The sequence below is a fragment of the Terracoccus sp. 273MFTsu3.1 genome (assembly GCF_000383675.1).
Lineage (GTDB): Bacteria > Actinomycetota > Actinomycetes > Actinomycetales > Dermatophilaceae > Terrabacter.
In genome coordinates this window covers 1-56578 of record NZ_KB911830.1, presented here as the reverse complement: position 1 = coordinate 56578, position 56578 = coordinate 1, and the positions used below count along the sequence as shown (strand labels likewise).

Below are 56578 nucleotides of genomic sequence, written 5' to 3'. Positions count from 1 at the left end.
GGCGAGCGTCGAGATCGGGTCGAGGGCCGAGCACGGCTCGTCCATGAGCAGCACCTGCGGCTGCACGGCGATCGCCCGGGCGATGCACAGACGCTGCTGCTGGCCGCCGGAGAGGCCGGCACCCGGCTTGCTCAGGCGGTCCTTGACCTCGGTCCAGAGGTTGGCTCCCTTGAGCGACTGCTCGACGATGCCGTCGAGGGTCTTCTTGTTCTTGACACCGTTGAGCCGCAGGCCCGCCGCCACGTTGTCGTAGATCGACATCGTCGGGAACGGGTTCGGCCGCTGGAAGACCATGCCGACCGTGCGCCGCACCGTCACGGGGTCCATCGAGCTGGCGTAGAGGTCCTGGTCGTCGAGCATGACCTTGCCCTCGACGCGACCGCCGGGGATCACCTCGTGCATCCGGTTGAGGGTGCGCAGGAAGGTCGACTTGCCGCAGCCGGACGGCCCGATGAAGGCCGTGACGGAACGGGGCTCGACCGTCATCGAGACGCCCTCGACGGCCTTGAAGGAGCCGTAGTAGACGTTGAGGTCGGTGACGTCGATTCGCTTTGCCATCGTTCAGATATCGCTTTCTCTTACTTCTTGACGGCGCCGAAGTGCGCAATGACACGGCCGATGACGTTGAGGAGGAGCACGAGCAGGATGAGCGTGAGGGCCGCTCCCCACATCCGCTCCGCCGCGGTGGCGAGCGCGAAGTCGCCGCGGTCCTGGTTGATCATCATCGGCAGGGTCGGGAAGTTGCCGTTGAACAGGTCGCGCTGGAAGTTCTTCGTGTACGGGGCGAGGATCAGCAGGGGCGCCGTCTCACCCATGACGCGGGCGATGCCGAGGAGCACTCCGGTGACGATGCCGGAGAACGCCGTGCGCAGCACGATCTTGACGACCGTGGCCCACTTGGGCACGCCGAGGGCGTACGCCGCCTCCCGCAGCTCGTTGGGCACGAGCTTGAGCATCTCCTCGGTGGACCGCACGATGACCGGGATCATGAGCAGCACGAGCGCGAGCGCGGCGGCGAATCCCGAGCGGCTGAAGCCGAAGGCCGTCACCCACACGGCGTAGATGAACAGCGCCGCGACGATGGACGGGACGCCCGAGAGGATGTCGACGGTGAAGCTGATCGCCTTGGCGAGGCGCCCGCGACCGTACTCGACGAGGTAGACGGCGGTGAGGATGCCGATGGGCACCGCGATGAGGGCGGTGAAGCCGACCATCTGCAGGGTGCCCTCGATCGCGTGCCGGGCCCCACCACCGAAGTCGTCGGAGTTGATGTTGCGCTGGTTGCCGGTCCACCACGTCGCCGTCGTGAGCATGTGGAAGCCCTTCGCGACGACCGTGCCGAGGATCCACACGAGAGGGACCATGGCGAGGGCGAAGGCGGCCCACATGACGACCCGGGCGACGACGTCCTTGACGGCGCGGGCCCGGTGGGGGTTGCTCATCTCGGACAGGGCGTCGCGGCCCGAACGTCCGCCGGGTGGCGTGAAGGTCTCGCCGGGGACGACCTGGTCGTCGGGCGCGCGGCGGTCGGTGGCGGTGCTCATTCGGTGAAGGCCTTCCTGCGCTCGATGACCACGCGGGCGATGCTGTTGACGACGAAGGTCAGCACGAAGAGGACGAGCCCGGCAGCGATGTAGGCGCCGGTCTTGTTCGGGTTGCTGAACTCCGAGGCGTTGTTCGCGATCTTCGACGCGAAGGTCTCGCCGCCGTTGAAGAGCGACCACGACCACGGGTTGCCGTCGGCGAGGGCCGAGACGAGGAACGTGACGGCGATCGTCTCGCCGAGGGCTCGGCCGAGGGCCAGCATCGAGGCGGAGATGACGCCAGGTCGGCCGAAGGGCAGCACGGCCGTGCGGATCATCTCCCACTGGGTCGCGCCCAGCGCGAGAGCGCCCTCCTTGTGGGCCGTGGGCGTCTGGTCGAAGACCTCGCGCGAGAGCGCCGTGACGATGGGCAGGACCATGATGGCGAGGACGACGCCGATGAAGCAGATCGTCCCGCCGCTGATGCCGGTCGGCGCGAAGAGCGGGAACCAGCCGAGCTTGTCCTCGATGAACGACTGCACCGGCTTGAACACGGGTGCGAAGGCGATGAGGCCCCAGAGGCCGTAGACGATCGAGGGCACGGCGGCCAGCAGGTCGACGAGGCCTGCCGCGGGCCGACGCATCCACGACGGGGCGTACTGCGTGAGGAAGAGCGCGACCGCGACGCCGACGGGGACCGAGAGCACCATGGCGATCGTCGAGGCGGTCACCGTCGTCCAGAGGAACTCGAGGATGCCGAAGGCGGGCTGCTCACCACCCGGCGCCCAGACGCGGCTCGTGAAGAAGTTCGCCGAGTTGTCCATCAGCGCAGGCACGGCCTGGACGATGAGGAAGATCGCGATGAGCGTCACGAGCACGATGACGAGGATGCCGGAGACGGTGGCGGCTCCGCCGAAGAGCCGGTCGCCGATGCGACCCGTGGAGGCCGTGTCGGACTGCAGGGGTCGGCGCCGGTCGGGGCCGGGAGTCTGGTCCGCGGCGGACACACCCGTCACTGTCGACACGTGGAGGCCTCTTCCTTCGGTTGCGTGGTACTGGCACAGGGGCGGGCGCCGAGTGTGGCGCCCACCCCTGCGTGGACGACCCTGCCGGATCGCTCCGGCCGGGTCAGGCGGTTCAGGAGATCGCGTCGACCGCGGCCTGGACCTTGGTCGCGACCTCGGTCGGCAGCGGGGCGTAGCCCTTGGCCTCGAGCCCCTTCTGGACCTCGTCCGAGGCGAAGGTCTTGAGGAAGCTCTTGACCTTCTTGCCCGTCTCGGCGTCGGCGTACTTCGAGCAGACGATCTCGTAGGTCACGAGGACGATCGGGTAGGCCCCGGCCTCCTTGGTGGCGTAGTCGATCTTGAGCGCGAGATTGTTGCCCGTGCCCGTCTGCTTGGCCGTGGCGATCGTCTTGCCGGCGGACTCGGCGGTCAGCTCGACGGGACCGGAGCCCGTGTCGATCTGGGCCATGGGCAGCTGGTTCTGCTGGGCGTAGGAGAGCTCGACGTACGTGATGCCGCCGTCCTGGCCCTTCGTGGCGGTGGCGACTCCGGCGGACTTCTCCTTGCCCTCGCCCTTGCCGGTCCACTTCTTGCCGGTCTCGTAGGACCAGGCGTCGGGAGCGGCGGCCTTGAGGTACTTCGTGAAGTTCTCGGTCGTGCCCGACTCGTCGGAGCGGAAGAAGACCTTGATCGGCGTCGCGGGAAGCGTGACGCCCTTGTTGAGCCCCGCGATGGCCGGGTCGTTCCAGGTCGTGATCTTGCCGTCGAAGATCTTGGCGGCCACCTCGGCGTTGAGCACGAGCTTGTCGACGCCCTTGACGTTGTAGGCGATCGCGATCGGGCCGGTGACCATGGGCAGGTTCCAGGCCTCGGTGCCGCAGGACGCCTTGGCGTCGTCGGCCTCGATCTTGCCGTCCTTGGGCTCGGTCTTGAGCGCCGAGTCGGAGCCGGCGAAGTCGACCTGCTTGGCGATGAACTGCTTGATGCCGGCACCGGAGCCGGTCGGCTGGTAGTCGATGTTGGCGTCGGCGCAGGCCGTCTGGTACGCCTTGATGGCCTCGTCGATGGCGTTCTTCTGGGCCGAGGAGCCCTCGGCCTTGAGGTCGCCGCTGAAGCAGTCGCCGGCGGCGGTCGAGCCAGCAGCGGTCGAGCCGGCACCGGGAGCGGCGCCGTTGTTCTCGGACGCGCAGGCCGAGAGCGCAAGAGCGCCGGACAGGGCGATGGCGCCGAGAGCGCTGATACGCGAAACAGACACGAGTGTGATCCCTCTCGATGGGGTGTACCTGGTGGTCGTTCGGTCAGATCCGAGCGACGTTGCTGGACGTTGATCCACGGCGAACATAGGTGGGCCGGATGACGAGTCGTCCACGTGCGGTTAACGCAGGGTGAACGCGGGGCGACGTCTTGGGGTGGGGTGCCGGCTCGGGATGCGGGACGGCCGGGCCCGACCGACGATGAAGGATTCGGCAGGCCTGAAAGGGGCCGGGGAGGGGCCCCCGAGCGTCCGGCCGGCGCGCCTCAGGTGTCGATGCGCTCGACGTCGACGACGCGCGCGTCCTCTCCTCGCCCGACGAGGTGGCAGACGAGCACCTCGCCCTTGTGCATGGCCTCGTCCGCCGCGGCGTGCAGCAGCTCCGCGACGCCCACACGCTCCGGGGAGTGGGCGACCCGGGTGTGGAGCAGGCGGAGGAGGGTCGGCAGCACGGGCCCGTGGCTGCACAGGGCGGCCGGGTCACCGCGCTCGAGCAGGCGCTGGACCTGGGCGACGGCCCCGACAGGGCTCTCGGCGAAGCCCTCCTCCGACAGGACGTCCCGGGTGCGGAGGCGGAGTCCTCGCCCAGCGGCATACGGCTCGACGGTCGAGACGCAGCGCGCGGACGACGACGAGACGACACGGGTGACCCCGTACGCCCCGAGCACGGCGGCGACGGTGTCCGCCTGGGCGCGCCCCACGGCGTCGAGCGGTCGTCGCCGGTCGTCGCCCTGCCACTTGCCCCTCGGCGTGGCCTTGGCGTGCCGGACGAACACGAGGGGCCACGTACGCAGCTCGTCGGCCCGCTCGGCGCGCACCAGGGCGAGCAGCTGCTCACGGTCGCGGGCGTAGTCGAGCCGGTCGTGTGCCGTGCGCACGTCGACCCAGGCGACCTCGTCGATCTCGTGCTCGAGCGCGCCCGTGCCGCCGGTGACGCGGGCCGACCAGTAGTGCACCTGCTTCGTGGCAGGGCCGCCGGTCGGGTCGAGGACGGGGTACTCGGCGGAGGGCAGCGGGACGCCGAGGCGCACGACGAGTCCGGTCTCCTCGAGGGTCTCGCGGGCCGCGGCGACGCAGGGATGCTCGCCGGGGTCGAGCTTGCCCTTGGCCCAGGACCAGTCGTCGTACTTCGGGCGATGCACGAGGGCGACCTCGAGACGTCCGTCGCGACGCCGCCAGGGCAGCGTGCCGGCGGCGGGGATCACTGAGGCCACGCGCGCCAGTCTGCCTGATGCGGCGCCGGCGGGCGCCCCGACGACCGAACCCGCCCTGTGCCGGCGTGCCTCGAGCCGTGCGGCGCGTGTGCCCGGTCAGCGGCGGCGGGCCTTGCGGCGGCGCTTGTCATGGCGCTCGATCAGCTTCTCCTGAAGGTCGTCGAGCGGCTCGCCCGCCTCGGATTGGTGGTGGCGCACCCAGCGGCCGTCAGAGCCGAGGTCCCAGCGCGAGGTGGTCTCGGCGAAGGCGAGGTCGATGAGGTCGGCGAGCTCGACGATGTGACTCGGCTCGACGATGCGCACGAGCGCCTCGACGCGCCGGTCGAGGTTGCGGTGCATCATGTCGGCGCTGCCGATGTAGACCTGCGGGTCGCCGCCGTGGTCGAACCAGAAGACGCGCGAGTGCTCGAGGAAGCGGCCGAGGATGGAGCGCACCCGGATGTTCTCGGACAGGCCCTCGACGCCGGGACGCAGCGCGCAGATGCCGCGCACCCAGATGTCGACCCGGACCCCGGCGATGCTCGCCCGGTAGAGCGCGTCGATGAGCGCCTCGTCGACGATGGAGTTGGCCTTGATGACGATCCGGCCACCCGGTGCGCCGTCGCGGCGCGACTCGTGCAGGTCGATCTCCTCCTCGACGAGGTCGATGAGGCCCGAGCGCACCGACCTGGGGGCGACGAGGAGGCGCTTGAACCGGCTCCGGGGTGCGAAGCCCGACAGCAGGTTGAAGAGGCGCGAGAGGTCCTCGCCGACCTGCGGGTCGGTGGTGAAGAGGCCGAAGTCCTCGTAGACGCGAGCCGTCTTCGGGTTGTAGTTGCCGGTGCCGATGTGGCAGTAGCGCACGAGCCCCTCGGACTCCTGGCGCACGACGAGGCACAGCTTGGCGTGGGTCTTGAGGCCGACGACGCCGTAGACGACGTGGACACCGGCCTGCTCGAGCTGACGGGCCCACGAGATGTTGTTGACCTCGTCGAAGCGCGCCTTGATCTCGACGACGGCAAGGACCTGCTTGCCGGCCTCGGCTGCGTCGATGAGGGCGTCGATGATCGGTGAGTCGCCCGAGGTCCGGTAGAGCGTCTGCTTGATCGCCAGGACCTTCGGGTCGTTCGCGGCCTGCTCGATGAAGGCCTGCACCGACGTCGAGAAGGAGTTGTAGGGGTGCTGGACGAGCACGTCCTTCTGGCGCACGGCGGTGAGCAGGTCGATCGCCTTGGCGCTCTCGGTCGGCGCGAAGTCCGGGTGGGTGCGCGGGAAGAACTTCGGGAACTCGAGATCGCTGCGGTCGACGTCGGCGACGGTGAACAGGCCGCGCAGGTCGAGAGGGGTCGGCAGGCGATAGATCTCCCGGTCGCTGATCTGCAGCTCGCGGGCGAGCATGTCGAGCACCTTGGGGTCGATGTCGTCCTCGACCTCGAGCCGGATCGGCGGACCGAACCGGCGCCGGGTCAGCTCCTTCTCGAGGGCGGTGAGGAGGTTCTCGGCGTCGTCCTCCTCGACCTCGAGGTCCTCGTTGCGCGTGACACGGAAGCTGAAGTGCTCCTGCACGAGCATCCCGGGGAAGAGCTGGTCGAGGTGGCTCGCGATGACGTCCTCGAGCGGCACGAAGCGCTTGCGCACCACCTCGGCGTCGAGGTCCTCCTCGACGAGGATGAAGCGCGGCAGGCTCGGCGGCACCTTGACGCGGGCGAAGTGCTCGCTGCCCGTCTTGGGGTTCTGGAGCAGCACCGCGAGGTTGAGCGACAGGCCGGAGATGTAGGGGAACGGGTGCGCCGGGTCGACGGCGAGTGGCGTGAGGACGGGAAAGACGCGCTCGGCGAAGAAGTAGTGGAGGGGCTCGCGGTCGTCCTCGTCGAGGTCGTCCCAGCGCACGACGAAGATGCCCTGCTCCTCGAGCGACGGGCGCACGTCGTGCTGGAAGACGCCGGCGTGCTGCTGCATCAGCTCGTGCGCGAGGCGGGCGATGCGCTCGATGAGCTCGCGCGGCTCGAGCCCGGCGGCGGTGCGCACGGCCAGCCCGGTGGCGATGCGGCGCTTGAGGCCCGCGACGCGGACCATGAAGTACTCGTCGAGGTTGTTGGCGAAGATCGCCAGGAAGCGGGTGCGCTCGAGAAGGGGCACCGCGGGGTCCATGGCGAGCTGGAGCACCCGCTCGTTGAACTGCAGCCACGACAGCTCGCGCTCGAGGTAGCGATCGGCCGGCAGGTCGTCCTCGTCGTCGCCCTGCGCGCCGGCGCCGACGAACCGTCCGTTGGGGGCGCGGGCCGGGATGCGCCGGTTGGGCACGGTGCTCGTGAACGAGCTGACCTCGGACGGCTCGCCGGCCGACTCCGTCGCACCCTCGGCCTCGGAAGGTTTCGCGTCGCGGGCCTGCGTCGGGGCGACGTCCTGCTCGTCGAGGTCGGTGGAGGTGAGACTGCCGGTGCTCATGCGACCATCGTGGCACCGAAAGGCGACGTGGGGGTGAACTCGTCTCAGCCGACGGCGGGCGAGGAGACCCCGTCCACGCCGCGCACCACTCCTGCCTCGGTCGCCCGGGCGAACTGCCGGTGCACCTCGACGTCCTCGAAGCCGAGGGCGGCGTAGGTGCGCACGGCCGCGACGTTGTCCTCGTCGACGTAGAGCACGACGCGCGCCAGACCGAGCGAGCGCAGGTGCTCCAGGCCGAGCACCGTGACGGCGCGCCCGAGGCCGTGGCCCTGCCGGTCGGGTGAGACGGCCACGACGTAGACCTCGCCGACCTCACCGTCCGGCGGGTCGACCTTGGTCCAGTGCGAGGCGACGAGCACGTCGGGGTCGGCGGCCTCGACGACGAGGACGAGCCCGGCCGGGTCCCACCACGGCTCGGCCATCCGCTGGTCGAGGTCGGCCCGGCGCAGCGAGCCCTGCTCCGGGTGGTGCGCGAAGGCCGCGGCGTTGAGGGCCAGCCACGCGTCCTCGTCACGTCCGGGCTCGAAGGAGCGGACGGCATACCTCGGGTCGAGCGACGCGGCGGGCCACGGGGGCCCGTCGCGGAGCGAGCGGCCCATGACGTGCAGCGAGCGCACCGGCACGAGCCCGGTGGCGCGGGCGAACGCCGTGGCGGCGTCGGCCGCCGCTCCCGTCGCGTGGCTCCAGAGGCGTATGCCGTCCGGCAGGCTCGCGAGCAGCGCCGTGCCCACGCCGGACCGGCGCGACCCCGGCGCCACGACGAGCTCGCCCGACGGTGGTCCCTCGCCCGAACGCGACTGGGCGTAGCCGACGAGCGCCCCGTCCGGTCCGAGCGCGAGGAGGTGGCCGACCCCGTCGTGCTCGCGGGACCGCACGGACAGGCGGAACTGCTCCGAGAGCGGCTGCGACCCGTCTGCGGTGGCGGCCTCCGCCGCCAGCGCGAGGACGGCGGCGGACTCGTCCGGGGTGAGCGGGTGCGTCGTGTCGCGCAGGGCGACGGTGGGGCGCGGCATACCGCGATTCCACCACAACGGCCCGGCGCGGGACTCCCGCCTGTCGCCCGCTCCGGCTAGGGTCCCGTCAGGGCTCGGGGGCCCTGCACGCAGCTCACGGCACCGGTCCGGCACTCGAGCCGGCTCCGGGGCACCTGCCCGTGCGAGCAGTTCACAACATCGTCATGCAGCAAGCCCCTCCAGGCACCCTCCGGGCACTAGCCTCCCGTGGGTGCCGATGGGCACGCGATCCACACCGCTGATCAAGGGGAAGACATGTCCCGTACCACCCGCCGCATCACGGGCGTCGCCGTCGCAGGGATCTGCGCCGCGGCCCTCGCGGCACCGGCCCTCGCCGCACCCACCGCGGGGCCCGACACGAGCAAGGCCCCGGGCAAGACGCAGTTCCCGATCCAGATCCTGTCGTTCAACGACTTCCACGGGAACCTCGAGCCCCCGTCGGGCTCGAGCGGCCGCATCCAGACAGGTCCGACGAGCGCCGACACGACCAACGTCGGCGGCGTCGAGTACCTCGCGACCCACCTCAAGCAGGCCCGCGTCGGCCACGCCAACACCGTCACCGTCGCCGCCGGCGACATGGTCGGTGCCTCCCCGCTGCTGTCGGCGGCCTTCCACGACGAGCCGACGGTCGAGGCGCTCAACAGCCTCGGACTCGACATCACGGCCGTCGGCAACCACGAGTTCGACGAGGGCTACAAGGAGCTCCAGCGCCTCCAGAACGGCGGCTGCATCGACGACGGCGACGGCGCGAACAACCAGAACTCCTGTGCCGACCACACGTTCACGGGCGCGAAGTTCCAGTACCTCGCCGCCAACGTCCTCGAGAAGGCCACGGGCAAGACGATCCTGCCGCCCTACGCGGTCAAGACGTTCAACGGCGCCAAGGTCGGCTTCATCGGCATGACGCTCAAGGACACGCCGTCCATCGTCACGGCCTCCGGCGTCGCCGGCCTCGAGTTCACCGACGAGGTCAAGACGGCCAACGCCCTCGTCCCGGTGCTCAAGGAGCAGGGCGTCAACGCGATCGTCGTGCTCATCCACCAGGGCGGCAACGTCCCGTCGTCGACGCCGTACGACTTCACGTGCCAGGGCGGCGGCACGCTGTCGGCCAACTCGCCGATCATCCCGATCGCAGAGGGTCTCGACCCGGCCATCGACATGATCATCTCCGGCCACACGCACCAGCCCTACGTGTGCAGCCTGCCCGACCCGGCCGGCAAGCCGCGCCTCATCACGTCCGCCTCGTCGTTCGGCCGCCTCTTCAACGAGACGAACGTGACCTACGACCGTCGCACGAGCGACATCGTGCGCCCGACGACCGCCGACTCGCGCAACATGCTCGTGACGCGGACCGTCGCCAAGGACGCCGCCGAGACGGCCCTCATCGCCAAGTACAAGGAGCTCGTCAAGGCGATCGCGACGAAGGTCATCGGCCAGCTCACCGTCCCGCTCGTGAGCCGCACGGCCAACGCCGCCGGTGAGTCGCCGCTCGGTGACCTCATCGCCGACGCCCAGCTCGCCGACACGTCGGTCATCCCGGCCGGCGGCACCCCGCCGGTGATGTCGTTCATGAACGCCGGAGGCATCCGCGGCGACCTCGTCGCCGACGCCAACGGGAACGTCACCTACGAGGCCGCGTTCACGGTCCAGCCGTTCAACAACTACCTCGTCTCCATGGACCTCACGGGGGCGCAGGTCATCGACGTGCTGAACCAGCAGTTCATCAACTCGGCGGGCAACCCGGCGCGGCCGTACGTCCTCGCGACGAGTGCGGGCCTGACCTACACCCACAACCGGGTCACGGTCTCGAACGTCAAGCTCAACGGTGTGGCCATCAACCCGGCCGCGACCTACCGCATCGTCACGAACAACTTCCTGTCCGACGGTGGTGACGGCTTCCCGGCCTTCCGCACCGGCGCCAACAAGTACTTCGGTGGGCTCGACATCGACGCCTTCGCGAACTACCTCACCAAGAAGTCGCCGTACACCCCCGGCGTCCTCGACCGCGTCACCTACACCCCGTGACCGTCTGACGCGTCAGCCGTGAACGGCGAGACGGCCCGGCTCCTCGTGGAGCCGGGCCGTCTCTCGTCCCCCATGGCGTATGCGGGTGGCGCGTCCCGTGCGGAGGGTCGGCTCAGGCGTCGGCGGGCTGCGCGGCCTGGGCCTCGCCGCGGTCGGGGACGAGGCGGTAGCCGACGTTGCGGACCGTCCCGATGAGGGCCTCGTGATCGGGCCCGAGCTTGGCGCGGAGCCGGCGCACGTGCACGTCGACGGTGCGGGTGCCGCCGTAGTAGTCGTAGCCCCAGACCTCCTGGAGCAGCTGGGCACGGGTGAAGACCCGCCCCGGGTGCTGCGCGAGGTACTTGATGAGCTCGAACTCCTTGTACGTCAGGTCGAGCGGGCTGCCGCGGAACTTCGCGGAGTAGGAGGCCTCGTCGATGACGAGCTCGCCCGAGGTGATGGGCAGGTCGAGGTCGGCGTCGTCGTCCTGGCCCTTCGTCATGGCGAGGCGCAGGCGGGCGTCGACCTCGGCGGGTCCTGCGGTGTCGAGCAGCACGTCGTCGAGTCCCCACTCCGCCGTGAGACCAGCGAGGCCGCCCTCGGTGAGGACGGCCAGCAGGGGGGTGCCGATCCCCGTCGTGCGCAGCACCCGGCACAGGGAGCGTGCGCTCGCCAGCTCCCGCCGCGCATCGATGATGACGACGTCGCAGTCGGGCGAGTCGACGAGGGCGGTGGCCTCGGCGGGCAGGATGCGCACCGTGTGGCTCAGCAGTCCGAGGGCAGGCAGCACCTCGGCGCTGGGGGCCAGCGCGTTGGTGAGCAGCAGCAGTCGGGCCATCTCATGCAGGATAGGCGAGACTGGTCACCAGCGGATGGGACCGCACCAACGATGAGACGGAGTGAGATGGCCCCGAGTGGACCCGAGTCGCGCACGGTCGGGACGCCCGGGCCGGCCGTCGCGACCGTCACCGTGCGCTACTGGGCCGCGGCCCGTGCGGCGGCCGGCGTGGACAGCGAGGCGCGCACCGGTGCGACGGTGGGGGAGGTCGTCGACGCGGCCGTCGGCGACCACCCCGACCTCGCCCGGGTGGCGCGCGTCGCGAGCTTCCTGCTCGACGGGCGCAAGGTCGGCCGCGAGGCGCGGGTGACCGACGGCGGCACCGTCGAGGTGCTGCCGCCGTTCGCGGGCGGGTGATGCACAATGGCCCCCGTGCCTGAGGACAACGCGGCTCTCCGCGAGCCCGGTCCCGACGCCTCCGACTCCTCGGTGGCCGCCGGGTCGCTCCGCCTCCCGCTGTCGCCCGCCGGCGCCGACCGGATCCGCTGGGTCAGCGTCATGGCCACGCTCGTGGCCGCCGTGGCCCTCCTCGTCGCCCAGGGCACGGGGTATGCCGCCACGCTCGGTGTGACGCTCGCGCTCGCTCTCGCCGTCGCTTGGGGCTGGCCGCTCCTGACCGGGTCGTGGACGCCGGCGGCGACGACCGTCGTGCTCGCCGTCGCCTCCGTCGCGATCGTGCTCAGCGCGCTGCGCCAGGACCTGCTCTGGGTCCCGGCCGCCGTGGCCTTCGGCATCCTGCTCGCCTTCTCGGGCCAGCTCGTCCGTCGCACGGGCCGTGAGGGGCTCGTCCTGACGCTGCTCTCGTCGTTCGGCGGCCTCGTCGTCGTCGCGTCCGGCACCACGGCGGTCGTCGCCGCCAACAGCGACCGGGGCCAGACGGTCGCGGTCGTGGCCATGGCCGCCGTCGGGGCGGCCGTCGTCACCGACCTGCTCGTCGGGGTGCGTGGCGCGACGCCGTTCCTCGGTTTCGTGGCGCTCGCGGCGGCGGTGCTGGCAGCGCTCGTCGCCTCACGCGGCTCCGAGGTCAGCACCCTCGAGGCGCTGGGGATCGGTGCCGCCGTCGGCACCGTGTCGTGGTCCTTCCGCCGGGTGCTCGCGCTGCAGCCGGCGATGCTGACGGTCCGGGGCCAGGTCGGGGCCGGAGCCGGGTCGGTGCTCGCCGTGGGCGCCCTCGTCCACCTCTTCTCCGTCCTCACCTGACCGTCCCCAACCGTCGAGCGTCGAGAGGCCCGTTCTGCGGGGTCGACGGTGCGACGGGGAGGGCCGTGGGTCAGTAGACGAGGGCCTGGGCGCCGGGCGCCATGACCTCCTCGACGAAGACCGCGGCTCCCTTGACGACCGCACCGTCGACGAGCTGGTCCTGCGACAGCTCGCGCCGGGCGGCGCACTGCGTGCAGACGGTGAGCCGGCCACCCGCGAGCACGGCGTCGCGCAGCTCGACGAGCGGGGCGGCATACGGCAGCTCGAACTCCTCGGCGCGTCCGGGGACGGCCATCCACGTCGACTCGCCCGTGAGCCACAGCGACACGTCGACGCCGCTCGCGACGGCCGTCGCCGCGACGGTGAAGGCCTGCGAGAGGCGCTCGGGAGCCTCGGTGCCGGCGGTGATCTTGACGACGAGCGAGCGTGCGGGGGTGTCCATGGGATCAGGCTACGATCGGGCGCATGTTCAACCTCGACCAGGACATCCCGGAGCCGCTGCGACCCCTCGCCTGGCTCATCGGTCGCTGGGAGGGCGCGGGCGTCGTCGGCTACCCGACGATCGAGTCCGCGCACTTCGGCCAGGAGGTCGAGGTGACGCACGACGGGCGTGGCTTCCTCAAGTGGGAGAGCCGGGCCTGGATCCTCGACTCCGAGAACGGCGCCAAGGTGCGCCCGGCGGCCGTCGAGTCCGGCTTCTGGCGCCCGCTCGAGAACGGCGAGGTCGAGCTGCTCCTCGCGCACCCCACCGGCATCCTCGAGCTCTACTACGGCAAGATCGAGCCGGCCAAGATCCAGCTCAAGACCGACGGCGTCCTGCGGGCCCCGGGAGCCAAGGAGTACAACGCCGCGACGCGCATGTACGGCCTCGTCGACTCCAACCTCCTCTGGGTCATGGACATGGCCGCCGTGGGCCAGGAGCTCCAGAGCCACGTGTCGGCCACCCTCAAGTGCGTGGAATGAGGTGGACGCCGCGAGCGTTCCACCGGGCATGAGCGACCTGGAGCTGCCGACCCGCCCGACGACGAGGAGCCCCCTGTTGTCGCGACCGGGTGCCGTGGCCGGCGAGGGCCTCGAAGCGGGGGTCGCCCTGCACCACGGTGACCCCATGCGTGAGCAGCGCCTCCTCGAGGAGGGCCTCGCGGTCGTCGACCTCTCGCACCGCGACGTCGTCACCGTCACCGGACCCGACCGGCTCAGCTGGCTCCACTCCCTGACGACCCAGCACCTCCTCGGCCTCGATCCGCGCCAGTCGCGCGAGGCCCTCATCCTCAGCCCCAAGGGCCACGTCGAGCACTCGCTGCACCTCGTCGACGACGGCGCGACGACGTGGATCACGACCGAGCCCGGCGCCGGTCCGGCCCTGGTCGAGTGGCTCGACAAGATGCGCTTCATGCTGCGCGTCGATGTCGCCCTCGTCACCGACGACTGGGCCGTGCTCGGTGAGCCGCACGCCAGCGAGTCCGTCGACGGCGAGCCCCTCGCATGGCGCGACCCGTGGCCCGACCTCGTCGGCGACACGACGGCATACGGTCCCGTCGACGGGCACCCCGGATCCGAGCGCGCCTGGCGCGAGGTCCTGGTCCCGCGTGCGGATCTTGTTGCGGCCGTGGGGGATCGGCCACTGGCCGGCCTCTGGGCCGCCGAGGCGCTTCGCATCGCCGCCTGGCGTCCCCGCCTCGGCCTCGAGACCGACCACCGCACGATCGTCCACGAGCTCGACTGGCTGCGCACCGCGGTGCACCTGCAGAAGGGCTGCTACCGCGGCCAGGAGACCGTGGCGCGCGTGCACAACCTCGGTCGACCGCCGCGCCGCATCGTCTTCCTCCACCTCGACGGCTCGGGCCACGTCCTGCCGGCGCAGGGGAGCGAGGTCCGGGCGGGCGACCGCGTCGTCGGACGGGTCACCTCCGTCGGTCGCCACCACGTCGACGGGCCCATCGCCCTCGCCGTCATCAAGCGCAACACCGACCCGACCCTCGAGCTGCTCGTCGACGACCTCTCGGCCGCGCAGACGACGATCGTCGCCCCCTGACCGACGGCGCTCCGGGCGCTGGCAGGATGTGCGGCATGAGCACCGCACGCACCGCCGCGAGCACCCTGATCACCGTCGCGCCCACGGGCGCCGAGACCGCCAAGTCGGACGTCGCCGCGCTGCCGACGACACCGGAGGAGCTCGTCGAGACCGCGGTCGCGTGCGAGCGCGCGGGCGCGGCCCTGATCCACATCCACGTGCGCGACCGCGAGCACCAGCCGACGCTCGAGCCGGCCTTCCTCAAGGAGGCCGTCGACGGTGTCCGTGAGGCCACCGACCTCATCGTCCAGCTCTCGACCGGCGGCTCCATCACCGACCCGCTCGAGAAGCGCCTCACCGTCCTCGACGCCGACCCCGACTCGTGCTCGCTGACGTGCGGCACGACGAATTTCGGCGACGGCGTCTTCCTCAACCCGTGGGGCTTCATGGTCGACCTCTACCGCCAGGCCCAGGAGCGTGAGGTCGTGCCGGAGTTCGAGCTCTTCGAGCTCGGCCACGTGCACGCGCTGCGCCGCCTCATCGACGAGTGCGGCCTGCCCTACGGCGGCAAGGTCCACGTCGACTTCGTCACCGGCGTGCCGGGGTCGATGCCGGGCACCCCGCAGGCGCTCCTCGCCGGCGTCGCGATGCTCCCTCCCGAGGTGACGAGCTGGTCGGCCACCGGCATCGGGCGCGCGCACCTGCCGATCGTCGCGGCCGCCCTGTCGGCCGGCGGTCACCTCCGCGTCGGCATGGAGGACAACCTCATGTACGCCAAGGGCCGCCCGGTCGCGCACAACAGCGAGCTGGTGGCGCGCGCCGCCGAGATCGCCACGGTCATGCAGCGCCCCCCGATGACGACGACGGAGGCCCGAGAGGCCCTGTCGATCAAGGACCGTCGCCCCCGCTGACCCGCTGACCCGCTCACCAGCACACCCGCTGACCACTCACCATCAGACCTGCAGACCCGCCCGGACCGGCCGCCGTTTCGCGCGCTTCGGGCCTGAGCGCGCGAAACCTCGCTCAGGCGCGCGACATCTTCCGCGCCTGGTGCACCGATCGCGCGCTCCAGGCATGAGCGCGCGAAACGATGTGGGCGGGGTCACGCTGCCCAGAGTTTGCATTCTGCTTGCTGTAGTTAGCACAATGGAGGCATGAGCAAGCTTCCGCTACCCGACCTCGGGGCCTACTTGCGCGAACAGCGCGAGAGCGCCCAGCTGTCGCTGCGGCAGCTCGCCGAGATGGCCGGCGTCTCCAACCCCTACCTGTCGCAGATCGAGCGCGGGCTCAAGCGCCCGAGTGCCGAGATCCTGCAGCAGATCGCCAAGGGGCTGCAGGTCTCGGCCGAGTCGCTCTACGTCCGGGCCGGCATCCTCGACGAGCGGGTCGCCGACGACCCTGCCGCCGTGCCCGACGTCCTCTCCGCCATCGCGGTCGACCCGGTCCTGACCGACCGGCAGCGCGCGGTGCTCGTCGACATCTACGTGTCGTTCGTCGGCGAGGTCGAGACGACACCCGAGACCACCCCGCCTCCAGCACGCCCACCCCGCCCAGCGCGTACGCCGGCTGCAGCACCTCGCCGGCGCCCGTCGCGCAGCACGACCGCTGCCGCGACCCCCGAGCTCAACGAGAAGGAGAACTGAGATGGCACTCAGCAAGAAGATCACCAAGGCCGTCAAGGACGCCCAGAAGCAGGCCGAGGCTGCCGTCGCCGACGTGCGCGGCCAGCTCGTCCAGGTCGAGGGCCGCATGCCCGAGGTCCAGGTCGACCCGACGCCGTTCTACGCCGTCGTCGGCGCCGCGAACATCGCGATCGACACCGTCCGCACGGCGGGCGAGCAGCTCGAGGTCGCGCGCAAGCAGGCCAAGGGCGTCGACCTGCGCAAGGGTGCCAAGAAGGAGGCCGACCAGATGCAGAAGGACCTCCAGAAGCGCATCATCGACCTCCAGGGCCGCACCACCGAGCTCCAGAAGCTCGCGACGACGTATGCCGAGCGCTTCGTCACGCGGGCCCAGGACCTCCCGGCGCGCGTCCTCAACGAGGGCCTCGTCATCGCGAGCAACGCCAAGGACCAGTACGACGCCGCTGCGGCGCGTGGTGAGAAGGTCGTCACCGACCTGCGCGCCCAGGGTGAGCGCACGGCGTTCGGCCTCGCCGAGCGCGGCACCGCCACGGTGACCCGTGGTCGCCGCGTCGCCGAGACCGCCGTGAGCGAGGGTGAGAAGGTCGCCAAGACCCTCAAGGGCGCCGTCGTCAAGGACGCCTCGAAGCTCGGCTCGCAGGTCTCGGCCTCGGTCGACGCCGTCGAGTCGGCCGCCGCGCCGGTCCCGGCCAAGCGCACCGCCGCGCACCAGACGGCGATCCGCAAGTCGGCGGCCCAGAAGTCCGCGGCGACGCGCAAGGCCAACGAGGTCGAGGCCACGACGACCCGCAAGGTCGCTGCCCGCAGCTCGGCCACGACCGACGACCCGCAGGCCACGGTGGCCCGCAAGGTCGCCCCGGCCAAGAAGGCGGCCAAGAAGACGGCCACCAAGACGGCCACGAAGACGGCCGCGGCGACCAAGAGCGCGACGAAGACCGCCGCCAAGAAGGCCACGCCGGCCAAGAAGACGGCCCAGAAGGCCTCGACCACCACGAGCACGACGTCGACCTCGACGCCGAGCGCCTGACCGGTCTCGCCCTCGGCCCGGGTCCACCCGGCGCCACAGGACGACAGGGCCGCCACCCCGCACCCGGGGTGGCGGCCCTGCTGCGTCGCTCCGGCATACTGCGGGACGTGTCCCACCTCCTCGCCCCGTCCTCCACCCACGTCAGCGCGGCCCTCGCCGACGCCCCGGTCGTCGCGCACGTCGTCCGGGCCGGCTTCGTCGAGTCGGTGCACCACGGCACGGCCGTCGTCACCGCCCCCGACGGCACCGTCGAGCTCGAGGTCGGCGACTCGAGCGGTGCGGTCTTCCCGCGCAGCTCGAGCAAGCCCCTCCAGGCGCTCGCGATGGTCCGCAACGGACTCGCGAACGACGGCCGCCTCCTGTCGCTCGCGTGCGCGAGCCACTCGGGCGAGGACTTCCACGTCGCGGCGGCCCGCGAGATCCTCGCCGGCGCCGGGCTGACGGAGGCCGACCTGCAGAACACCCCCGACTACCCGTATGACGAGTCCGCCCGCATCGGCTGGATCTCGAGCGGTCGCCCGCGGCAGTCGGTCGCGCAGAACTGCTCGGGCAAGCACGCCTCGATGCTCGCGACGTGCGTCGTCAACGGGTGGGACCTCGCGACCTACCGTGATCCCGAGCACCCGCTCCAGGTGGCCGTCGCCGAGACGGTGCGTGAGCTGACCGGCGCCGAGCCGAGCGCCGTCGCCGTCGACGGGTGCGGCGCACCGATCCATGCCGTCCCGCTCCGCGCCCTCGCGCTGGCGTTCGGCCGGCTCGCCGCGGCCGCCGAAGGCCCGGAGGCCCGGGTCGCGACGGCCATCCGGGACTTCCCGGAGTACCTCGGCGGCACGCACCGTGACGTCACCGCCCTGATCCGCGGCGTCGACGGACTCATCGCCAAGGACGGCGCCGAAGCCGTCTACGCGGTCGGGCTGCCCGACGGCCGCGGCATCGCCGTCAAGGTGGCCGACGGCTCGTCGCGCGCCCGCAGCGTGCTGCTCGCCGCGGTGATGCGACGCATCGGCGTCGGCAGCGACGACGTCCTCGCCGTGCTCGAGAACCAGCCGGTGCTCGGCCACGGACAGCCCGTCGGTTCCGTCGTCGCCGTCGGCGTCTGAGCCGGCTCGAGCCGGGTCCGTGAGGTCGAGATGAGGGCGGTGCTCCAGCGCGTGACGAGCGCGCGGGTCGAGGTCGACGGCGAGGTCGTCGGCGCCATCGACCGTCCCGGTCTGCTGGCCCTCGTCGGCGTCACCCACGACGACGGGCCCGATCAGGTCGAGCGGATGGCCCGCAAGATCGCCGAGCTGCGCATCCTGCGCGACGAGGCGAGCCTCACCGACGCCGGGGCGCCCGTCCTCGTCGTCAGCCAGTTCACGCTGCACGCGGACACCCGCAAGGGTCGCCGTCCCTCGTGGAGCGCGGCCGCACCGGGGGCGGTGGCCGAGCCGCTCGTGGCCGACCTCGTGACGGCGCTGCGGGGGAGGGGCATCGAGGTCGAGACCGGTCGGTTCGGCGCCATGATGCAGGTGTCGCTCGTCAACGACGGCCCCTTCACCCTCGTCGTCGACGCCTGATCCGCGCGCCCGGGCGTTCGACGGCGGCGGAGTCTGGGAATCCGCTGGGAGGGGTCGCGCGACCGTCGCCGGGTTACGCTTCCTCCATGCAGCTGTACTCGGGGTTCCAGAACGTCGTCCTCCTCGTGCTCGGAGTCGTCGCGCTCGGGTGCGAGGCCTTCGCGTTCGTCGACGCGCTGCGCCACCCCGAGAAGGCCTACGTCGCCGCCGGCAAGCGCACGCGGACCTTCTGGCTCGTGCTGCTCGGGGTCGCCCTCGCGATCGGCTTCGTCACGCTCTTCAACCCGCTCAGCCTCTTCGGTCTGCTCGCCTTCGTCGGTGCCGCCGTCTACCTCGCCGACGTGCGCCCCGCGCTGCGGCAGGTCAGGGGCATCGGGGGGCGCTCGAACACCGGGTGGTGACCCTCACGCGCCCGCTCGGGACACCGGGCCCTCCGCGTACGGCACACTGGTGCACTCACAACCGATAGGAGAACCATGTCCGACCAGCAGCCTGCTGCTGCCGTCGTCGACCACGAGCTCGACGCCCACCAGCACCAGCACGTCTCGTCGCCGCGTCACACCGCGGACGAGTACGACCTGGGCAACCGCAACCCGACCGAGGACATCTTCGTCGCCGAGCGGCCGTGGGGCGAGTTCCAGCAGTTCGTCTCCAACGAGCAGGTCACCGTCAAGATCATCACGGTGCAGCCCGGTCACCGGCTCTCCCTCCAGCGGCACGACCACCGCGGTGAGATGTGGCAGGTCCTCGACGTGCCGATCGACGTCACCGTGGGCGACCGGACGTGGAGCGCCCAGCCGGGCGAGACGGTCTGGGTCCCGCGCAACTCGATCCACCGCATGGGCAACTCCGGCGAGCACCCGGGCCGGCTGCTCGAGGTCGGTTTCGGCCACTTCGACGAGTCGGACATCGAGCGCCTCGAGGACGACTACGTCCGCTGAGGACGCACGCAGCACGACACAGACGCACGTATGCCGCCGGGCCCGGCCCGGCGGCATACCGCTGTCCGGGGACGGTCGGCGGCGACGGACGTCGTGCCGGACGCACCTCGGCTCCGGGCGGACTCAGCCGGCGCGTGACCGTGTCGGGTCGAGCAGCAGCTCGGCCCACACGACCTTGCCGCCGGGCACGGGGCTGTAGCCCCAGCGCGCGGACAGCGCCGCGACGATGTCGACGCCTCGTCCGCTGATGTCGTCGGCCTCGGCGGTGCGGCGCTCGAGCGGCGCTCGGGCTGCGTCCTCGACGCCGATCCGCAGGCCACCCCGACGCCGGTCCACCAGGGCCCGGAACGGGGAGGCCGCATGCGTCACGGCGTTGGTCGCGAGCTCGGAGACGATGAGGGCCGCGTCTGCCGTGAGGCTGTCGTGGCCCCACGCCTTGAGGACGTCGACGACGAAGTGCCGGGCGGCGGGCACCGAGCTGGCCGTCGGCAGGTACACGCGGGAGCACGCGTGGCCTAGGGAGAGCTGGGCGCCGTCGGTCGAGGACGAGCCGTCGACCGGCATGAGGTCGGTGTGCAGGTCGCAGACCCGGCGGACGTCGACGAGCTCGGCGTGGTCGAAGACGCCGGTCGGGTAGGCACACAGGAGGGAGAAGTCGTAGTCGCGCAGCAGCTGGTTCCAGAGCAGCTCGAGGCTGATGGCCTCCTCGATCTGGCCCCGCTGCCAGAGCAGGGCGACCATCTCGCCGAAGGCGCGGATCGGCCGCCCCGCCGCGGAGGCCTCGGTGACAACCTCGTCGACACGGCGCATGAACAGGTCGGCGTCCAGGTGTCCGTCGACGACCAGCTCGGCGAGCGTCTCCTCGGCGTCCAGGGTGAGGTAGCGGCCGGAGGCCGCTTGCGAGGCGGGGTCGTGACCGAGCGCCACCAGCAGGGTCTCGACGGCCGCGCGGTGCGGTCCGGTGGCCACGAGGACGACGCACTCGTCACCAGCCCACCCGTCCGCGACGAATCGCGCGACGGCGCCGAAACCCTCACTGTCGAGCGTGTAGAAACTCACTGCATGACCTCGCCCCCACGCGGCCATGCCGCCGTGCGACATGGTGCCGATGCTACGCCGACGTCGCAGCCGCGAGCGGCTTGCGCTACCTGTGAGTCACGAGGATCGGAGACGCCACGGGACAAAGGTCCGCAAACCTCCCGGACCTCGCTCAGCGGTCGAGCGGCGCCACGGCGGCCCAGTCGACGGTGAGCTCGCCCAGCCGCCAGCGCGAGGGTCCGTCGAGCAGTGGCCAGCGCTCGCGGACCTCCGTCGCGGCGGCGAGGAAGCGCTGACGCGCCCCCCACGACGACTGGGGCGCGCTGCGGGCCCACGCCCGGTCGAGGTCGGCGAGGAACGCATGAACCGGTTCGCCCGGCACGTTGCGGTGGATGAGGGACTTGGGCAGTCGCTCGGCGACGTCGGACGGGCGTTCGAGGCCGCCCATGCGCAGCGAGATCGTCAGGCTGACGGGCCCGCCCTCGTCCACGGCGACCCAGGACGCGCGCCGGCCGATCTCGTCGCACGTGCCGTCGACGAGGAGCCCGCCCGGCGCCAGGCGCTCCTGGACGAGGGCCCAGGCGGCCGGCACCTCGTCCTCGGCGTACTGCCGCAGCACGTTGAAGGCGCGCACGACCGTGGGGCGCTCGCCGTCGTCGAGCGGCACCTCGAAGCCGCCGAGCCGGAACGTCAGGCCGTCCCGCTCGAGGGGCTTGCCGGCGGCGACCCGGGCCGGATCGATCTCGATGCCGACGACCCGCACGTCTGGGCGCACCTGCCGCAGCCGGTCGTACAGCTCGACCGCCGTGATGGGTGAGGCGCCGTAGCCGAGGTCGACGACGACCGGGGGCGTCGGGCTGCGCCGGAGGCGCCACGCCTGCGGTCCGGCGATCCACCGGTCGCACCGCCTCAGCCGGTTCGGGTTGGTCGTCCCACGGGTCACGGTGCCGACGGGGCGCTGGCGTGGGGGCACCTGCGCAGCCTAGCCAGCGCCGTCGACCACGGTCGGCTGCCGGTCAGAGGTCTTCCGCTGTCTCCGGCCGCCGCGGAATACATCGAATCGCACGTGTGGTTGAGTCGAGGAAGAGCGTGACGAGCAGCAGCGCGCAGGACGAAGGGATGCCGATGGCGGTCGATCCGAGACGGGTGGCGATGATCAGCGTCCACACCTCGCCCCTCGAGCAGCCCGGCACGGGCGACGCCGGCGGGCTCAACGTCTACGTCGCCGAGACCGCGAAGGAGCTCGCCGCGCGCGGGATCGAGGTCGACATCTTCACCCGCCGCACCACCGGCGCGACGCCGATCGAGTCCGAACTCGTACCGGGCGTGCGCGTGCGCCACGTGACCGCGGGCCCCTACGAGGGCCTCGCCAAGGAGGACCTGCCGGGCCAGCTCTGCGCCTTCTCCGCCGGCATCATGCAGGCCGGGCTCTCGGTCCCCGAGGACCACTACGACCTCGTCCACTCGCACTACTGGCTCTCGGGCCAGGTCGGCTGGCTCGCGGCGGACCGCTGGCGCGTCGCGCTCGTCCACACGATGCACACGATGGCGCGCGTCAAGAACCTCCACCTCGCCGAGGGCGACCCGCCGGAGCCTCGCGGCCGCGAGATCGGTGAGGTCCAGGTCGTCGAGGCGGCCGACCGCCTCATCGCCAACACCCAGGACGAGGCCCGCGAGCTCATCGAGCTGTATGCCGCCCCGCCGGCCAAGGTGTCCGTCGTCCCGCCGGGCGTCGACCTGACGACCTTCACCCCCGGGGACCGGGGCGAGGCCCGCCGTGCCCTGGGGCTGCCCGTCGACGGTCAGCTGCTCCTGTTCGTGGGGCGCATCCAGCCGCTCAAGGCACCTGACGTGCTGCTCCGGGTCGCCGGCGAGCTGCTCCACCGCGACCCCTCCCGCCGCGACCGCCTCACGGTGGCCGTCCTCGGCGGCCCGAGCGGCAGCGGCCTCACCCGCCCCCACGAGCTCGAGGAGCTGGCCCGCTCGCTCGGCATCGACGACGTCGTCCGCTTCGTGCCACCGGTCGACCGCCAGGTCCTCGCGCAGTGGTACCGCGCCGCCGACCTCGTCCTCGTGCCGAGCCACTCCGAGTCCTTCGGTCTCGTCGCCATCGAGGCCCAGGCCTGTGGCACCCCGGTCGTCGCCGCGCACGTCGGCGGCCTCCCGACCGCGGTCGGCGACGCCGGTGTCCTCGTCGACGGCCACGCGACCCCCGACTGGACCGACGCCGTCGAGTCTCTGCTGCGCGACCACTCGCGCCGCCTCGCGCTGGGCTCGGCCGCGGTCGCGCACGCGGCGCAGTTCGGCTGGGGAGCGACCACCGACCGGCTCCTCGAGGTCTACCGGCAGGCGATGCGTGAGCGGGCCGACGGCGGCAACGAGTCGCCCATCGACGAGGGCCAGAGCCTCGTCGGCGTCCCGACGGCGGTCATCCCGTGAGCGCCGAGCCGCAGGAGGCCACCCCGGCCGACGACTCACCGGGCGCGGCCGCGGAGGCCCGCCTCACGGCATACCTCGACTCGGTCGGGCTCGAGTGGGAGCTCGGCGGGCGCCCGGGGGAGTACGTCGTCACGCTGCCCGGCGAGAAGAAGCTCAAGACCGTCGTGTCGGTGCTCGTCCGCGACCGCACGACGAGTGTCAGTGCCTTCGTCATCCGCAACCCGGACGAGAACCACGAGGCGTTCTATCGCACCCTGCTGCGCAAGAACCTGAAGCTGCAGGGCGTCGCCTACGCCGTCGACACCGACGGCGACGTCTACCTGCGCGGCGAGGTGCCGACCGTCGCGGTGGAGCCCGAGCACCTCGACCAGCTCTTCGGGATCGTCCTGTCGGCGAGCGACGACGTCTTCAACGAGCTGCTCGCGCTCGGCTTCCTCGGATCGATGCGCAAGGAGTGGGCCTGGCGCGTCTCGCGCGGCGAGTCGACGCGCAACCTCGACGCCTTCCGTCACCTGCTGGACGACGGCTCGGATGCGTGATCGGCCGTCGCTAGGCTGGCGCCATGACCTACACGCTCGTCCTCGTCCGCCACGGCGAAAGCGACTGGAACGCCAAGAACCTCTTCACCGGGTGGGTCGACGTCGACCTCACCGACAAGGGCCGCGCCGAGGGTGTGCGCGCCGGCGAGCAGCTCAAGGCCGCCGGCATCCTGCCCGACATCGTGCACACCTCGCTCCTGCGCCGGGCCATCACGACCGCGAACCTCTCGCTCGACGCGGCGGACCGCCACTGGATCCCCGTCAAGCGCGACTGGCGCCTCAACGAGCGCCACTACGGCGCGCTCCAGGGCAAGGACAAGAAGCAGACCCTCGAGCAGTACGGCGAGGAGCAGTTCATGCTGTGGCGCCGCTCCTACGACGTGCCGCCGCCCCCCATCGAGGCGGACGACGAGTTCTCGCAGCACGGTGACGCCCGCTACGCCGGCCTCGGTGCGGCGATGCCCGCGACGGAGTGCCTCAAGGATGTCGTGACCCGCCTGATGCCCTACTGGGAGAACGAGATCCAGAACGATCTCGCCGACGGCCTGACCGTCATGGTCGCCGCCCACGGCAACTCGCTCCGCGCGCTCGTCAAGACGCTCGACGACATCTCCGACGACGACATCGCCGGCCTCAACATCCCGACCGGCATGCCGCTCGTCTACGAGCTCGACGAGTCGTTCCGCCCGGTCACCCCGGGTGGGCGCTACCTCGACCCCGAGGCCGCTCGCGCCGCCGCGGAGGCCGTCGCCAACCAGGGCCGCTGACCCGCCCAGTCGTCGAAAGGCCACGAACCGGAGCCCGGTTCGTGGCCTTTCGACGTCTGGAGGCCGTGAGGGTCAGGCGTCGTGCTCGATGGCCTCGAGCACGTCGGCGTCCTCGGCGTCCTCGTGGTCGTAGCTGACCTCGGAGTCGTACTCACCCGTGACGAGGTAGATGACGCGGCGAGCGACCGACACGGCGTGGTCGGCGAAGCGCTCGTAGTAGCGGCCGACGAGCGTCAGGTCGAGGATCGAGCTGCGCGACCACGACGTGTTCTCGTCGAGCAGGGCGGCGAAGAGCTCACGGTGGAGGTCGTCCATCGCGTCGTCGTCCTTCTCGAGCGCGATGGCCGCGGCGACGTCCTTGCTCGCGATGATCGACCCGCACTTGGCGACGATCGACTCGGCGACCTGGCCCATCTGCAGGATGTGCGAGCGCAGCTCCGGCGGCACCGCCGAGTCGGGCGTGCGCAGGCGGGCGACCTTGGCCACGTGACGGGCGAGGTCGCCCATCCGCTCGAGGTCGGAGCTCATGTGCATCGCCGTCACGACGATGCGCAGGTCGGTGGCCACGGGCTGCTGGCGGGCCAGCAGGTCGATCGACAGCTCGTCGAGCTCGATGCGGATGTCGTCGAGCTTGCGGTCGGCCTCGATGACCGACTCCGCGAGGTGGACGTCGGCGTCGAGGAGCGCGGTCGTGGCGCGGGAGATGGCCGACCCCGCGAGCCGGGTCAGCTCGACGAGCTGGTCCGAGATCGTGTCGAGGTCCTCGTGGAACTGGTCGCGCATGGTCTTCCTGTCAGTTGCCGGTCGTGCGTGGTCGTGCGTGGTCGTGCGTTGCCGTCCGCACCGGGGTGCCGTGCGGCGCCGCCGTGTCGGGAGCCAGCCTGCCACTCGCGACGCGCGCGGGACGGCATACGTTCGCGGTGGCACGTCCCCCGCTGGTGCAGAGGTTGGCAGGGCTTCGTGAATGGGTGGGGACGCGAAGGTGAACAGTGGGTTCGCCGTGCGCACGAGCGTGTCCCGCGTGGTCCGAGTCTGTCGCGGTGATGCGTACGCTGAGTGGCGTGGACCCGACGACAGCGGCAACGCTCGGTGGAATCGCCGGCCTCGCCCTGGGCGGCGTGGCGATGGTCGCCGTGCGCCTGTCGGACCGCTCGGCGGCGGCCGAGATGCCCCTGCCGCCCGCCGCGCCGCTGCCCCCCGGCGTCGGCGAGGTCATCGCGGTGCTCCGCTCGAGCGGCATCCTCGTCGACTCCTCCGACCGGGTCGTCAACAACTCACCCGCCGCCGTCGCCCAGGGCCTGGTGCGCGGCCAGGAGCTCGTCCACCCGGAGCTGCTCCACCTCGCCCGCGCCGTACGCCGCGACGGTGTCATCCGCGAGGCCGAGCTGACCCTGCAGAAGGGCATCGGCGACGGCCGTCTCGTCGTCGCGGCCCGGGTCGCACCCCTCGGCGCCGACCACGTGCTCCTCCTCGTCGAGGACCGCTCCAAGGCGGCCCGCGTCGAGGAGATCCGCCGCGACTTCCTCGCCAACGTCAGCCACGAGCTCAAGACCCCCGTCGGCGGCATCTCGCTGCTCGCCGAGGCCGTGCTCGACGCGCACGACGACCCGGAGGCGGTCGCCCGCTTCGCCAAGCGGATCAGCGTCGAGTCCGAGCGGCTGACGCGCCTCGTCAAGGAGATCGTCGAGCTCTCGCGCCTCCAGGGCGCCGACGTCATCAAGGACCCGACGGTCATCGACGTCGGGGCGTGCGCGCGCGACGCCGCCGACCGCAGCCGCCTCATCGCCGACGAGCACCGCATCGAGATCGTGACGGCCATCGACGATGGCTGTGAGGTGTGGGGTGACGCCGAGCTCGTGACCACCGCCATCAGCAACCTCGTCGGCAACGCCATCGCCTACTCCGACGGCGGCACCCGCGTCGGCGTCATGGTGCGTCGAGGTCGCCCCGGTGTCATCGACGTCTCCGTCACCGACCAGGGCCTCGGCATCGCTCCCGACGAGCAGCAGCGCATCTTCGAGCGCTTCTACCGCGTCGACACGGCCCGGTCGAGGGCCACCGGCGGCACCGGGCTCGGCCTGGCCATCGTCAAGCACGTCGCCGACAACCACGGGGGCAACGTGTCGGTGTGGTCCGAGCCGGGGCGAGGGTCGACGTTCACCATCGAGCTGCCCGCCGCCAACGCCTCCGCAGCGATCGCGCCGGCCGATCCGACGACGTATGCCGCCCTCCCGCCGTCCGAGCCCGACGTCCCGTCCGAGGCCACGTCCGAGGCCACGACCGACGCCACGACCGACGCCACGACCGAGGTCGCGGCCGAGGTCCCCGTCGACGCCGAGCGGCACGCCGCGCCCGAGGCCGAGCCGTCCCGCGGCTCCGGCCCGACCCCGTCCGTCAACGCCTAGTCACGTCCCCACTGCCCGAGCAGCGCACCAGTCCCACGCTGCCCGACCACGAGAGGCCCGTAGTGAGTCGCATTCTCATCGTCGAGGACGAGGTGTCGTTCTCCGACCCGCTGTCCTACCTGTTGAAGAAGGAGGGCTACGACGTCGCCGTGGCCGAGACCGGGCCCGACGGCCTGGCCGAGTTCGACAAGAACGGCGCCGACCTCGTCCTGCTCGACCTCATGCTGCCCGGCCTCTCTGGTGTCGACGTGTGCCGTGCGCTCCGCCAGCGATCCTCGGTGCCGGTCATCATGCTGACCGCCAAGGACAGCGAGATCGACAAGGTCGTCGGCCTCGAGATCGGTGCCGACGACTACGTCACCAAGCCCTACTCGAGCCGTGAGCTGCTCGCGCGCGTCAAGGCCGTGCTGCGTCGCCTCGCCGAGCCGGAGGACCTGCTGCCCTCGACCCTCGAGTCGGGACCGGTCCGTATGGACGTCGAGCGCCACACCGTGAGCGTCCAGGGGCGGTCCGCGTCCCTGCCGCTCAAGGAGTTCGAGCTGCTCGAGATGCTGCTGCGCAACTCCGGTCGGGTCCTGACCCGCATGCAGCTCATCGACCGGGTCTGGGGCAGCGACTACGTCGGCGACACGAAGACGCTCGACGTCCACGTCAAGCGCCTGCGCGCGAAGATCGAGCCCGACCCGGCCAACCCCGTGCACATCGTCACCGTGCGTGGGCTCGGCTACAAGTTCGAGGCCGGCTGAGCCGACGGGTGCCCAGGGCACGGCGCCCGGCTGGCCTCGCGCCCGTGAGTGCAGCAGAAGGGCCACGTCTCGCGACGAGACGTGGCCCTTCTGCTGCGCATTGACGAACGGGGAGCGGTCCCCGATCGGCGGGGCTCAGCTTCCCGTGGGTGCCGGCGTCACCGTGGCGTAGTAGCCGCTCGCCGTGAGCACGGGCACCTTGACGACGGTGGTGCCGCCGGTGCTCGACGTGATGGTGACGGGGACGAGACCGCCCGGCTTGGTCTTGACGTCGGTCAGCTGCAGACCCTTGCCGGCGAGGTTCACCTGCTCGCGCGGGCCGAGCTGCACCTCCGAGCCGGTGGGGGCGCTCGTCGCGTTGGGGTCGGCCTGAGGAGCGATCTGGACCGTCATGTCCTGCTCGCCGAGGTTGATGGCCGAGCCGGAGATCACGACCGTCCCGGTGCCGTCACCGACGAGCGCGAGGTCGCGCACGGCGAGCTGGCCCACGTCGGCGGGGACGCCGTCGGCCGGCACGTACGGGGTGTTGGTCTGGACGGGCGAGTTGACCTGGCAACCGGTCGTCACGACGGCGAGGGCGACACCGGCGAGCACCGACGACACCCGGCGGGTGGACGGGCGACGCGCGGGGGTCAGGGCGGGGTATCGACGCTTCACGGGCGACAGCCTACCGGCGTGCGACTCGTCGGACCCGTGCACCCGCCGTCACGGCTCGGCGGGGCCCCCGAGCCGACGTCGGCCGCGGCTCCGACGCGCTGATGACAGGCCGTCGACGGAGGTCTCGGGCGCGCTGAACCGTCCCCGAAGGACTCCCGCGAAGCATGCCGAACGGCGTTCTGTCAAGACGTCACAAATCGCGTCCCGGGCCTCGACTGTGGCTCTGACCTGCACAGATGCCAGATCCTGAGATCGCGATGTGCACAGCTTCGTGATAATCTGGAGGTCGCGAAAGGGGAAAACAGCAGATGGTTTTCAAGGTCGGCGAGACGGTCGTGTACCCCCACCACGGGGCTGCACTCATCGAAGAGATCAACACACGCACGATCAAGGGAGAGGACAAGCTCTACCTCAAGCTCAAGGTCGCCCAAGGTGACCTGACGATCGAGGTCCCCGCCGAGAACTGCGACCTCGTGGGTGTCCGCGACGTCGTCGGCAAGGAAGGCCTCGACCGCGTTTTCGAGGTGCTCCGCACGCCGCACACCGAGGAGCCGACCAACTGGTCGCGTCGCTACAAGGCGAACCTCGAGAAGCTCGCGTCGGGTGACGTCATCAAGGTCGCCGAGGTCGTGCGTGACCTGTGGCGTCGTGACCAGGACCGCGGTCTGTCAGCCGGCGAGAAGCGCATGCTCGCCAAGGCCCGCCAGATCCTCGTCTCCGAGCTCGCGCTCGCGGAGAAGACGAACGAGGAGAAGGCAGAGACCATCCTCGACGAGGTCCTCGCTTCCTGATCAGGGCAGCACACTGAACAACGAGACCGGAGCCGGTCGCGTCGGCGTCATCGTCGTCGCGGCCGGCTCCGGCTCGCGTCTGGGGGCAGGTCTTCCCAAGGCGTTCGTGCCCCTCGCCGGGGTGCCCCTGCTCGGGCACGCCCTGCGGGAGGTCCTGTCGTGCGCCGCGGTCGCCCAGGTCGTCCTCGTCGTCCCCGACACCCACCGAGCCCAGGCCGAGGAGCTCACCGATGGCGTATGCCGTGAGCTCGGGTCCGGGGCGACCGTGACCGTCGTGCCGGGCGGGGCCGAGCGGGGCGACTCCGTCGCTGCCGGTCTGCGGGTGCTCGGCGACGACATCGACATCGTCCTCGTCCACGACGCCGCCCGGTGCCTGACCCCGGTCGAGGTCTTCGACCGTGTGGTCGACGCCGTCACGGCCGGGGCCGTGGCCGTCGTGCCCGGCACCGCGGTCGTCGACACGATCAAGCAGGTCGACGGCGAGGGCTACGTCGTGGGCACCCCCGCTCGCTCGGGCCTCCGGGCGGTGCAGACGCCCCAGGGCTTCCGCCGTGACGTCCTCGAGCGTGCCCACGCCGTGTCGAGCGACGCCACCGACGACGCCGGGCTCGTCGAGCGGCTGGGGGAGCGGGTCCTTGTCGTCGAGGGCGACCCCCGCGCCCTCAAGGTGACGACCCGGTCCGACCTCGAGACCGCTACCCGCCTCCTCACCGAGACCCCCTGACCCCACCCGGTTCGATGTGTCCCCGCGGCCTATGGACCACGCCGATACATCGACCCGCGCAGCGCCTATCCTCGGCAGCGTGACGGACCAGACGGCTGACCAGACCCGACCTCTCGCGCTCATCACCGGGGGCGGCACCGGCATCGGCGCGGCGATCGCACGGCGGTTGTCGCGCGACGGCTTCGAGGTCGTCGTCGCCGGCCGTCGCCGCGAGAAGCTCGCCGACGTCGTGGCCGCCATCGAGGGCGCCGGCGGCAGCGCCCTGGCGCTCGTCATGGACGTCACCGACCCGGCGTCGGTGGACGAGGGCGTCGCGTCGCTCGGCCGGTGCGACGTCGTCGTCAACAACGCCGGCGGCGCGCTCGGGGTGACCCGCGTCGAGGACGGTGACCCCGAGGAGTGGGAGCGGATGTTCGCCACGAACGTCGTGGGGACCCTGCGCGTCACCCAGGCCGTGCTGCCGCTCCTGCGGCGCTCCTCCCGCGCCACGATCGTCGACATCAGCTCGATCGCCGGTGAGCGCGTCTACGAGGGCGGCGCGGGCTACGTCGCGGCCAAGCACGGCACGTCCGTCGTCTCCGAGACCCTGCGGCTCGAGCTCAACGGCGAGAACATCCGCGTCGTCGACATCCGGCCCGGCATGGTGCACACCGAGGAGTTCTCGCTGACTCGTCTCCACGGCGACCGGGCCGCGGCCGACAAGGTGTACGACGGCGTCGACCGTCCACTCGTGGCCGACGACGTCGCGGAGTGCGTCGGATTCGTCGTCGGGCTGCCGCAGCACGTCAACATCGACACGATGGTCGTCAAGCCGGTCGCGCAGGCCGCCCCGCACAAGATCCACCGCGGCCCGATCGACTGGAAGGACGCCTGATGACGTCGATCCCGCGCGTCGGGGTGGGCGTCGACGTCCACGCATACGCCCCCGAGGGCTCCGACCGCGAGCTGTGGGTGGCCGGGCTGCACTGGCCGGGGGAGCGGGGTCTCGACGGCCACTCGGACGCGGACGTCGCGGCCCACGCTGCCTGCGACGCGATCTTCTCGGCGGCCGGGATCGGTGACCTCGGCGCGCACTTCGGCACCTCGCGTCCCGAGCTCGCCGGAGCCTCGGGCGTCACCCTGCTCGCCGAGGCAGCGAGGCTGGCCCGCGCGGCCGGCTACGAGATCGGCAACATCGCCGTCCAGGTCGTCGGCAACCGGCCCAAGGTCGGCACCCGCCGTGTCGAGGCCGAGACGGCTCTCTCCGCTGCGGCCGGCGCGCCGGTCTCGGTCAGCGGCACGACGACCGACGGCCTCGGCCTCACCGGTCGGGGCGAGGGGGTCGCCGCCGTCGCCACCGCCCTCGTCGTCCCCACCCTCCCCGTCGAGTGAGCGCTCCGCCCCAGTCGAGTGAGCGCTCCGCCCCAGTCGAGTGAGCGCCCCGCACCGACGGGCTACAGGCGTACCCGCCCGCTGTGACCGGGCGCTCACTCGTGTGGGACCACGCGCTCACTCGTGTGTGGCTACGCGCTCACTCGTGTGGGACCACGCGCTCACTCGTGTGGGACCACGCGCTCACTCGTGTGGGACTGGGCGCTCACTCGAGGGGATGGGAGGCCGCCCGCGGGGAGCGGGGGCGGCGTCTGTCAGGATCGAGGGTGACCGCAGGGACGCACGCCGAGGGAGCCAACATGCCGCAGACCGTCAAGGGTGTCATCAGCCGCAGCAAGGGGGCCGACGTCGAGGTCGTCGACGTCGTCGTGCCGGACCCCGGTCCGGGTGAGGCGGTCGTCAAGATCGAGTCCTGCGGGGTGTGCCACACCGACCTGCACTACCGCGAGGGCGGCATCAACGACGACTACCCCTTCCTGCTCGGCCACGAGGCAGCCGGCTACGTCGAGGCCGTCGGCGAGGGTGTCACCGACGTCGCCCCCGGCGACTTCGTCATCCTCAACTGGCGTGCCGTGTGCGGCCAGTGCCGGGCCTGCGCCAAGGGCAAGCCCTGGTACTGCTTCAACACCCACAACGCGACGCAGAAGATGACGCTGACCGACGGCACCGAGCTGACGCCCGCGCTCGGCATCGGCGCCTTCGTCGAGAAGACCCTCGTCGCGGCCGGCCAGTGCACCAAGGTGCCCGAGGCCGACGCCGCCGCCGTGGGCCTGCTCGGCTGCGGCGTCATGGCCGGCTTCGGTGCGGCCGTCAACACCGGTGGCGTGACCCGGGGCGACTCGGTCGCCGTCATCGGCTGCGGCGGGGTCGGCAACGCCGCCATCGCCGGTGCCAAGGTGGCCGGAGCGACGACGATCATCGCCGTCGACGTCAGCGACGCGAAGCTCGAGCAGGCCAAGCACTTCGGCGCGACGCACACCGTCAACAGCACGCACACCGACGCCGTCGAGGCGATCCGCGGTCTCACCGACGGCAACGGCGCCGACGTCGTCGTCGAGGCGGTCGGACGCCCCGAGACCTACGAGCAGGCGTTCTACGCGCGAGACCTCGCCGGCACCGTCGTCCTCGTCGGCGTGCCGACGCCCGACCAGCAGGTCACCCTGCCGATGATCGAGATCTTCGGCCGGGGTGGCAGCCTCAAGTCGAGCTGGTACGGCGACTGCCTCCCGAGCCGGGACTTCCCGATGCTCGTCGACCTCTACAAGCAGGGCCGTTTCGACCTCGACGCGTTCGTCTCCGAGCGGATCGGCCTCGGAGACATCGAGGCGGCGTTCGACAAGATGCACGCCGGTGAGGTCCTGCGATCGGTGGTCGAGCTGTGAGCGCCGACGCGGCTGGCGACCGGGTCAGGCCCTCGCAGGGCGGCGTCCGCATCGACCACACGACGACCGAGGGCACCTTCAGCCTCGACGGCGGCACGTGGGAGGTCGAGAACAACGTCTGGGTGGTCGGCGACGACACCCAGTGCGTCGTCGTCGACGCCCCGCACGACGCCGGCCCGATCCTCGAGCTCGTCGGTGACCGTCGCCTGACCCACGTCCTGCTGACGCACGCGCACGACGACCACGTCACGGTCGTGCCCGAGCTGCTCGCCGCCCACCCCGGGGCGAAGGTCGCGCTCCACCCCGACGACCGCGTGCTGTGGGACCAGAGCCACCCCGACCTCGCCCCGACGCTGGACCTCGCCGACGGCGATGTCGTGCAGGTCGGCGACGTCGAGCTCTTCGTGCTGCACACCCCGGGCCACGCGCCCGGAGCCTGCTGCTTCCACGCCCGCGACCTCGGCGTCGTCTTCACCGGGGACACGCTCTTCCTGGGCGGCCCCGGCGCGACGGGTCGGTCCTACTCCGACTTCCCGACCATCGTCGAGTCGATCAGGCACCGGCTGCTCGCGCTCCCACCCGAGACGGTCGTGCTCACCGGGCACGGCCGCGCCACGACCATCGGTGACGAGAAGCCGGACGTCGAGGAGTGGATCCGCAGGGGGCACTGACCCGCCTGCCGGGCCACACGGCATACGCCGGCTGGCGTATGCCGTCAGCTCGGTTCGGCCTCTCCGCTCGCTCAGGCGCGGGGAGCGTCGCGCAGCAGGCTGATCTTCTGCCAGATCTTGCGGCCCATGCCGGTCGTGAGGTTCTCGATCTCGCTCACGGTGTCGAGCACGAGGGCGTCGGTCGACTCCTCCGCGCACAGGGCGGCGGCCTTCGACGTCAGCGACAGCAGCTCGGAGCAGTACTCGAGGTAGATGGCGTAGTCGCGCACCGACATCGTGCGCGGGCTGACGACCTCGTCGCCCGCCACGGTGCCGAGCCGGGTGTCGGGCAGCAGGGCCGCGGGGTCCTTGCTCATCTGGTGCATGTCGATGATGTGGGCGAGCGAGCGCAGCCGGTGCAGCCGGCGGATGAGGTCGTTGCGCACGACCCGGTCGGCGAGCGAGAGGAGGAACCAGATCGCGATGCCCGCGAAGACGAGGTCGTTGATGAGGCTCTCGACGACGGGCAGCCACTCGAAGGCCGCGATGGACCCGGCCCGGGCCACCGCGTCGCGCACCGCGATCCCGACCGCGACGAGCGACACGGCCAGGACGACGACGATGAGGGCCCTCGAGGTCCACAGCAGGCCGGCCCGCTGGGCAGGGGCGCGCCGACGCCGGTCGAGGAGGGCGTCGACGACCTTGCCGAGCTCCTCGGTGGCCGCCCGCAGGCCCGGGTGGCGCGGCAGGTAGGTGTCGATGCGTTCGCCGAGATAGCTGATGACGGCGCGCACCTCGGAACCGTCGAGCCGCTCGTAGCTCGTGAGCCGCGGTTGCGCCATGGCCCGAGCGTAGCCGCGGGGCGCCGGGGAGGGCGCGATCGTGGGCCGGCCGGACGGCACCGGACGGCATACGTGCTCGTGCCTCCATGGTCGGGCACGCGGCGACGCGCCGATAGACTTCGGCGGGTGAGCCTACGACTGTTCGACACCGCAACCCGGGAGCTGCGCGACTTCACGCCGCGCGAGGCGGGCAAGGTCGGCATGTACATCTGTGGCCTCACGACGCAGGGTGCGCCGCACATCGGGCACATCCGTTTCGCCGTCGCCTTCGACGTGCTGCGTCGCTGGCTCGAGGTCGGTCACGGCTACGACGTCACGCTCGTGCGCAACGTCACCGACATCGACGACAAGGTGCTGCGCAAGGCGGCCGACGCCGGTGAGGACTGGTTCGCCCTGACCTACCGCAACGAGCGCCTCACCTCGCAGGCGCTCGACGCGCTCGGCGTCGAGCCGGCCACCTACGAGCCGCGGGCGACCGGTCACGTGCCCGACATGGTGACCCTCATGGAGACGCTCGTCGAGAAGGGCCACGCGTATGCCGCTCCCGACGGCAGCGGCGACGTGTACTTCGACGTGCGCTCGTGGCCCGAGTACGGCTCGCTGACGGGCCAGTCGCTCGACGACATGGTGGGCGCCGACGACGCCGACCCCCGCGGCAAGCGCGACCCCCGCGACTTCGCCCTGTGGAAGGGCCACAAGTCCGACGAGCCCGAGAGCGCCTCGTGGCCGACGCCCTTCGGCGCCGGCCGCCCGGGCTGGCACCTCGAGTGCTCGGCCATGGCCCGACGCTGGCTCGGCGACGAGTTCGACATCCACGGCGGCGGCATCGACCTGCGCTTCCCGCACCACGAGAACGAGCAGGCGCAGTCCCGCGCGGCAGGGCTCGGCTTCGCCCGCTACTGGCTCCACAACGCGTGGGTCACGGTCAAGGGCCAGAAGATGGGCAAGTCCCTCGGCAACGCCCTCGAGGTGCGCCACCTGCTCGAGCAGACGCGGCCGATCGTGCTGCGCTACTACCTCACCGCCGCGCACTACCGCTCGATGATCGAGTACCACCCCGGCTCCCTCGAGGAGGCCGCCGCCGCGGTCGAGCGCATCGAGGGCTTCCTCGAACGCGCGGCGCGGCGCGGCACGATCGTGCCCCTGGCGGCCGATGCGCTCCCCACCGCCTTCGTCGCGTCGATGGACGACGACCTCGGTGTCAGCGGGGCGCTCGCCGTCGTGCACGACACGGTGCGCGCCGGCAACAGCGCGCTCGACGAGGACGACGACGAGGCGGCCCTCGAGGCCGCCGGAGCCGTCGTCGCCATGACCGAGGTGCTCGGCATCAACCCGCTCGCGGCCCACTGGGGCTCCGGCGGCAGTCGCGAGGAGGCCGCGGCCGAGCTCGCCCTCGAGGCTCTCGTGCGGGCCCAGCTCGACGCGCGCCAGGTCGCCCGCCAGGAGCGTGACTTCGAGCGGGCCGACGAGATCCGCGACACGCTCACGGCGGTCGGCATCGAGATCACCGACACCCCGTCCGGCGCCCAGTGGTCGCTCGCCCGCCCGGCGCGCGGCGACGCCGAGACCACGACCGACACCACCACCGACCACCCCACCGCGGCCCCCCGGGCCGAGAAGGCACAGGGCTGACATGCCAGGCAACTCCCAGCGGCGCGGCGCCATCCGCAAGAACAGCAAGGGCGCGACCGTGGGCTCCGGCGGCCAGCGCCGCCGCGGACTCGAGGGCAAGGGCCCCACGCCCAAGGCCTCCGAGCGCGAGTACCACCCCGCCCACAAGCGCGCCAAGGCCGCGGCGAAGCGGTCCGGCTCCGGTGCGCCCGGACCGGGCGGACGCGGCCAGGCCCGCTCGAAGAGCCGCAGCAAGGCCTCGAGCGAGATGGTCTACGGCCGCAACTCGGTCGTCGAGGCGCTGCGCGCCGACGTGCCCGTGGCGACGATGTACCTCGCCACCCGCATCGACACCGACGACCGCGTGCGCGAGGCGCTCAAGATCGCGACCGAGCGCGGCCTCGCCATTCTCGAGACGCCTCGTGGGGAGCTCGACCGCCTCACCGACGGCGGCGTGCACCAGGGCATGGCGCTGCAGGTGCCGCCCTACGAGTACGCCCACCCGAACGACCTCATCGACCCCGAGATGCCCGGCATCCCGCTCGTCGTGGCGCTCGACGGCATCACCGACCCGCGCAACCTCGGCGCCATCGTGCGCTCCGTGGCGGCCTTCGGAGGTCACGGGGTCGTCGTGCCCGAGCGCCGATCGGTCGGGATGACCGCGTCGGCGTGGAAGACGTCGGCCGGTGCGGCGGCCCGCATCCCCGTGGCCCGCGCGAGCAACCTGACCCGCGCCCTCGAGGAGTTCAAGAAGGCCGGCTTCTTCATCCTCGGTCTCGACATGGACGGCGACGTCGAGCTGCCCGACCTGTCCCTCGCGTCGGAGCCGCTCGTCGTCGTCACCGGCTCCGAGGGCAAGGGGCTCTCGCGCCTCGTCCGCGAGACGTGCGACCAGATCGTGTCGATCCCGATGAGCTCGGCCGTCGAGTCGCTCAACGCCGGGCTCGCCACGGGCGTCACCCTCTACGAGATCGCCCGCCAGCGCCGCCGCTGACGTATGCCGTCCGGCGGGGTCCCTGCCGGACGGCCGTCAGGGCCGGGCGAGTCACGCACCCCTGGCCATGCGGGCGTGCACCCCGGCGATGGTCGCGCCCGGGACGGCAGGCCGGCTCTGACGGCCGGCGAGGTCGGTGACCCACAGCTCGTACTCTGCGGTCGCGGAGGTCTGAGCGGTGAAGAGGACGTGCCCGTCCGGCGTGAAGGAGGGCTCCCCCGCGCTGCCCCCGCGGTCGGCGAGCCGGGTCACCCGGGTCAGGCCCGACCCGTCGGGCTTGACCGTGAAGACGTCGGTCGCCTCGGACGCCGGGTCGAGTCGGCGGTCGAAGAGGATCAGCCCGTTGCTTCCCCAGTCCGAGTGCTCGGCGAAGAGCGCCGGGTCGGCCATCGGCGGGCCGACGGTCGTCGTCGCGAGGTCGACGACGACGAGGCTCGAGCCGGTCACGGGTGACACGTCCCGCCCTCCGTCACGGTGGACGAGCTCGGTCACGAGCCGCCTGCCGTCGGGCGAGTACCTCGGCTGCGCGAAGACGTCGTTGCGCGCCGGGGCGGCGATGACGGTGCGCCGGCCCGTCGCGAGCTCGACGGTCTCGAGCGTCCCCACTCCCTCCGTGTCCATCGACGCGTAGGCGATCTGTGCACCGGTGGGCGAGAACGACGGGTCGTCCATCACGAGGCACGGGTCGCTGCACGGCAGCAGAGAGCTGGCCTGCCCTCCGTCGGCGTCGGCGCGCCACACGCTCGAGCGATTCCCCACGCCCCTCCGGAAGACGATCCACGTGCCGTCGGGCGACCAGTCGGGGTTCGTCAGCGCCCCGGACGGGCCGTCGACCTGGAAGTAGCTGCCACCGGTGTCTGTCCGGGCGATGCGCAGGCCCCCCTCACGGGCCGGCTGGTAGACGATCCAGTCGTGGCTCTTGCCAGGCAGCGGGAGTGCGCTGGTCGTGGTGGGCGTGACGACGCCGGATGACACGGTCGACCCGGTCGAGGTGGGGAGCGCGGGTGTCGGCAGCGTGGGCGGTGTCGAGGTGCACGCCGCCGTGACGAGGGCCGCGACGCCAGTGGCAGCAGCGAACCAGGCCTGCCCGACTCGTGAACGCTGGCCCACCCGCTGACTCCTTGCCCGCTCCGGTGGGTCCTAGTGTTCCCGATCGCCGGCTGCGGCGTCCGTCGTTTGCCGACCCTGCCGCGCCCGCCCGGAAAGGTCACGATCCGGCCACTGGCGACCGTCCGGCATACGCTCGGGGAACTCCGACGGCCCGCCCGACGCTGGTCAGGTGGTGCTCGATAGAGTGCTGTCGAACTCCACTACGCCCTGTAGTACGCCGTGACTGCCGGCGAGGGCGCGCACCCGAGCGCTGCGGCTCCGCAGCGGGACCGACCGAAGGACAAGATTCGTGGCGAAGAGCAACCGTGCCGAGACGGCCGCCAGGGCAGCGCAGCTGCGCGCCGAGGCCGCCCGCAAGGACCGTCAGCGCACGCAGGTCATCGCCGCCTCGGTCGCTGTGGTCGTCGTCGTGATCGCGGTCGTCCTGGGGATCGTCATCTCCAACCGGCCCAAGGACGCGCCTGCCGCCAGCGGCGGGGCGGCCGCCCTGGCCACCCTCGAGAAGCTGCCGGCGTCCCTCTTCGACCAGGCTCCCGCGCCGACGCCGGAGCAGGCCCCCGCCAAGCTCCAGGGCGGCACGGCGCTGACCCAGGACGGCAAGCCGAAGGTGCTCTACATCGGCGCCGAGTACTGCCCGTTCTGTGCGATGGAGCGCTGGGCGCTCATCGGGGCGCTGTCCCGTTTCGGCACCTTCACCGGTGTCACCGAGACGACGAGCTCGAGCGACGACGTCCACCCGAACACCCCGACGTTCTCCTTCAAGGACGCGAAGTACACCAGCGACGTCGTGGCGTTCGAGGCCGTCGAGACCCAGGACCGCAACAAGCAGCCGCTACAGCCCCTCGAGGGCGAGAACCTCGCGCTCTTCCAGAAGTTCAACCCCGGCGGCGGCATCCCGTGGATCACGTACGGCGGCACCCACGCCACCGACGGCGCGACGGTCGACGCCAACGCCTTCGAGGGCAAGACCTACGACCAGATCATCGCCGGCATCCAGGACCCGACGTCCGACATCGGCAAGACCGTGACGCCGGCCATCAACATGATCACCGCCCAGATCTGCGACCAGACCAAGGGCCAGCCCGCCAACGTCTGCACGAGCCAGGGCGTGGCCTCCGCCTCCGTGCTGCTCAAGCGGTGACGTCGGCGTGAGCCCGCAGCGTGACGACGTGACGACGGTCGACGGTGCCCCGGTCCGTGCGGGCCGGGTCCGGCCCGGGTGGCTCGCCCCGGTGTCGGCCGGTCTCGCCGTCGTCGGGCTCGTCGTCTCGGTCTACCTGACGTTCGAGCACTTCACCGCCAACGCGACCCTCGCCTGCAGCATCGGCGGCGTCGTCGACTGCGCCAAGGTGACGACGAGCGCGTGGAGCACCTTCATGGGTGTGCCCGTGGCGCTGCTCGGTCTCGTCTTCTTCGTCGTGACCCTCGGCTTGTGCCTGCCGTCGGTCTGGCGGCGTCCCGAGCCGTGGCTCGACGCCGTCCGCCTCGCCTGGCTCACCATCGGCCTCGGCATGGCGCTCTACCTCGTGTGGGCCGAGCTCTACCGCATCCACGCGATCTGCCTGTGGTGCACGGCCGTCCACGTCGTGACGTTCCTGCTCTGGATCGTCGTCCTCTTCGGCCAGATCCTCTCGGGCCCGGCCGACGACCTCGCGACGGGCGCGGTCGAGGACTGACGGCATACGTCCTCAGTCGAAGCGGCTGATGACGGGCATCTCCTCGGTGTCGACGCCGAGCACCGCCTTCTCCTCCGGCTTGGCCGGCAGGACCGTCGCGACGTAGTCGCGCAGCGCGTCCTCGATGGGGGTGTCGTGCCCGGCGCGCTCGCTCATGTACCAGCGGTGCTCGAGCACCTCGTGGAAGATCTCGGCCGGCTCGAGGCGGCCGGTCAGCTCGCGCGGCACGGCACGCGTCACCGGCTCGTAGATCTTGGCGAGCCAGTCGTGCGCGACGATCTCCTCGTCGTCGCCCTGGCGGTCGGTCGCCGCGGCGTACGCGTCGAGGTCGTTGAGCAGGCGGCGGGCCTGGTTCTCGCCGACGTCGAGGCCGGTCAGGCGCAGCAGGCGGCGGGAGTGGTGGCCCGCGTCGACGACCTTCGGGGTGATGACGATCTCGGTGCCCCCGATGTCGGTCGTCATCGACAGCTCGTCGACGTCGAAGCCGAGCTCGTTGAGGCGCCGGATGCGCTCGTCGACCCGCCAGCGGTCGCCGACCTCGAAGCGCTCCGTGCCGGTGAGGGCGTTCCACAGCGTGTGGTAGCGCTCGATGACCGACGCGGACACCTCGAACGGGTCGGCGTGCTCCTCGAGGAAGCCCCCGGCCGCGAGGTCCATGAGCTCGCCGGCGATGTTGACCCGGGCGATGTCGAGGTCGTGCTCGCGCTGCCCGTCGGACAACCGTGCGTGCAGCTCACCGGTCTCGGCGTCGACGAGGTAGGCGGCGAAGGCGCCCGCGTCACGACGGAAGAGCGTGTTGGAGAGCGACACGTCGCCCCACCAGAAGCCCTCGAGGTGCAGGCGCACGAGCAGGACGGCCAGGGCGTCCATGAGGCGTACGGCCGTGTCGGGGCGGAGGTTCTGGCTGTACAGGGCGCGGTAGGGGAGGGAGAACTGCAGGTGGCGCGTGATGAGGCAGGCGTCGAGCGGCTCCCCGTCGGCCGCCGTGCGACCGTGGACGACACCGAACGGCTCGACCGACGGCACGTCGAGGCGACGCAGGTTGCGCAGCATGGCGTACTCGCGGTCGGCGATGTCGTCCTTGATCTCCTTGACGGCGAGGACCCGCGGCCCGAGCTTGACGAAGCGCACGACGTGACGCGAGATGCCACGGGGGAGCGCGGCGAGGTAGCTCTCGGGCCACTCCTCCAGCGGTGTCGACCACGGCAGGTCGAGCAGGGCGGACTCGGGCCTGGCGGTGGTGATCTCGAGCGTCACGCGTTCATCGTGGCACGGTCGCGCGACAGGCGTCGATCAGCCCAGAGCGCAAGAGCGGCCAACGCCAGGAAGAGGAGGGCGATGGCGGCGCAGTTGAGCAGGGTGCGGCCCAGTCCGATGGAGCCGACGTTGAGGAAGGGGTAGGGGTACCAGTCGACCAGCGGTCCGAGGGCGAGGGTGGCCACGAGCCAGAGGACCGGCCAGATGAGCGAGGGCAGCAGGTCCTCGCGCGCGACCGTGCCGCGCGGGCCGAAGACGGCCCATCCGACGAAGGTGAGGACCGGCACGACGATGTGGAGGAGCCGGTCGCAGACGAGAGAGCCCGTCGTGTAGCTCGGCGACGGGGGGAGCGCGATGGCCGCGACGATGCCGGTCACCGTGATCCCGACCAGCGACGCGAGGCGGACGACACGGAAGACCTGCGACTCGGTGCGTCCGCGCACGATGAGGAACGTCGAGACCGCGACGAGGAAGTTGGCCTGGATCGTGAAGTAGGAGAAGAAGCGGCGCACCTGCTCGGGCCGGGGGGTCGTCACCGCACTCGAGTCGAGGATGTTCTCGCCCGTGGCCACGAGGTAGAGCTGGAAGACGAGCGCGAAGACCGCGACGACGAGCGTCACGACGTGCCAGTACCGCCCGATCGTCGACTTGGTCACACGCGGAGCCTAGGGCTTGCCGAGGTCCGGGTGACGGATGTTGTCGAGCCTTGCGCCACAACGGCGCTGGGCCGGCACCCGAGAAGGGTGCCGGCCCAGCGGCGTGATGCGGTGGTACGCGAGTGGCTCAGTCGCCGACGCGCAGCCCCGACTCGGCGTTGAAGACGTGCACGTGGCCGGACTTCGGCTTGAGGTAGATCTTGTCGCCCTTCTCCGGGGGGCGACGACCGTCGACGCGGGCGATGAACGGCACGGCGCCGGCGTTCTCGCCGGTGGCCTCGAGCAGCTTCTGCTCGGTGGAGCCGTAGATGTAGGCGTCGGCGCCGAGCTCCTCGACGACGTCGACCGTGACGGGGATGCCCGACTGGTCGGACGACAGCTCGAGGTCCTCGGGACGAACACCGAGCGTGACGTTCTTGCCGACGTTGGCGAGGTCCTCACGCGCCACGGGGACCGTGTGGCCGTGCAGGTCGACGCCGCCGTCGGTGACCGGCACCTCCATGAGGTTCATGGCGGGCGAGCCGATGAAGCCGGCGACGAACACGTTGGCCGGGTGGTCGTACATGCGGCGCGGGCTGTCGCACTGCTGGAGGATGCCGTCCTTGAGCACCGCGACGCGGTCACCCATCGTCATGGCCTCCACCTGGTCGTGCGTGACGTAGACCGTCGTGACGCCGAGGCGGCGCTGGAGCGAGGCGATCTGCGTGCGGGTCTGGACGCGGAGCTTGGCGTCGAGGTTGGACAGCGGCTCGTCCATGAGGAAGACCTGGGGGGAGCGCACGATCGCGCGACCCATCGCGACGCGCTGGCGCTGGCCACCGGAGAGAGCCTTCGGCTTGCGGTCGAGGTACGGCGTCAGGTCGAGGATCTTGGCGGCCTCCTCGACGCGCTTGCGGATCTCCGCCTTGTCGACGCCGGCGATCTTGAGCGCGAAGCCCATGTTGTCGGCGACCGTCATGTGCGGGTAGAGCGCGTAGTTCTGGAAGACCATCGCGACGTCGCGGTCCTTGGGGGACAGGTTCGTCACGTCGCGGTCACCGATGAGGATGCGTCCGCCGTTGACCTCCTCGAGGCCGGCGAGCATGCGCAGGGAGGTGGACTTGCCACACCCGGAGGGGCCGACCAGGACGAGGAACTCCCCGTCCGCGATCTCGATGTTGAGCTTGTCGACGGAGGGAATCGGGTTCCCGGGGTACTGCCTCGTCGCGTTGTCGAACGTCACTGTTGCCATGGCTTCATTGCCTTCCTTCACCGGCAGGAACGTGCCGGACGATCCGTTGTAAAGGTGTGCCTGCCCGGGTGAGCAGGCATCGACATCATGTCCCACTCCCGGCACGTTGACCACCCCTCGCCCGCGGGCGGGTCGCCGTGGGTGAGGAACGGGCACGCCAAGGGGGTCGCGACCCGGCCCCGGCACCGGCCTCCTTGGGTCGACTCAGGGATGTGTCCAGAACGTTGCAAAAAATTGCAGCAAGCGGGTTCCCGCTCTCTGCAACTTCTTGCTAGATTCCGGGGCACCGGTGGCGGCGTGTGCCACCTGGCTTCAAAGGAGAATCCATGCACAAGCGTGCGCTCGGCGCTGCTGCCGTCACGGGTGTTGCCGCCCTGGCCCTCAGCGCCTGCGGTGGGTCCAGCCCCACCACCCCGTCCGACACCGGCGCCGCCGGCACGAGCAAGGCCGCGACGACCACAGGTGTCCCGGAGACGCCGAGCGGCACCGCTGCTCCCGTCCGTGACGCCAACGTCGACCTCGTCATCTGGACCGACGCCGACCGCTCGAAGGCCGTCCAGAAGTACGCCGACCAGTTCGCCGCCGAGAACGGTGTGACCGTCAAGGTCCAGATCTCGACCGACACCCGCGCCCAGTTCAAGGACGCGACCAAGGTCGGCAAGGGCCCCGACGTCATCGTCGGTGCCCACGACTGGCTCGGCGAGCTCGTCCAGAACTCGACGGTCGCCCCGGTCAACCTCAGCTCCGACGTCGCGGCGAAGTTCCTGCCGAAGGCGATCGAGGCCACGAAGTTCAACGGCCAGTCCTACGGCGTGCCCTACGCCGTCGAGAACATCGGCCTCATGTACAACAAGGACCTCGTCCCGAACCCGCCCAAGACCATGGACGAGCTCGTCGCCACCGGCGAGAAGCTCGTCAAGGAGGGCAAGGCCAAGCAGGTCCTCAGCCAGTTCGTCTCCAAGGTCGGCAACGCGTACTTCGCCTACCCGTACCTCTCGGCGTTCCCCGAGGGCGGCATCTTCGCCATCAAGCCCAACGGCGACTACGACCCGAACAAGGTCATCGTCAACACCCCCGACTCGGTCAAGGGTGGTGACGTCCTCGCCGAGCTCGGCAAGAAGAAGGTCCTCTCGACCAACGTCGACGACACGAACCAGGACGCGCTCTTCGACACGAAGGCCGCCCCGTTCATGATCTCCGGCCCGTGGAGCGTCGCCAAGGCGAAGGAAGCCGGCATCAACTACGGCATCGCCCCGCTGCCGAGCCTCACCGGTGGCGGCGCCATGCGCCCGTTCCTCGGTGTCCAGATGTTCTACGTCTCGAGCAAGGCCAAGAACGCCGCTCTCGCGCAGGAGTTCGTCACGAACTACATCCCGCGCAAGGACGTCCAGCTGGCCCTCTTCGAGGTTGGCAAGCGCCCGCCGGCCCTCAAGGAGGCCTACGCCGAGGTCGCCGCGAGCGACCCCGACGTCAAGGCGTGGTACGAGGCCGGCGTCGACGGCTCGCCGATGCCGAACATCCCCGCGATGAACTCGGTCTGGGGCCCCTTCGGCCAGGCGACCGCCGACATCATCGCCGGCAAGGCCGGCGCCAAGGAGCGTCTCGACGCTGCTGCCAAGGAGATCACGGCGAACATCGCCAAGGGCTGAGCTCCTTAGTCTGACAAGGGTTTCCGGGGTCCGTCCCAAGGACGGACCCCGGGGTCCCGGCCCGGGCACGGGCCATCGGGGAGCTCCGCGAGGGCTCCCCTTCGTGCACCTACGGCAACGGCGCCGGGTCGGCGCAAAAGGACGTGTCACATGACCAAGCCCCTCGCTCTCGCGATCAAGTGGGTTCTCATCGTCGCGACGTTGGCCGGCATCCTGTGGATCGCCACCAAGCTCGCGCAGGCAGGCAACACGATGGCCGTCGTCATCGCGGGACTCGTGGGGATGGGCATCCTCGCCGTCTATTCGACGCGGCGCTCGGTCCCCCTCAAGTACCTCGTCCCGGGTCTGCTGTTCATGATCCTGTTCCAGCTGTGGCCGGTGCTCTACACCGCGAGCCTGTCGACGACGAACTACGGCGACGGACACCTCTACAGCAAGGAGGAGTCGGTCACCGACATCATCGCCCAGTCGGTCCGTGAGGTGCCCGGCACCCCGCGCTACAAGATGTCGGTCGCGATCGCCGAGGGCGGTGACCCCGTGACCGCGGACCTCGTCCTGCTGCTCACCAAGCCCGACGGAAGCACGTACGTCGGTGACAAGTCCGGGCTCAAGCCGCTGCCCGCGTCCGGTGTCGAGAAGACCTCCATCGGGAAGATCACCAAGGCGCCCGGCTACACCGTCCTCACGGCCAGGCAGGCGAACGCCCGGAGCAAGGACCTGTCGGCCATCGCGGTGCCGACGAGCGACGGGGGTGGCATCAAACCGGTCGGTCTCTCCGAGGCCTTCGAGGGCAAGGCGACGGTCACCTACGACGCGTCGGCCGACAAGCTCACCGACGCGGGCACGACGCCACCGACGGTCTACGCGCCGAAGGACGCCAAGTGGGTCAACGTCGCCGACCCGACCCAGTCCTTCCCGCAGGGCTGGAAGGAGAACATCGGGCTCGCGAACTACTCCCGCATCTTCACCGACAGCACGATCCGCAGCGGCTTCCTCAGCATCTTCATCTGGAACATCGCCTTCGCGATCCTGTCGGTGCTCACGACGTTCCTGCTGGGCATGCTCATCGCGCTGCTCTTCAACGACCCGAGGCTGCGCGGCAAGGCGATCTACCGGTCGCTGCTGATCCTGCCCTACGCCTTGCCCGGCTTCGTGACGGCGCTGGTGTGGAAGGGCATGTTCAACCAGGACTACGGCATCATCAACCAGACGCTGAACATCTCGGTCGACTGGCTGGGCACCCCCGCCGGCGCCAAGGCCGCGATCCTCATCACGAACCTCTGGCTGGGCTTCCCGTACATGTTCATCGTCTGCACGGGTGCGCTCCAGTCGATCCCGCAGGACGTGCGTGAGGCGGCGACCATCGACGGAGCCAACGCCTTCCGGACGCTCCGGTCGATCATCATGCCGCTGCTGCTCGTGGCCGTCGGCCCGCTGCTCCTCGCGTCGTTCGCGTTCAACTTCAACAACTTCGGGCTCATCTACCTGCTGACCAAGGGTGGCCCCTTCAACGGCGCGGACACGTCGATCGGGTCGAGCGACCTGCTCATCACGTACGCGTTCCGCCTGGCCTTCTCGGGCAGCGCGCCCAACTACGGCTTCGCTGCAGCGGTGTCGGTGATCATCTTCCTGCTCGTGGCGCTGATGAGCATCCCGGGCTTCCGTCGCACCAAGGCCCTCGAGGAGGTCAACTGATGGCGACCGTCAACGCTCCCGTCCCTGCCGACCCGCGCATGGACACCCGCATCGAGGAGGAGACCGGAGCCAGCACGCCGGTCTCGCCCAAGCGCGGGGGTCTCGGCGGCTCGGTGTGGTGGCGCCACGCCCTGGGCATCCTCGCCCTGATGTGGGCGCTCTTCCCGATCCTCTTCATCTACTCGGCCGCGACGAACCCCAGCGGGACGCTCAACACGGCGAGCCTGTGGCCCTCGGGCTTCTCGACGAAGAACTTCACCGACCTCTTCAACGACAGCTCTCGGCCGTTCTGGACCTGGTACAAGAACTCGATGATCATCTCGTTCGTCGGGGCGCTCGGGGCGGTCTTCCTCGGTGCGTGTGCGGCCTTCGCCTTCTCGCGCCTGCGATTCAAGGGCCGTCGCGGCGGCATGATGTTCCTGCTGCTGACGACCTTCTTCCCGGCGCTGCTCGCCATCGTCGCGACGTACATCATCTTCGCGGCCATCGGTGACGTGCTTCCGGCGCTCGGCCTCAACACGGTCACCGGCCTGATCCTCGCCTACCTCGGCGGCGCGCTCGGGGCCAACGTCTGGCTCCTCAAGGGCTACTTCGACACCGTGCCACGCGAGCTCGACGAGGCGGCGATCGTCGACGGCGCGAGCCACGCGCGGATCTTCTTCACGATGACCCTGCGCCTGGTCATGCCGATCCTCGTGACGGTCTTCATGCTCGTCTTCGTCGGCCTCTACGGCGAGTTCATGCTGGCGAGCGTCTTCCTCACCGACGTCGACAACCAGACGCTCGGTGTCGGCCTCTACGGCATGACCCTCGGCAACGACGCGAACACCCTCTTCGGGCGGTTCACGGCCGGCGCGCTGCTCGGCTCGATCCCCGTCATGCTGCTCTACCTCGCCTTCCAGCGTCAGCTGGTCGGTGGCCTCACCACGGGATCCGTCAAGTGACGCCTGCCCCGACCCGCCAGCAGACGTGGCTGAGCCAGCCGCACCACGACGGGTCGGGGCGGTACGTCTCCAACCAGGCGCCCCGTCTCGGCGACCGGGTCGACGTGCTCGTGCGCGTCCCGCTCGACGCCGGGGTCGAGGCCGTCCACGTGCGCACCTCGCCCGACGGCGAGGCGACCTTCACGGTGGCGCGCAAGGTCCGCACGACGGGCGTCGATGACTGGTGGCGTGCCACCCTGACCTGCCACAACCCGGTCACGAACTACCGCTTCCTGCTCACGGGCGGCCCGACGAAGTACGTGTGGCTCAACGGGACGGGCATCCACGAGCGGGACGTCCCTGACGCGAGCGACTTCCGTCTCGTGGCGAACGCCAGCCCGCCGCCCGAGTGGGCACTGGGGTCGGTCGTCTACCAGATCTTCCCCGACCGGTTCGCGCGCTCGAAGGGCGCCGACCGGCACGCGACGCCCGACTGGGCCGTGCCCGCCGCGTGGTCCGACCCCGTCGACCTCAGCCCGAAGGGCGTCGCCCACCAGCTCTACGGCGGCGACCTCGACGGCATCACCGAGCACCTCGACCACCTCGAGTCGCTCGGCGTCGACGTCGTCTACATGACGCCCTTCTTCCCGGCGCGCTCCAACCATCGCTACGACGCGTCGTCGTTCGAGCAGATCGACCCGCTCCTCGGTGGGGCCCCGGCCCTGCGCCGGCTCACCAAGGCCGCCCATGAGCGCGGCATGAAGGTGATGGGCGACTTCACGACGAACCACACGGGCAACGCCCACGAGTGGTTCCTCAAGGCGGCAGGCCCCGGCGGGAAGAACACGCCCGAGCGGGACTACTACATCTGGGAGGACGGGACCTACGTCGCCTGGCTCGGCGTGCCCTCCCTGCCGAAGCTCAACCACCTCAACGCCGCCCTGCGTCACCGCATCTTCGAGGACCCCCAGGGGGTCGTACGCAAGTGGCTGGGTCGCTCGGGCGGCCTCGACGGATGGCGCGTCGACGTCGCGAACATGACCGGTCGCTGGCGTGCCACCGACGTCAACCACGACGTCGCCCGGCAGATGCGCGACGTCATGGGCCTGGTCGCGCCGGACGCACTGCTCGTCGGGGAGCACTTCCACGACTACACGCCCGACATGCCCGGCGACGGCTGGCACGGCGTCATGAACTACGCCGGCTTCTGCAAGCCCACGTGGACGTGGCTGCGCGAGGAGCCGAAGGACCCGCGCTTCCTCGGTGCGCCCGTGCCTCTGCCGCTCCTCGACGCCGGTGCGGTCGTCGAGACGATGCGTGACTTCACGTCACGGATCGCCTGGCAGTCGCTGGTCCACTCCTTCAACCTCGTCGGGTCTCACGACGTGCCTCGGATCCGGACACTCGTCGGCCCCGACTCCGTCGAGACGGCGGTCGGCCTGCTCATGACCTTCCCGTCGATGCCGATGATGACCTACGGCGACGAGATCGGCATGGAGGGCACTTTCGGCGAGGACGGTCGCCGTCCGATGCCGTGGGACGAGAAGGCTTGGGACGCAGACACGCTCGCGGTCTACCGAGGCCTCATCCTGGCGCGCCAGCGCTCGGTCGCGCTGCGGCGCGGAGGCCTACGGTGGGTCCACGCCGAGGGCGATGCCATGGTCTACCTCCGCGAGACGCTCGACGAGGTGGCACTGGTGCACGTGGCGCGCGCGGCGCACGAGCCGGTCGTCCTCGACCCGCGACACCTCGCGGGCATCGAGTCGGGCACCCCGGCATACGGACCGCGTCCGACGATCGGCAAGCGTGCTGTCACACTGAGCGCCACCGGGCCCGGCGTCAGCATCTGGACGTGGCGCCCGACCGACGACGGTCCACGACACGTGCGACGAAGGGGGAGGTGACGTGAAGGCGCGTCTGCGTGACATCGCCGACCAGGCGAGCGTGTCGGAGGCCACCGTGTCACGCGTGCTCAACGGCAAGCCCGGGGTGGCCGAGTCGACCCGCCAGGCCGTGCTGACGGCGCTCGACGTCCTCGGCTACGACCGGCCGAGTCGACTGCGGCGCAAGAGCGCCGGGCTGGTGGGGCTCATCGTCCCCGAGCTGACCAACCCGATCTTCCCCGCGTTCGCGCAGATCATCGAGAACTCCCTCGCGCAGAACGGCTACACCCCGGTGCTGTGCACCCAGGTCGCCGGGGGAGTCCACGAGGACGACTACGTCCAGATGCTCCTCGAGCGCGGCGTCGCCGGCATCATCTTCATCTCCGGCCTGCACGCCGACACCACGACCGACTCGGCCCGCTACGTCGCGCTGCGTGACCGCAACCTGCCGCTCGTCCTCGTCAACGGCTACATCGAGGGCGTCGACGCGCCCTTCATCAGCAACGACGACGTCGCCTCGATGGGGCTCGCGCTCGAGCACCTGGTGAGCCTCGGGCACCGCGAGATCGGCCTGGCGGTCGGACCCGACCGCTACGTGCCGGTCATCCGCAAGATCGCCGGGTTCCGGCACTCGATGCAGGAGCTGACGGGTCGCTCCGACGTCGACGACCTCATCGAGCGCTCACTGTTCAGCGTCGAGGGCGGTGCGACCGCTGCCGGCCGGCTCCTCGACCGCGGCGCCACGGCCGTCGTGTGCGGCTCGGACCTCATGGCGCTCGGGGCGATCCGCGAGGCCCGCAAGCGCGGCCTCAACGTGCCGCGCGACTTCTCGGTCGTCGGCTACGACGACTCGACGCTCATCGCCTTCACGGACCCACCTCTGACGACGGTTCGCCAGAGCGTCAACGCGATGAGTGCGGCGACCGTGCGTGCCCTGCTCGACGAGATCGCCGGGCAGCCTTCTCCCCGAGCGGAGTACGTCTTCCGCCCTGAGCTCGTGGTCCGCGGGTCGACCGGCGCCGTTCGGCGTCACTGACCGCGTCCGCCCTAGGGACGGCAGGGCGGCGTCCGATCGGTGGCGACGGTTCGGGGGCCGTGGCGCCTGATGGTGCGGGCGCGGGCCGTCGGGTGCGACGGTTCGGGGGCCGCGGCGCCTGAAAGTGCGGGCGCGGGGCGTCGGGTGCGACGGTTCGGGGGCCGCGGCGCCTGGAAGTGCGGGCGCGGGGCGTCGGGTGCGACGGTTCGGGGGCCGCGGCGCCTGGAAGTGCGGGTGCGGGCCGTCGGGTGCGACGGTTCGGGGGCCGCGGCGCCGAGGTGGTGGGCGTATGCCGCGTCGCCCGGTCGCGGCGGTCAGCTCGGGGCGTGGGCGGCGGAGCAGAGCTGCTCGAGGCGGGTCAGCAGGGCAGCCACCGCCTGCTCGTCGTCGACGCGGTAGCGGGCGGCCGTGGAGCCGGTGCCGACCTTGACGGTGACGTCCTCGGGTCGACGCATCCGCATGAACGCGTCCTCGTCGGTGACGTCGTCGCCGAGGTAGACGCGCGCGACGGCGCCCACGTGGCGGCCGAGTGCGGTGACCGCGGATCCCTTGTCCGCGTGGGAGACCGACAGCTCGAGCACCGACTTTCCCTTGAGCACCTTGACGCCGGGGTGGTCGAGGGCGACCCGCCGGGCGTCGGCGATCGCGGCGTCGCCGGTCTCGCGGGGGATGCCTCGGACGTGGACGACGACGGCGGCCGACTTGTACTCGATGCCGGCCTCGGGGTGATGCTCCTTGACGAGCGCCTCGATGTCGGTGCGCAGCTCGGCGAGGGTCACCTCGTCGTCGGGCGTGACGGCGGCGGCCTCCATGGCCTCCCGCACGGCCGGGCTCGAGGACTCGGCGCCGTGGCTGCCGATGAGGACGATCGGCTCGTCCTCGGTGATGCCGGTGAGCTCACGCAGCGTGCCGAGGTCTCGGCCCGAGACGACGGCGACGTGCACGCCGGGCAGGCTCGCGAGCGACCGCAGCGTCTCGACGGTGCCCTTGACGGGGGTGGCCTGCATCGGGTCGGCGTCGAAGGGGGCGAGCACTCCGTCGAAGTCGGTCGCCACGAGCACGACGTCGGCGGAGGCCACGGCCTCGAGCGTGTCGGTGGTCGGCGCGCCGGTGCTCACGACCGCGTCCCGTCCGTCGCGCTGTGGGATCCCTGGCGGGAGCCGCTGCTGCCCGACCCGTTGGACGCCCCGACGCCCGTCCCGGTCGTTGACTCGGTGGACGACTCACTGGGGGCCGGCATGAGCGGCGCCTCCTCCGCGTGGGGTGTGGGGCGCGGGCGCGACTCGGCCCCCGGCATCTCGGGCGCCGCGGCGAGCGCCGCGAGGTAGCGAGCCGCCCAGCGCTGGACGTCGTGGTCGGACACGCGGCGGCGCAGCGCCTTCATGATCCGCTGCTTGTCCTTGGCCGGGGTGTTGATGGCGCGCAGGATCGTCTGCTTGAGCCCCTCGATGTCGTGCGGGTTGCACGCGAAGGCCTGGTGCAGCTCGTGCCAGGCGCCGGTGAACTCGGACAGCACGAGGGCGCCGCCGAGGTCATGGCGGCACGTGACGTACTCCTTGGCGACGAGGTTCATGCCGTCGCGGAGCGGGGTGACGAGCATGACGTCGGCGGCCTGGAAGAGGGCCGCCATCTCCTCGCGCGGGTAGGAGTGGTGCAGGTAGTGGACGGCCGGGGCGCCGATCTTGCCGAGCTCGCCGTTGATGCGGCCGACGGTCTGCTCGATCTCGTTCTTGAGCTTGCGGTAGGCGTCGACCCGCTCGCGGCTCGGGGTCGCGACCTGCACGAGCGTGACGTCGGGCGGCCCGATGCGGCGCTCGCTCAGCAGCTCCTCGTACGCCTTGAGCCGGTGCCGGATGCCCTTGGTGTAGTCGAGCCGGTCGACGCCGAGCATGAGGACCTTGGGGTTGCCGAGGCTCTCGCGGATCTCGCGTGCGCGCTCCATGACGTCGGGGCGCTTCGCCAGCTCCTCGAGCCCCTGGAAGTCGACGGAGATCGGGATGGCAGCCGCCCGGACCTGGCGGTGGGCACCCTCGACGGTGACGCGGTCGCGCTTGGTCTGGGCGCCGAGCAGCTGGCGGCAGGCGCGCACGAAGTTGCGGGCGTCGGCCTGGCGCTGGAAACCGAGGAAGTCGGCCCCGAGCAGACCGTCGAGCAGCTGGGCCCGCCACGGCAGCTGGGCGAACAGCTCGACGGGCGGGAAGGGGATGTGGTTGAACCAGCCGATGCGGACGTCCGGCCGCAGCGCGCGCACGAGGGCGGGGACGAGCTGGAGCTGGTAGTCCTGCACCCACACGGTGGCGCCCTCGGCCGCGACCTCGGCGACGGCCTCGGCGAAGCGCCGGTTGACCGTCTGGTAGCTCGACCACCACTCGCGGTGGAAGGTCGCCGGCACGATGACGTCGTGGTAGATCGGCCACAGGGTGTCGTTGGAGAAGCCCTCGTAGTAGTCCCGGACCTCGTCGGTCGACAGCGGCACGGGGTGCAGGTGGATGCCGTCCTCGTCGAACGGCTCGGGTGCCTCGCCGGCGTCTCCGGCCCAACCGACCCAGGCGCCGGGCTGCGTGCGCATCACCGACTCCATCGCGGTGACGAGACCGCCGGGGCTGCGTCGCCACTCGACCTCGCCGTCGTCGGTGACGACCTTGTCGACGGGCAGGCGGTTCGCGGCGATGACGAGGTCGTAGGTCGGCCGAGGGGTCGACACGCAATCAGCTCCTGCTGCTCGAGGGGAGGGCACGGCCCCCGACGTACCCAGACCCGGGGGGAGGGGCGCCGCGGGGCGCGATCGGTCTCACTCTAACGAGCGAACGGTGGCGCCCGGTGCGGTCCCGCTCTAGGGTCGAGACAGGGCATCTCTGGTGGAGCGGGTGGCCGCCTGAGGGCATCGCGCCGAGGTGAAGGAGTCGCCGTGAAGATTTCTGACGTGCTGCGCAAGAAGGGCAGCGAGGTCATCACCATCCAGCCCGACGAGACGGTCGCCGGCCTGCTCGGCCTGCTGGCCGAGCACCGCATCGGCGCGGTCGTCGTCAGCACGGACGGCTCGAGCGTCGACGGGATCGTCAGCGAGCGCGACATCGTCCGGCACCTCCACAGCACGGGCACGAGCGTGCTCGAGGCGCCGGTGTCGCAGATCATGACGAGCGAGGTCACCACCGGCTCGGCCGACGACAACATCGCCGACCTCGCCGGGACGATGACCGAGATGCGGGTGCGGCACGTGCCGATCGTCGACGCCGACGGCAAGCTCGCCGCCATCGTCAGCATCGGCGACATCGTCAAGCACCGGCTCTCCGAGCTCCAGTCCGAGCGCGACCAGCTGCGCGACTACATCAGCAGCTGACCGCCGGGACGAACCGGACAGAACCGACGAGACAGGACACTCCGCGGGTCGCTGCCGCAGGGTTCCTGTCGCGGCGGCCCGGTCGCATACCGTAGGGGTATGACTGCGTACGACCGGACCGAGCGGGTGCCCACCCCGCGGCCCGGCGCGCGCACCGGTGGTGTGCCCGTGGTCCCGCGTCCCGGCGGGCCGGGGTCGCAGCAGCGGATCGGTCCCTACCGCCTCATCGAGGAGATCGGCGAGGGCGGCATGGGCGTGGTCCACCTCGCCCTCGACCCGCGCGGGCGCGCCGTCGCCATCAAGGTCCTCCGTGCCCACGTGGCTCACGACGCCGACGCCCGCCAGCGCCTGTCGCGCGAGGTCGACACCCTCTCGCGCATCCGCGACGCGCGGGTCGCGAGCGTCATCGACGCCGACGTCATGGCGCCCCGCCCCTACATCGTCACTCGCTACGTGCCCGGCCCCGCCCTCGACGAGGTCGTCGAGGACCACGGCCCGCTGGCCCCGGCGGACCTGCTCCGCCTCGCCCGCGGCATCGCCGAGGCGATCCGCGCCATCCACGCGTGCGGGGTCGTCCACCGCGACATCAAGCCGGGCAACGTCCTCATCGAGGACGGCGACCCGGTCCTCATCGACTTCGGCATCGCGCACCTCCAGGACGACGTGCGCCACACCGTCGGCGGGCTCGTCATGGGCACGCCGGGCTACCTCTCGCCCGAGCTCGTCGAGGGTGCCGCCATCACCGACGCCACCGACTGGTGGGGCTGGGCCGCCACGATCACGTATGCCGCGTCGGGTCGTCCGCCGTTCGGCCGCGCGCGCATGGATGCCGTGCTCACCCGCGTGCGGGCCGGTGACGTCGACCTCGAGGGCGTCGACCCGCGCCTCGTGCCGCTGCTGCGCGCTTCCCTCTCTCCCGACCCGCGGCTGCGCCCCCACGCCGACGAGGTCATCGCGGCGCTCGAGCTCTACGCCGCCGGCCGCGCGGCGACCGTGCCGACGCCGAGCGGCAACCCGTGGGACGACGGCCGCGTCAGCGCGCCCCCCGGCGACACCCAGGTCGTCCAGCACGGCAGCACCGCCGTCATGCCGCCCGTCGGCGCAGCCGGCGCCGTGGGCGCTGCGACGGCCGCCGGGAACCCGGTGCGGTGGGCCCCGCCCCCGACCGGTCCGCGGTCGCCCGACCCCGACCCGGCGGCATACGGCCACGGCTGGGACGACGAGCCCGCGTCGCCGGACGACTGGGGCGGCGCCCAGGCCTACGACGCGCGGCACGGGCGGGGCGGACAGGACCTCGAGGGGGCTCCGCAGGACGGCTACTGGCCCGACGACGAGTGGGACGAGGACGACGAGCCGGCCCAGCGCGAGGGCGACCCTCGCATCGGGCTGCCGATGCGCACTGGCCTGCTCGCCGCCGTCGCGATCGCCTGGGTCGGTGCGCTCATGGCGTGGCCGGGCATCGCCCTCGTCGTGCTCGTCGTCCTGTCGGCGCTCGCCCGGGCCACCGACCGCTCGGTCACGGCGCTCGTGCTGCGCCGCTACGACTTCGGCCGCCGGCGCAGCGACGTGCCCTTCGCCGTCGTCTCGAGCCCGTGGCACCTCGTCGTCGGCATCATCGCCACCGGGGTCGGCCTGCTCCTGCCCGTGGCGGTGGCGCTCGCCGGTGTCTTCGCCGCCGCCCTGCTCCTCGCCGGCACGCAGGGGACCGACCTCGGCCCGGGCACGCCGATCACCCTCGCGGTCGGCGGTGTCCTCGGCCTGCTCATGCTGTGGTGGGGCCCCGGCGGCGCCTCGCTGCGGCGCGGGTCGCGCTCGATGGCTCGGCGCCTCGTGCCGGCCGGCCTGGCCGCACAGATCGTGTCCGGGATGCTCGCCGTCTTCGGCGTCGTGGCCGCGCTCGTGGCCCTGCGGCACGGGTCGAGCCTCACGTGGGACCCGTTCACGACCAACCCGTTCGGGCAGTGACGGCTCGGCGCGCGAGACGGTGAGCGAGCGGGGCCGGGCCTGTGAGGCGTCCGGGCGGGCTCTGTGTGGGCCGTGTGCGCATAGCGCATCGACCTGCATCCGGGGCTGAAAAAAAGATCACGGAAGTGTCTCGACGCGCCTTGTGCGCTGCGGAAACGTCCCGTACCGTCAGTGCTCGGCGGCCTCGACTTCCGGGTCGAACGGGAGCAGCACCACTTAGCTCCCGGGTCGCTTCGTCGCGTCCGGCTCCACACGAACGCTCCCACAACTTCACATGGACACCCATTTATCCGTTCCCTGAGCGCGCCGAGCCTCGCCAGCCAGGGATGTAGCCCACACCCGTGGGCCGGGCGAGGACGGGGGACCCAGTGTGGCCAGTGAGTGCATGTGTGTCGAAGCGCATGTCAAGAGGACGAGATCTGGTCTCGGGGTGAAGTCGCATCCGCGACGGGGCACCTGACGCCCCAACCCGACAGCTAACCCCGCAGGCGCGCGTCAGGAAGGATCACCCATGCAGTACATGTCCAAGCATGCTGCGGCCAAGAAGATCTCGGCCAAGCAGCGCATCGCGGGAGTCGGAATCGCTGGAGCAGCCACCATCGTCGGCGGCATCGCCACGGGCGGGTCGGCGAAGGCCGCCTCGGTCTGGGACCGCGTCGCCCAGTGCGAGTCGAGCGGCAACTGGCACATCAACACCGGCAACGGCTACTACGGCGGCCTGCAGTTCGTGCAGAGCACGTGGCGCGGCTACGGCGGCACGGCCTTCGCGCCGCGCGCCGACCTCGCCACGCGGGCCGAGCAGATCGCCATCGCGCAGCGCGTGCTCGCGTCCCAGGGGCCGGGCGCCTGGCCGGTGTGCTCCCAGCGTGCCGGCCTGACGCGGGCCAACGGCGGTGCCACGTCGACCCCGGTCTCGCGGTCGACGGTCCGCAAGCCCGTGACGACGAAGAAGGTCGTCAAGAAGAAGACGTACGCGACGAAGCCGACGGTCACGAACACCGCCAAGGGCGCCAAGGTCACCGTGCACCGCGGCGACACTCTCGGCAAGATCGCCGCGCGCTACCACGTGTCAGGCGGCTGGAAGGCGCTCTGGAAGGCCAACGGCGCTCGGGTCACCAACCCGAACCTCATCTTCGTGGGTCAGACTCTGCGACTTCCGTGAGTTCCTGATACAACTGTGCCGGACGGCCTCGCGCGACCAACCCCTGGGTTTGCGCGGGGCCGTCCTTCTCGTGTCGGGCGTCGGTCGCGCCCGGTGTTTGGGCGTATGCCGTCCGGCTCGGCTACGCTTTCGCCCGTCCGCGGCGCTCGCGCCGAGACGTGCTGGCGTGGCGCAATTGGTAGCGCACCTGTCTTGTAAACAGGCGGTTAGGGGTTCGAGTCCCCTCGCCAGCTCTCCGGTGTGTATGACTTCGCCTGATGTTTGACGTTCGGGCTTCGCCTGATGCCTGACAGTGTTTCGGGTGATGGTTGACAGCTGCTTCGGCTGATCCTTGACGCTCTCCTGATGAAGGAGATGAGCGTGGCCGAGCAGCGGTACAAGGC

General features: G+C 71.2%; 55 protein-coding genes, 1 tRNA gene and 1 riboswitch (1 of these 57 cut by a window edge). Of the genes, 36 read left to right on the top strand and 20 right to left on the bottom strand.

Features of this window, described 5'->3' with window-relative positions; genetic code table 11:
- The 7 genes from pstB to mshD all read right to left on the bottom strand — a co-directional run.
- On the bottom strand, positions 1 to 558 hold the 5' portion of the coding sequence (gene pstB, locus H283_RS0122235) for a phosphate ABC transporter ATP-binding protein PstB (protein WP_020145738.1). 219 nt of this gene lie to the left of the window's left edge; the window shows 558 of its 777 coding nt (coding positions 1-558); its start codon is at positions 556 to 558; its stop codon lies off the left edge, out of view.
- Between the two features lie 20 nt (positions 559 to 578).
- Complete coding sequence (pstA, locus tag H283_RS0122230; protein WP_020145737.1) at positions 579 to 1544, bottom strand: phosphate ABC transporter permease PstA; 966 nt, start codon at positions 1542 to 1544, stop codon at positions 579 to 581.
- The gene (pstC, locus tag H283_RS0122225) at positions 1541 to 2530 is read right to left on the bottom strand and encodes a phosphate ABC transporter permease subunit PstC (protein ID WP_020145736.1); all 990 of its coding nucleotides are present in this window, start codon (positions 2528 to 2530) and stop codon (positions 1541 to 1543) included. Before pstC ends, pstA begins: the two co-directional genes overlap by 4 nt.
- Before the next feature lie 130 nt (positions 2531 to 2660).
- A complete protein-coding gene (pstS, locus tag H283_RS0122220) occupies positions 2661 to 3782 on the bottom strand; it encodes a phosphate ABC transporter substrate-binding protein PstS (protein ID WP_020145735.1) in 1122 nt (373 codons plus the stop codon).
- A 263-nt stretch (positions 3783 to 4045) separates the two neighbouring features.
- The gene (locus tag H283_RS0122215; RefSeq protein WP_043650572.1) at positions 4046 to 4993 is read right to left on the bottom strand and encodes an NUDIX hydrolase; all 948 of its coding nucleotides are present in this window, start codon (positions 4991 to 4993) and stop codon (positions 4046 to 4048) included.
- Positions 4994 to 5089: 96 nt separating this feature from the next.
- Positions 5090 to 7420, bottom strand: coding sequence for an RNA degradosome polyphosphate kinase (locus H283_RS0122210; protein WP_020145733.1), 2331 nt, complete (start codon positions 7418 to 7420; stop codon positions 5090 to 5092).
- A gap of 44 nt (positions 7421 to 7464) precedes the next feature.
- Complete coding sequence (mshD, locus tag H283_RS26175; protein WP_020145732.1) at positions 7465 to 8433, bottom strand: mycothiol synthase; 969 nt, start codon at positions 8431 to 8433, stop codon at positions 7465 to 7467.
- A gap of 255 nt (positions 8434 to 8688) precedes the next feature.
- On the opposite strand from mshD, the gene H283_RS0122200 reads away from it, so the two are divergent.
- On the top strand, positions 8689 to 10458 hold the full coding sequence (locus tag H283_RS0122200) for a bifunctional UDP-sugar hydrolase/5'-nucleotidase (RefSeq protein ID WP_020145731.1): 1770 nt from the start codon (positions 8689 to 8691) through the stop codon (positions 10456 to 10458).
- Positions 10459 to 10570: 112 nt separating this feature from the next.
- Here H283_RS0122200 and H283_RS0122195 read toward each other — a convergent pair whose 3' ends face one another.
- Positions 10571 to 11275, bottom strand: coding sequence for a response regulator transcription factor (locus tag H283_RS0122195; RefSeq protein WP_020145730.1), 705 nt, complete (start codon positions 11273 to 11275; stop codon positions 10571 to 10573).
- 66 nt (positions 11276 to 11341) lie between these two features.
- Between H283_RS0122195 and H283_RS0122190 the strand changes: the two genes are divergently transcribed.
- Positions 11342 to 11632 carry a MoaD/ThiS family protein gene (locus tag H283_RS0122190; protein WP_020145729.1) on the top strand — a complete coding sequence of 97 codons (291 nt, stop codon included), beginning with the start codon at positions 11342 to 11344 and terminating at the stop codon, positions 11630 to 11632.
- Positions 11633 to 11638: 6 nt separating this feature from the next.
- On the top strand, positions 11639 to 12475 hold the full coding sequence (locus H283_RS0122185; protein ID WP_020145728.1) for a hypothetical protein: 837 nt from the start codon (positions 11639 to 11641) through the stop codon (positions 12473 to 12475).
- A gap of 70 nt (positions 12476 to 12545) precedes the next feature.
- On the opposite strand, the gene H283_RS0122180 is transcribed toward H283_RS0122185, so the two are convergent.
- Entirely contained in the window at positions 12546 to 12917 is a 372-nt protein-coding gene (locus H283_RS0122180; RefSeq protein WP_020145727.1) for a DsrE family protein, read from the bottom strand.
- A 23-nt stretch (positions 12918 to 12940) separates the two neighbouring features.
- Between H283_RS0122180 and H283_RS0122175 the strand changes: the two genes are divergently transcribed.
- The 9 genes from H283_RS0122175 (at position 12941) to H283_RS0122135 (ending at position 19656) form a co-directional block, all read left to right on the top strand.
- Positions 12941 to 13438, top strand: a complete 498-nt coding sequence (locus H283_RS0122175) for an FABP family protein (protein WP_020145726.1) — start codon at positions 12941 to 12943, stop codon at positions 13436 to 13438.
- A gap of 28 nt (positions 13439 to 13466) precedes the next feature.
- Positions 13467 to 14510, top strand: a complete 1044-nt coding sequence (locus tag H283_RS0122170; protein WP_020145725.1) for a folate-binding protein YgfZ — start codon at positions 13467 to 13469, stop codon at positions 14508 to 14510.
- A gap of 35 nt (positions 14511 to 14545) precedes the next feature.
- Entirely contained in the window at positions 14546 to 15400 is an 855-nt protein-coding gene (locus tag H283_RS0122165; protein WP_020145724.1) for a 3-keto-5-aminohexanoate cleavage protein, read from the top strand.
- 243 nt (positions 15401 to 15643) lie between these two features.
- On the top strand, positions 15644 to 16132 hold the full coding sequence (locus H283_RS26170; RefSeq protein WP_020145723.1) for a helix-turn-helix domain-containing protein: 489 nt from the start codon (positions 15644 to 15646) through the stop codon (positions 16130 to 16132).
- A gap of 1 nt (position 16133) precedes the next feature.
- The gene (locus tag H283_RS0122155) at positions 16134 to 17159 is read left to right on the top strand and encodes a hypothetical protein (protein WP_020145722.1); all 1026 of its coding nucleotides are present in this window, start codon (positions 16134 to 16136) and stop codon (positions 17157 to 17159) included.
- 107 nt (positions 17160 to 17266) lie between these two features.
- On the top strand, positions 17267 to 18259 hold the full coding sequence (locus H283_RS0122150) for an asparaginase (RefSeq protein WP_051103720.1): 993 nt from the start codon (positions 17267 to 17269) through the stop codon (positions 18257 to 18259).
- Positions 18260 to 18289: 30 nt separating this feature from the next.
- Complete coding sequence (dtd, locus tag H283_RS0122145) at positions 18290 to 18715, top strand: D-aminoacyl-tRNA deacylase (RefSeq protein ID WP_028785830.1); 426 nt, start codon at positions 18290 to 18292, stop codon at positions 18713 to 18715.
- An 86-nt stretch (positions 18716 to 18801) separates the two neighbouring features.
- Entirely contained in the window at positions 18802 to 19116 is a 315-nt protein-coding gene (locus tag H283_RS0122140; protein WP_020145719.1) for a DUF2516 family protein, read from the top strand.
- A 75-nt stretch (positions 19117 to 19191) separates the two neighbouring features.
- Positions 19192 to 19656 carry a phosphomannose isomerase type II C-terminal cupin domain gene (locus H283_RS0122135; protein ID WP_020145718.1) on the top strand — a complete coding sequence of 155 codons (465 nt, stop codon included), beginning with the start codon at positions 19192 to 19194 and terminating at the stop codon, positions 19654 to 19656.
- Between the two features lie 123 nt (positions 19657 to 19779).
- Here the strand turns inward: H283_RS0122135 and H283_RS27000 are convergent, their stop codons facing one another.
- Entirely contained in the window at positions 19780 to 20715 is a 936-nt protein-coding gene (locus tag H283_RS27000) for an MEDS domain-containing protein (RefSeq protein WP_020145717.1), read from the bottom strand.
- A 151-nt stretch (positions 20716 to 20866) separates the two neighbouring features.
- Positions 20867 to 21667 carry a class I SAM-dependent methyltransferase gene (locus H283_RS0122125; RefSeq protein ID WP_020145716.1) on the bottom strand — a complete coding sequence of 267 codons (801 nt, stop codon included), beginning with the start codon at positions 21665 to 21667 and terminating at the stop codon, positions 20867 to 20869.
- A gap of 146 nt (positions 21668 to 21813) precedes the next feature.
- Here H283_RS0122125 and mshA point away from each other — a divergent pair, with 146 nt between their 5' ends.
- Genes mshA through H283_RS0122110 form a run of 3 tightly spaced genes read left to right on the top strand, consistent with a single transcriptional unit; the run spans position 21814 to position 24439 of the window.
- A complete protein-coding gene (gene mshA / locus H283_RS0122120; RefSeq protein ID WP_020145715.1) occupies positions 21814 to 23133 on the top strand; it encodes a D-inositol-3-phosphate glycosyltransferase in 1320 nt (439 codons plus the stop codon).
- Positions 23130 to 23672, top strand: coding sequence for a YbjN domain-containing protein (locus H283_RS0122115; protein WP_020145714.1), 543 nt, complete (start codon positions 23130 to 23132; stop codon positions 23670 to 23672). Before mshA ends, H283_RS0122115 begins: the two co-directional genes overlap by 4 nt.
- 23 nt (positions 23673 to 23695) lie before the next feature.
- Positions 23696 to 24439, top strand: coding sequence for a phosphoglyceromutase (locus H283_RS0122110; RefSeq protein ID WP_020145713.1), 744 nt, complete (start codon positions 23696 to 23698; stop codon positions 24437 to 24439).
- A gap of 72 nt (positions 24440 to 24511) precedes the next feature.
- On the opposite strand, the gene phoU is transcribed toward H283_RS0122110, so the two are convergent.
- Positions 24512 to 25222 (bottom strand): phosphate signaling complex protein PhoU, encoded by a 711-nt coding sequence (phoU, locus tag H283_RS0122105; protein ID WP_020145712.1) that lies wholly within the window; start codon positions 25220 to 25222, stop codon positions 24512 to 24514.
- A 278-nt stretch (positions 25223 to 25500) separates the two neighbouring features.
- Here phoU and H283_RS0122100 point away from each other — a divergent pair, with 278 nt between their 5' ends.
- Positions 25501 to 26844, top strand: coding sequence for a cell wall metabolism sensor histidine kinase WalK (locus tag H283_RS0122100; RefSeq protein WP_020145711.1), 1344 nt, complete (start codon positions 25501 to 25503; stop codon positions 26842 to 26844).
- A 62-nt stretch (positions 26845 to 26906) separates the two neighbouring features.
- Positions 26907 to 27590, top strand: a complete 684-nt coding sequence (locus H283_RS0122095; protein WP_020145710.1) for a response regulator transcription factor — start codon at positions 26907 to 26909, stop codon at positions 27588 to 27590.
- Positions 27591 to 27725: 135 nt separating this feature from the next.
- On the opposite strand, the gene H283_RS0122090 is transcribed toward H283_RS0122095, so the two are convergent.
- Complete coding sequence (locus tag H283_RS0122090) at positions 27726 to 28247, bottom strand: hypothetical protein (RefSeq protein WP_020145709.1); 522 nt, start codon at positions 28245 to 28247, stop codon at positions 27726 to 27728.
- Between the two features lie 308 nt (positions 28248 to 28555).
- Here H283_RS0122090 and H283_RS0122085 point away from each other — a divergent pair, with 308 nt between their 5' ends.
- From H283_RS0122085 to H283_RS0122060, 6 genes are all read left to right on the top strand, one after another.
- Positions 28556 to 29038, top strand: a complete 483-nt coding sequence (locus H283_RS0122085; protein WP_020145708.1) for a CarD family transcriptional regulator — start codon at positions 28556 to 28558, stop codon at positions 29036 to 29038.
- A gap of 49 nt (positions 29039 to 29087) precedes the next feature.
- Complete coding sequence (gene ispD, locus H283_RS0122080) at positions 29088 to 29762, top strand: 2-C-methyl-D-erythritol 4-phosphate cytidylyltransferase (RefSeq protein WP_369791905.1); 675 nt, start codon at positions 29088 to 29090, stop codon at positions 29760 to 29762.
- Between the two features lie 79 nt (positions 29763 to 29841).
- Positions 29842 to 30636, top strand: coding sequence for an SDR family oxidoreductase (locus H283_RS0122075; protein WP_020145706.1), 795 nt, complete (start codon positions 29842 to 29844; stop codon positions 30634 to 30636).
- Positions 30636 to 31133, top strand: coding sequence for a 2-C-methyl-D-erythritol 2,4-cyclodiphosphate synthase (ispF, locus tag H283_RS0122070; protein ID WP_020145705.1), 498 nt, complete (start codon positions 30636 to 30638; stop codon positions 31131 to 31133). The genes H283_RS0122075 and ispF overlap by 1 nt, the downstream gene beginning before the upstream one ends.
- Positions 31134 to 31432: 299 nt before the next feature.
- The gene (locus H283_RS0122065; protein ID WP_028785828.1) at positions 31433 to 32515 is read left to right on the top strand and encodes an S-(hydroxymethyl)mycothiol dehydrogenase; all 1083 of its coding nucleotides are present in this window, start codon (positions 31433 to 31435) and stop codon (positions 32513 to 32515) included.
- Positions 32512 to 33186: an MBL fold metallo-hydrolase gene (locus tag H283_RS0122060; RefSeq protein WP_020145703.1), complete on the top strand. Its 675-nt coding sequence runs from the start codon at positions 32512 to 32514 to the stop codon at positions 33184 to 33186. The genes H283_RS0122065 and H283_RS0122060 overlap by 4 nt, the downstream gene beginning before the upstream one ends.
- Before the next feature lie 71 nt (positions 33187 to 33257).
- On the opposite strand, the gene H283_RS0122055 is transcribed toward H283_RS0122060, so the two are convergent.
- Complete coding sequence (locus tag H283_RS0122055; RefSeq protein ID WP_028785826.1) at positions 33258 to 34007, bottom strand: hypothetical protein; 750 nt, start codon at positions 34005 to 34007, stop codon at positions 33258 to 33260.
- 126 nt (positions 34008 to 34133) lie between these two features.
- Here H283_RS0122055 and cysS point away from each other — a divergent pair, with 126 nt between their 5' ends.
- Both cysS and rlmB read left to right on the top strand, forming a co-directional pair.
- Positions 34134 to 35639 carry a cysteine--tRNA ligase gene (cysS, locus tag H283_RS0122050; protein WP_020145701.1) on the top strand — a complete coding sequence of 502 codons (1506 nt, stop codon included), beginning with the start codon at positions 34134 to 34136 and terminating at the stop codon, positions 35637 to 35639.
- Between the two features lies 1 nt (position 35640).
- The gene (gene rlmB / locus H283_RS0122045) at positions 35641 to 36612 is read left to right on the top strand and encodes a 23S rRNA (guanosine(2251)-2'-O)-methyltransferase RlmB (RefSeq protein WP_020145700.1); all 972 of its coding nucleotides are present in this window, start codon (positions 35641 to 35643) and stop codon (positions 36610 to 36612) included.
- Positions 36613 to 36663: 51 nt separating this feature from the next.
- Here the strand turns inward: rlmB and H283_RS0122040 are convergent, their stop codons facing one another.
- Complete coding sequence (locus H283_RS0122040) at positions 36664 to 37722, bottom strand: PD40 domain-containing protein (protein WP_020145699.1); 1059 nt, start codon at positions 37720 to 37722, stop codon at positions 36664 to 36666.
- A 289-nt stretch (positions 37723 to 38011) separates the two neighbouring features.
- On the opposite strand from H283_RS0122040, the gene H283_RS0122035 reads away from it, so the two are divergent.
- Positions 38012 to 38863: a DUF929 family protein gene (locus H283_RS0122035; protein WP_020145698.1), complete on the top strand. Its 852-nt coding sequence runs from the start codon at positions 38012 to 38014 to the stop codon at positions 38861 to 38863.
- A gap of 7 nt (positions 38864 to 38870) precedes the next feature.
- Positions 38871 to 39398, top strand: coding sequence for a vitamin K epoxide reductase family protein (locus H283_RS0122030; RefSeq protein WP_020145697.1), 528 nt, complete (start codon positions 38871 to 38873; stop codon positions 39396 to 39398).
- Positions 39399 to 39410: 12 nt separating this feature from the next.
- Here the strand turns inward: H283_RS0122030 and H283_RS0122025 are convergent, their stop codons facing one another.
- The 3 genes from H283_RS0122025 to H283_RS0122015 all read right to left on the bottom strand — a co-directional run bounded on the left by H283_RS0122025 (position 39411) and on the right by H283_RS0122015 (position 42542).
- Complete coding sequence (locus H283_RS0122025; protein WP_020145696.1) at positions 39411 to 40655, bottom strand: DUF4032 domain-containing protein; 1245 nt, start codon at positions 40653 to 40655, stop codon at positions 39411 to 39413.
- Entirely contained in the window at positions 40652 to 41311 is a 660-nt protein-coding gene (locus H283_RS0122020) for a Pr6Pr family membrane protein (RefSeq protein WP_020145695.1), read from the bottom strand. Before H283_RS0122020 ends, H283_RS0122025 begins: the two co-directional genes overlap by 4 nt.
- Before the next feature lie 127 nt (positions 41312 to 41438).
- Positions 41439 to 42542 (bottom strand): ABC transporter ATP-binding protein, encoded by a 1104-nt coding sequence (locus tag H283_RS0122015; RefSeq protein ID WP_028785824.1) that lies wholly within the window; start codon positions 42540 to 42542, stop codon positions 41439 to 41441.
- Between the two features lie 326 nt (positions 42543 to 42868).
- On the opposite strand from H283_RS0122015, the gene H283_RS0122010 reads away from it, so the two are divergent.
- The 5 genes from H283_RS0122010 (at position 42869) to H283_RS0121990 (ending at position 49728) form a co-directional block, all read left to right on the top strand.
- On the top strand, positions 42869 to 44191 hold the full coding sequence (locus H283_RS0122010; protein ID WP_020145693.1) for a maltose ABC transporter substrate-binding protein: 1323 nt from the start codon (positions 42869 to 42871) through the stop codon (positions 44189 to 44191).
- A 150-nt stretch (positions 44192 to 44341) separates the two neighbouring features.
- Positions 44342 to 45886 (top strand): ABC transporter permease subunit, encoded by a 1545-nt coding sequence (locus H283_RS0122005; protein WP_020145692.1) that lies wholly within the window; start codon positions 44342 to 44344, stop codon positions 45884 to 45886.
- The gene (locus H283_RS0122000) at positions 45886 to 46830 is read left to right on the top strand and encodes a sugar ABC transporter permease (RefSeq protein WP_020145691.1); all 945 of its coding nucleotides are present in this window, start codon (positions 45886 to 45888) and stop codon (positions 46828 to 46830) included. The genes H283_RS0122005 and H283_RS0122000 overlap by 1 nt, the downstream gene beginning before the upstream one ends.
- Positions 46827 to 48713 carry a glycoside hydrolase family 13 protein gene (locus H283_RS0121995; protein ID WP_020145690.1) on the top strand — a complete coding sequence of 629 codons (1887 nt, stop codon included), beginning with the start codon at positions 46827 to 46829 and terminating at the stop codon, positions 48711 to 48713. Before H283_RS0122000 ends, H283_RS0121995 begins: the two co-directional genes overlap by 4 nt.
- Position 48714: 1 nt before the next feature.
- Complete coding sequence (locus H283_RS0121990) at positions 48715 to 49728, top strand: LacI family DNA-binding transcriptional regulator (protein WP_020145689.1); 1014 nt, start codon at positions 48715 to 48717, stop codon at positions 49726 to 49728.
- 314 nt (positions 49729 to 50042) lie between these two features.
- Here the strand turns inward: H283_RS0121990 and otsB are convergent, their stop codons facing one another.
- Positions 50043 to 50846 (bottom strand): trehalose-phosphatase, encoded by an 804-nt coding sequence (gene otsB, locus H283_RS0121985; protein ID WP_020145688.1) that lies wholly within the window; start codon positions 50844 to 50846, stop codon positions 50043 to 50045.
- Entirely contained in the window at positions 50843 to 52432 is a 1590-nt protein-coding gene (locus tag H283_RS0121980; RefSeq protein ID WP_020145687.1) for a trehalose-6-phosphate synthase, read from the bottom strand. The genes otsB and H283_RS0121980 overlap by 4 nt, the downstream gene beginning before the upstream one ends.
- 204 nt (positions 52433 to 52636) lie before the next feature.
- On the opposite strand from H283_RS0121980, the gene H283_RS0121975 reads away from it, so the two are divergent.
- The 4 genes from H283_RS0121975 to H283_RS0121960 all read left to right on the top strand — a co-directional run bounded on the left by H283_RS0121975 (position 52637) and on the right by H283_RS0121960 (position 56428).
- A complete protein-coding gene (locus tag H283_RS0121975; protein ID WP_028785823.1) occupies positions 52637 to 53068 on the top strand; it encodes a CBS domain-containing protein in 432 nt (143 codons plus the stop codon).
- 99 nt (positions 53069 to 53167) lie between these two features.
- On the top strand, positions 53168 to 55033 hold the full coding sequence (locus tag H283_RS0121970; RefSeq protein ID WP_020145685.1) for a serine/threonine-protein kinase: 1866 nt from the start codon (positions 53168 to 53170) through the stop codon (positions 55031 to 55033).
- Between the two features lie 294 nt (positions 55034 to 55327).
- Positions 55328 to 55541, top strand: a riboswitch (cyclic di-AMP (ydaO/yuaA leader).
- A gap of 3 nt (positions 55542 to 55544) precedes the next feature.
- Positions 55545 to 56195: a transglycosylase family protein gene (locus tag H283_RS0121965; RefSeq protein ID WP_020145684.1), complete on the top strand. Its 651-nt coding sequence runs from the start codon at positions 55545 to 55547 to the stop codon at positions 56193 to 56195.
- Positions 56196 to 56355: 160 nt separating this feature from the next.
- A tRNA-Thr gene (locus H283_RS0121960) sits at positions 56356 to 56428 on the top strand.
- Positions 56429 to 56578 lie beyond the last annotated feature (150 nt).

Bases quoted from the DNA above. Each gene is read 5' to 3' on its own strand.
- ispF (WP_020145705.1), top strand. From the start codon at position 30,636: ATGACGTCGATCCCGCGCGTCGGGGTGGGCGTCGACGTCCACGCATAC.
- H283_RS0122065 (WP_028785828.1), top strand. From the start codon at position 31,433: ATGCCGCAGACCGTCAAGGGTGTCATCAGCCGCAGCAAGGGGGCCGAC.
- H283_RS0122180 (WP_020145727.1), bottom strand. From the start codon at position 12,917: ATGGACACCCCCGCACGCTCGCTCGTCGTCAAGATCACCGCCGGCACC.
- H283_RS0122135 (WP_020145718.1), top strand. From the start codon at position 19,192: ATGTCCGACCAGCAGCCTGCTGCTGCCGTCGTCGACCACGAGCTCGAC.
- H283_RS0122140 (WP_020145719.1), top strand. From the start codon at position 18,802: ATGCAGCTGTACTCGGGGTTCCAGAACGTCGTCCTCCTCGTGCTCGGA.
- H283_RS0122015 (WP_028785824.1), bottom strand. From the start codon at position 42,542: ATGGCAACAGTGACGTTCGACAACGCGACGAGGCAGTACCCCGGGAAC.
- H283_RS0122175 (WP_020145726.1), top strand. From the start codon at position 12,941: ATGTTCAACCTCGACCAGGACATCCCGGAGCCGCTGCGACCCCTCGCC.
- H283_RS0122200 (WP_020145731.1), top strand. From the start codon at position 8,689: ATGTCCCGTACCACCCGCCGCATCACGGGCGTCGCCGTCGCAGGGATC.
- pstA (WP_020145737.1), bottom strand. From the start codon at position 1,544: ATGAGCACCGCCACCGACCGCCGCGCGCCCGACGACCAGGTCGTCCCC.
- H283_RS0122195 (WP_020145730.1), bottom strand. From the start codon at position 11,275: ATGGCCCGACTGCTGCTGCTCACCAACGCGCTGGCCCCCAGCGCCGAG.
- mshD (WP_020145732.1), bottom strand. From the start codon at position 8,433: ATGCCGCGCCCCACCGTCGCCCTGCGCGACACGACGCACCCGCTCACC.
- dtd (WP_028785830.1), top strand. From the start codon at position 18,290: ATGAGGGCGGTGCTCCAGCGCGTGACGAGCGCGCGGGTCGAGGTCGAC.
- H283_RS0121970 (WP_020145685.1), top strand. From the start codon at position 53,168: ATGACTGCGTACGACCGGACCGAGCGGGTGCCCACCCCGCGGCCCGGC.
- H283_RS0122005 (WP_020145692.1), top strand. From the start codon at position 44,342: ATGACCAAGCCCCTCGCTCTCGCGATCAAGTGGGTTCTCATCGTCGCG.
- H283_RS0122185 (WP_020145728.1), top strand. From the start codon at position 11,639: ATGGCCCCCGTGCCTGAGGACAACGCGGCTCTCCGCGAGCCCGGTCCC.
- H283_RS0122170 (WP_020145725.1), top strand. From the start codon at position 13,467: ATGAGCGACCTGGAGCTGCCGACCCGCCCGACGACGAGGAGCCCCCTG.
- H283_RS0122210 (WP_020145733.1), bottom strand. From the start codon at position 7,420: ATGAGCACCGGCAGTCTCACCTCCACCGACCTCGACGAGCAGGACGTC.
- H283_RS0122085 (WP_020145708.1), top strand. From the start codon at position 28,556: ATGGTTTTCAAGGTCGGCGAGACGGTCGTGTACCCCCACCACGGGGCT.
- H283_RS0122190 (WP_020145729.1), top strand. From the start codon at position 11,342: ATGGCCCCGAGTGGACCCGAGTCGCGCACGGTCGGGACGCCCGGGCCG.
- H283_RS0122165 (WP_020145724.1), top strand. From the start codon at position 14,546: ATGAGCACCGCACGCACCGCCGCGAGCACCCTGATCACCGTCGCGCCC.
- H283_RS0122110 (WP_020145713.1), top strand. From the start codon at position 23,696: ATGACCTACACGCTCGTCCTCGTCCGCCACGGCGAAAGCGACTGGAAC.
- mshA (WP_020145715.1), top strand. From the start codon at position 21,814: ATGCCGATGGCGGTCGATCCGAGACGGGTGGCGATGATCAGCGTCCAC.
- rlmB (WP_020145700.1), top strand. From the start codon at position 35,641: ATGCCAGGCAACTCCCAGCGGCGCGGCGCCATCCGCAAGAACAGCAAG.
- H283_RS26170 (WP_020145723.1), top strand. From the start codon at position 15,644: ATGAGCAAGCTTCCGCTACCCGACCTCGGGGCCTACTTGCGCGAACAG.
- phoU (WP_020145712.1), bottom strand. From the start codon at position 25,222: ATGCGCGACCAGTTCCACGAGGACCTCGACACGATCTCGGACCAGCTC.
- H283_RS0122000 (WP_020145691.1), top strand. From the start codon at position 45,886: ATGGCGACCGTCAACGCTCCCGTCCCTGCCGACCCGCGCATGGACACC.
- H283_RS0121965 (WP_020145684.1), top strand. From the start codon at position 55,545: ATGCAGTACATGTCCAAGCATGCTGCGGCCAAGAAGATCTCGGCCAAG.
- H283_RS0122155 (WP_020145722.1), top strand. From the start codon at position 16,134: ATGGCACTCAGCAAGAAGATCACCAAGGCCGTCAAGGACGCCCAGAAG.
- H283_RS0122055 (WP_028785826.1), bottom strand. From the start codon at position 34,007: ATGGCGCAACCGCGGCTCACGAGCTACGAGCGGCTCGACGGTTCCGAG.
- H283_RS0122010 (WP_020145693.1), top strand. From the start codon at position 42,869: ATGCACAAGCGTGCGCTCGGCGCTGCTGCCGTCACGGGTGTTGCCGCC.